This is a genomic window from Campylobacter concisus (assembly GCF_003048985.1).
Classification (GTDB): Bacteria; Campylobacterota; Campylobacteria; order Campylobacterales; family Campylobacteraceae; genus Campylobacter_A; species Campylobacter_A concisus_AY.
Genome location: NZ_PIRS01000003.1, coordinates 57,672 through 115,089 on the forward strand (window position 1 = coordinate 57,672; position 57,418 = coordinate 115,089).

A 57,418-nucleotide genomic window follows, 5' to 3' on the forward strand; every position below is an offset into this window, starting at 1 on the left:
CTTGATGCTTCTGTTTGCTATCTCACCAGTCGCCTCTTCCCAGTTCCACTGCACGTGGCCGCTAGCACCAAGAGTTTTAATAGTCTCTAAGCTGCTAAGACTCTCTATCAAAATTCCATTTTTCATAGCTGAAGCCTCAAATGTGCTTTTAATCGCATTTTGAAGCGGGTCTTTTATAAAAAATGTGTAGCACAAAATAGCTATCATAATAACGATAGGCACAAGCACAAGGTAGCTTCCTATAAAATAGGTAACTATCAAGAAGATTAACGCAAATGGCAGATCCACAATGGCAGCAAGCGAAGCAGATGAGAAGAAATTTCTAACTGTGTCAAATTCTTTCAAGTTGCTAGCAAACGAACCAACTGACTTTGGTTTATTGCTAAATTTCATATCCATTACGCGCTCAAACAAGATGGAGCTCATAATGATATCACTCTTCTTGCCTGCGATCTCAAGAAAATACGAACGAACAAATTTTAAAAATAGATCAATACCATAAACAACGCTCACGCCAAGCGCTAGAACCCAAAGTGTCTCAACTGCGTTATTTGGCACAACGCGGTCATAGACGTTCATCGTAAAGAGCGGGCTTGCAAGGACAAATAAGTTTATGATAAAACTTGCTATCACGACATCAAAGTAAATTTTCTTAGAGCGCTTTAAAGTGCCCCAAAACCAGTGATCATTACCAGCGTCGATAAGCTTTGTCGAGCTTGTATCTTCTGGGACAAATTCACGTTTTAGGTAGTAAGCATAGCCTAGATACTCATCTTTTAGCTTGCTTGTTTCTATCGTGCTAGTACCAGTTGAAAGATCAGGCGTAATGATGTTTGCCATCTTTTTGTCTTCGCTGAAAGATTGCAAGATGCACGCTTTTTTGCCTCTAAGCATCAAGATACAAGGCAAAACTAAAGGCGAAATTTGATCAAGGTCTTTTCTGACAAGAGTCGATGCAAAGCCAGCACGTGAAGCTGCACGAGAAAATAAAGACTTCGAGCTCTTTAGTGAAAAAAGCTCGATCTCTTCGCCATCTTTTACAGGCAGACCGATAGTCAAAGCATCGGCACTATATGGGTTGTTATGAAGTTTGGTAAAGATCACCAAACATTGAAGCAGTTCGTCTTTTATCTTATCGCTATGCATCTATCATCCAATATTTTTGATTTCATCTATGTAAATTCCTTGCATATTTTTAATGCCAAGCTCAATTAGCTTACTCTTTTGCTCTTCACTCTCAACACCGATCGCAATCAAAATGATATCTTTTGAGCTTAAAACAACATCTAGTGATTGTTTTGTGTTTGCTCCTGATTTATCACTTAAAAAGTCGATTAAGACGCTTGACTGGATCTTTACGTAGTCTGGATTAAATTCTTTTAGCTTCTCAATGCCTTTTGCGCTGAGTTCAAAGTGGTCAAATCCAAAACCAAAGCCGAGTTCTTTTAATTTTTTAGTAAGTCTAACTATACTTTCGATACTAATATCGTCTTTGTTTGGAATTTCTATATAGTTTTTAGATTTTGAAATTTGAGCGATTTTCTTAAGCGTAGCTTCAAGTTTTGAGAAATTCTCATCCGAGCTTAGTATCTCTTTACCCAAATTTATCGCCAAGCTTCCTTGAGGCAAGATATTTTCAGGCAAAATTCTAGCGATCCTGTTTAGGATATGAAGATCAAGCATCGCACCTAAATTTAGCTCATTTACCATTGGCATAAAGTATGATGCCATACGCCATTTGCCCTCGCTATCAACGAGCCTTAGATAAAGTTCGTACTGCTCAAAGTTTGAGTCAAAACCAACTACTTTTTGAGCTGCAAATTTAAATTTATCCTCTTTTATAGAGTCAAAGATAAGCTCTTTGTATTTCTCTTTGCCGATGACTAAGGTGTTTTGATTTGCATTAAATTCTTTGCAAGTAAAGCAGCCAGCCAGTCTTGCACTAGCCAAAGTAACGTCAGCTGATGTAAGTAGCGTCCTCATATCAGTGCTTGGCGAATACTCGACAATAGCAGCATTGACTGGGCATTCGCTATCGTTTATAGAGAAATTTGCATAGAGTTTTTTAAGCTCAGCCATGATCTTATCGTCTAAAGCTGAGAAATTTGATGAGTTTTTACCGTAAGAAAGCAAGATAAAATCGTTATCATTTAACCTTGCGACGATCGCATTTTGGTCATTTTCGGTTGATTTTTCTTGTAAAATTTGAGCTATTTTTATGATGACACTTTGCCATTTTTCAAAGCCAAGAACGCCTTTTAGCCCTGCTAGATCTTTAAAGCTAACAAGTGATGCAACACCGCTTGAATACTCTTCACTTGCCAGATACTCACTAAATTTAGTTTGAAAAAATCTTCTATTGTAAGTGCCGCTCATAGAGTCTTTATATAAAAGCTCTTGATACTTGCTAAGTGTTGCGGCCTCTCTTTCAAATATGTCTTGAACCTTGCTAACCATAGAGTTCATGGCAAGCACCATCTTCTTAAGGTCAGTTGTGAATGGAATTCTCTTTTGGATGATAAATTTATTATCAAGTATCGCTTCAGCTTGATCTTGCACCTTAACAAGTGGTCTAAATATCGCCTTAAGAGCAAAAAATGCCACGACAAGAGCGATGATTATCATTAAAGCTAGAAAGTTAAAAATATTTTTTGAGTTTGAGTAAAGCTCATTGTAAGCAAGCGCTGTGCTGCCTTGAACATAGAGAGTACCAAATTTAGCCCAGCCAGTCATGATCTCGCTTGTTGCCACTGGTGCTTCAAATTTAGCGATCTTATAAAACCACTCAGGGATATCTTTAACGATAGTTTGTTGAGAATTTTCTATAAGCACCTTACCATCGACATCTTCAAGTTTAATGAGCTTGTATCTGCCGCTATCAAACATAGAATTTATCATCGTTTGCGCTAAAGACATATCCTCAGGATCAACAATCGGCTTTAAGGCAAGTCCAAGTGAGTTTGCTGTGTGCCTTGCGTTTTCACCGAGCTGGTCGTTGATGTATCCATTTAGGCTCTTAAAATTTAAGTAGCCAACAGCCATAAAAATCACGATGCCAAAAGCTATCACAGCGATCATAATCTGTTTAAATAGCGTCATAAATCCTCTTTTCCTATCCTATCTATTAGTTCCATCCACTTAGGATTTTGTTTTTTATTTCCACCTGGTATTGCCTGACCAAGACCTTCTTGTTTTGCCAAGTATAGCGAATCACCGTTGAAACTATAAACTGGCACAAGGTCTGTTCTTTGAGTTGCGATTTTTATTTTACCATTTATGTTGTCTAAAATTAATGGAATAGACTTTGGTGTATCATAATATGCCAAAACCATATGTGCTTGGTTGTATCTTAAGGCTTTAACGTATGTGAAGTATAATTTTTGAGTTGGAATTCCAAGTTGCTTTAGGGTGAAATACTTTGCGATAACGTAGTCTTCGCAGTCACCAGCGCCTTTTCCTACAAATTCCATTCTGGTAGCCCAGTAATCTTTTTTATGCCAAAGTTGCATATCATCAACCCACCTAAAAGAGTTAAAAAAATCATTTACTTTTATTAATTTCTCTTGTTCGGTTGCATCTTGCAATGAAGTCATTAAAGAATTTAATGCCGATGCCCTTCTTCTTGCATCTTCTCCATAAATTTTAGCCACCTTTGCTATCGTTGTTTGTTTTATAAAATCCCCGACAGCATTTAATGCTAATAACGAAAAAAGGACGCTTAAAGTAAGCGTCCAGAATTTTGCTTTGACCCTCATGGTCATCACTTTTTAAATTTTTATCTTAAGTCGTTTTGAATACTGCAAGCGCCTTGAATATATCTCTTAGCAAAGCCTGGCTCAAAACTATCTGAAACCATACCCATGTTATCTAGCAATCTATATTTTGCATAAGATAGTGCAGTCTCAGTTGTAGCGATCTCTTTTAAAGCTGTGTTGTATTCGTTTTCTGCATCAAGTAGGTTGATAAGGTCGCGGCGACCAATTCTAAACTCATCTTGGTATGCATCAAGAGTAGCTTTTGAATATTCAACGTGTTGATTTAGATATCCCATTTTTTCTTGGTTAAGAACATAGTTTTGCCATGAAAATTCCAAAGACTCTTTAAGCTCTCTTACAAGGTTGTCCATAGTTTGTTGCTCTTGTTGGACAGCAAGTTGGCTCTTCTCTTTATCAAGTTTATCATTACCTTTGTTGTAAAGATTATAGTTTAGTCTTAAAAGAGCATCAAATGTTTGCTCTTCATAATCATCATATAAAACATTTGAGTGATCATAAGCGCCTGACACAACAAGATCTAGTTTTGGTAAGAATGGTGCATTTTTCTCTTTTACAACTGACTCTGCCATAGCTATATTTGATCTTTGAACTAGAAGTGTTGGGTTACAAAGAACAGCTTTGTCATAAACAGCCTCTTTAGTGCTTGGTAATGGCAGGTTAAACTCAGGCATTACTAGATTTTTAGCAGCAACTTTTCTTCCATATAGTTTTTCAAATGTAGAAAGTGCATCCTCATAATTGTTTTTAGCAGCTACATAGTTTGATTGAGCCAAAGTATAGCGTGATCCAGCTTGTCTCTCTTCAGAAGCTACGCCGTAACCTGATGCGGCTCTATCTTTGATTTGATTATAAATTTCCTCATGGCTTTTTACGTTTTCTTCTTCAATGTCAAGAATTCTCTTTGTTTGAAGAACTTGTAGGTAAGCATTTGCAGCGCTTAGTGTTAGTCTATCTGCAGCTTGAGCTACTGTGTAAGCAGCTGAGTCAAGTCTTGCGCTTTGAGAGTTGATTCTGTTTTTATCAGCGCCACCATTATAAAGGTTTTCAACTAAAGTTAAAGATGCGCCAGATACTCTGCCATCGCCTCTTCTTGTTGAGATGCCATCATCAAGACGTTTTCTCTCATATCCTACTCTAGCAGCTGCATCAAGTGTTGGATAGTAAGCATTTTTAGCTATTTTTAGATCTTTGCCTACTTGTAAGTAGTTAAATTCTGTAGCTTTTAAGCTTGGGTTTTCATTTAAAATAGTTTTTACAACTTGATCCAAAGTCAATACGCTATCATCAGCTTGTGCTGTAGTTGCTGCTTTAGGCTCTGCTGATATAGTTTGCTCTATATTAGATTTTTTAGCTGACTGAGCATTTGTTACAGGTGACTTAGCTCTCATTAAAGCATCTTTATAACCTGACTCATTTTGAACTTTAGCAAGTAACTCATTAGCTTCATTTTCAGAAACTGGAGTTGTATCAACATATAAAAACTTTCTTCCACCAACTTCATAAACGCCAGTAGTTAGTCTGCTATCTGATATTTTGCTGTTTACTTTGCTAACAGCACTATCGATTCTAGCAGCGCTATCATCTTGAGCAAATGAAGCTAGAAAAATCCTATAAGGGACATCTTGAGCAGACAGCAGCGTTGCTGCAGCCAAAGCACTAATTGCCAACATCTTTTTCATAATTAGATCCTTTTACCTTTTTATTGTCAAGCTTTGGCTCGACCTTTTTTCGCGGATTATACACTAAAAAGCATTAAATACATTTTAAATATCTTATGACAAAAAAATAATTTTTATATCGTCTTAGAAAATCGCCTTAAATTTTCAGGAATTTTCTTAAGATACTCATCAAAACACATTGCAATATTTCGTATTATCAGCGTTCCTGTCTCATTTACGCTGATCTTATCTGTCGTAACATCGACAAATTCACTTAAATTCTTTAGCTCTTCAAGCTCATTTTTGAAATGTTCAAAGAAATTTATATGAAATTCATCCTCGACTGCCTTGATATTAAGCCCGAAATTACTCATCAAACTCATGATCACACTTTTTCTAAGCAAATCTTCATTGCTTAAATAAATTCCCTTTGCGTATGGCAACTTTCCGCTATCGATCGCTTTTTCATACTCATCCATATCTTTATGATTTTGCGCGTAGTGTCTTTTGCACTCTCCGATACTCGTGATGCCTATGCCGATAAGATCAGCACCACCTTTTGTCGTATAGCCTTGGAAATTTCTATGCAAAGTGCCATTTGCCAAAGCGCCAAAAAGCTCATCATTTGGCTTTGCAAAGTGATCCATTCCTATCATTTTGTAGCCATTTTTAGTTAAAAACTCAGCTGTAAATTTTAAAATTTCAAGCTTCACTTCTGGATTTGGCAGGGTTGTCTCATCAAATTTACGCATCGACTTTTTTATCCACGGCACATGGGCGTAGTTAAACACTGCAAGCCTATCTGGATCAAGCGTAAGCGCAAGCTCAAGCGTCTTTTTAAAGCTCTCTAGACTTTGATATGGCAGGCCGTAGATCAAGTCCATATTGATTGATTTTATGCCCTTTTGCCTAGCCATTTTTACGGCATTTTGAGTGATCTCATAAGGCTGAATTCTATGAATTTCTTTTTGCACCTTCTCATCGAAGTCTTGCACGCCGTAGCTTATGCGGTTAAAGCCGTGAGATATGAGCACATCAAGCTGCTCATTTGTCAAAAATCTCGGGTCTATCTCGCAGCTTATCTCAGCCTCTTTTGAGAAATTTTTAAATTTAGCCTTGATAAGTTTGATGATCTCATCAAGCTGAGTGGCATTGTAAAATGTCGGGGTGCCGCCACCAAAGTGCATCTGCAAGACCTCAGTGCTTGTATCTAGGTGGTGAGCTAAAATTTCAAGCTCTTTTTCTATATATCTTATATATCTCTCTTTGCGGTCTTCTTTGCTCGTGTAGATGACGTTACAGCCACAAAAATAGCAAGCGCTCCTGCAAAAAGGCAGGTGCAAATAAAGCGAAAGCGGTCTTTTTTTATCCCGGTTTTCAAGCTCTTTTACGTAAGCCTCATAGCTAAATTTATCGCTAAACTCCGGTGCTGTCGGATAGCTCGTATATCTTGGTCCCGGCCTTGAATACTTCACATACGCACTAAAATCAATCATCTGCCCTGCTCCTTGCCATTTGGATCATCTCTTTTATATCTACAAATAAATTTGGATGCTCTTTTTTGATATTTTTTACCAGCTTATCAAGGTCGATGTTAAACTGCCTGCTCTTTTTATCGTGAGCAATCTTTTTGATCTCATCCATCGCAACCACCCAAACATCACTAAAATCAACTGGGATATTTTGCCAGATCGTCTTTTCAAGCCTTAGGTCAAAATTCTCTTTTTGCGACTCTTTTAAGGCCTCTATCAAAGCTGAGAGCGATTGTACAGAAATGACCGTGTGTAAATTTTGATTTTCATCAATGCCAAACCACGGCTCTTTCGAGTCCCAAGAGCCACTTTTTAAATTTAAGATATGCTCGTTTGGATTTTTCGTTGAAACTATCTCAAAGACCGTTTTTTCAGGCTCGCTTAGCCCAAGGTTATTACCGATCTCATCTATCTCATCATATATATTTTTCTCTTCACTCATCTTCTTCTCTCGTCTAACCAGACCATCACGCCCTTTTGTGCATGAAGTCTATTTTCCGCCTCGCTAAAAATTTCATCCGCGTGCTTTTCAAAGACTGCCTCGCTCACCTCGTAGCCTCTGTAAGCTGGCAAGCAGTGCAAAAATATCGCATCTTTTTTAGCTAAACTCATCAAATTTTCATCCACGCAGTATCCAGCAAAGTCTTTTAGCCTCTTTTCTTTCTCAGCCTCTTGACCCATCGATACCCAAGTATCCGTAGTCACTACATCGGCACCATTTACCGCTTCTTTTATATCATTTGTGATAAAAATTTTCGCACCTGAAATTTTTGCGTTTTCATTGGCCATTTTTAAAATTTCAGCATCCATCTCGTAGCCTTTTGGTGTGGCGACTCTTAGCTCAAGTCCTAGTTTGCTTACTAACATGAGCCACGAGTGCGTCATGTTGTTGCCATCCCCTACGTACGCGACCTTCTCGCCTGCGCTAAATTCAAGCATGGTTAGATAGTCTGCCATGAGCTGCACTGGGTGAAATTTATCGCTTAAGCCGTTTATCACTGGCACGCTTGAAAATTTAGCAAATTCTTCTAACGTCTCGTGCTTATCGACCCTTAGCATAGCCATGTCACACATCCTGCTTATAACTCTAGCGGTGTCACGTATAGGCTCGCCACGTCCTATTTGTATATCATTTTTACTTAAAAATAGCGCATATCCGCCAAGCTCATGCATGCCCACGTCAAAGCTCACTCTAGTTCTAGTCGAGCTTTTTTCAAATATCATCGCAAGCTTTTGATCTTTTAGATATGGCTTAAACTCTCTAGTCTTTGCCTCTTTTTTGATCTTGCGGGCTAAATTTATCATCTGCTCGATTTCATCTTTGCTAAAGTCATTTAGCGTCAAAAAGTGCCTCATCTTAGCCCCTTAAAATTTTAGCCGCTTCTTTTGCGTGATAGGTGATGATCAAATTTGCCCCTGCTCTTTTAAAGCCGATTAATGTCTCCATCATAACGCGCTCATAGTCTATGATGCCGGCTTTTGCGCCAGCTTTTAGCAGTGCGTACTCGCCGCTTACGTTATAGACACAAAGTGGCAGAAGTGTTAAATTTCTAAGCTCTCTAACGACGTCAAGATAGGCAAGCGCTGGCTTTACCATCAAGATATCAGCACCTTGCGCCTCGTCCTGTAAGCTCTCATTTATAGCTTCAAGGCGGTTTGCGCTATCCATTTGGTAGCTCTTTCTATCGCCAAAGCTTGGAGCGCTTTGCGCCACGTCACGAAATGGTCCGTAGTATGCTGAGGCAAATTTAGTCGAGTACGCCATCACTGGTAAATTCTCAAAGCCGTTGCTATCAAGTGTCTCTCTTAGCGTTGCGATGATGCCATCCATCATACCGCTTGGTGCGATCATGTCGGCGCCATTTTGAGCGTGTATCAAAGCTTGTTTAGCTGAAATTTCAAGCGTTGCGTCGTTGTCGATGGTGTTATGCACATGGTCGATTATGCCGCAGTGGCCGTGGTCTGTGTATTCGCAAAAGCAAAGATCGGTGACGACTACTAAATTTGGGAATTTATCTTTTATGGCTCTAAGTGCGGTTGCAATGATGCCGTCGCTACTTAGTGCGTCGCTGCCAACGCTATCTTTTAGGCTTGGTATGCCAAATAAAATGATCGATTTTATGCCTAAATTTACTATCTCTTCACACTCTTTTAAAATTTCATCGATACTCATTTGATAGACGCCTGGCATCGAAGCGATCTCGTTTTTAACGCCCTTGCCCTCGACCACAAAGAGCGGATAGATGAAGTCATTTACGCTAAGGCTCGTCTCTCTTACCATGTCTCTTAAAGCTGGATTTATTCTTAATCTTCTAAAACGTTTAAACATATTTTTGCCTTTTCTTTGTTAAAATGCGTGATTTTTAGCTAGTTTAGCACAGTTGGAGTAAATTTAAAATGAAAATAGAAATTTCAAACGCGGCAAATCTACCCTCAAGATTTGGCACTTATAAGGTTCAAGCCTTCAAAGAAGGGGCAAAAGAGCACCTCGTGATCTACAAAGAGCCTTTAAGCGAAGTAGTAAATCTTAGAATTCACTCCGAATGCCTAACTGGCGATGCGATCGGAAGCCTAAAGTGCGACTGCCGCGACCAGCTTGAAGCTAGCCTAAAATATATCGAAGAAAATGGCGGCATGGTCATCTACCTGCGTCAAGAGGGTAGAAATATCGGGCTTTTAAACAAGATAAACGCTTATAGCCTCCAAGACAAGGGTTTTGACACCATTGAAGCCAATCACCAGCTAGGTTTTAAGGCTGATGAGAGGACGTATGAAGTGGTTGATTTTATCCTAAATCACTACGGCATAAAGGAGGTAAATTTACTCACAAACAACCCTTTAAAACTTCACGGACTAAGCTCAGTAAAGATCGTAAAACGCGTGCCTATCGTCATCAAACCAAATAAATTTAACGAAGGCTACTTAAAAGTCAAAAAAGAGCAAATGGGACACATCTTGTGATGAAAAATGAGCTTTGTTTGCCAGCTGAATTTGACGAAAAAGTAAAGGCTTACGCTCAAATTTTTGCTAAATTTAATAAGATTCATAGCTTAAGCAACTATAAAGATATAAGCGAGCAGGTGCTTGATAGCATAAAACCGCTTGAAATTTTTGACCTAAGTGCCAAAACGGCGGTCGATGTTGGCAGTGGGGCTGGCTTTCCAGCGATATTTTTAGCCCTTGCGATGCCGCGCACTAAGTGGCATCTTTTTGAGCCGATAGCCAAAAAGTCATCATTTCTAAGCTACGCTAAGATCGAGCTTGGTTTACAAAATTTAGAAGTTCATAGCCAAAAGATCGAGCTTGCAGATAAATTTACGGCTGATCTCATCACCTCAAGAGCACTTAGCAAGACAAAAGAGCTTATAAAAATTTGTGAGGGATTTTATGATGAAAATACTAAATTTCTCATCTACAAGGGCTCAAGCGTCATGGATGAAATTTCAGGCATAAATGCGCAAATTTATAATGAAAAAAATAGAAACTACATATATTTTAATCTCAAAAACCAAGGGGAGATACGTTGAAATACTTGCTTTTTGTAGCGATTTTGGTTGCGATTTACATCATATTTTTTAAAAATAGAAAAAAAAGCGACAAGATAAGCACCAGTAACTTCGAGGAGTGCAGCAAATGCGGTGTCTTTAGCGACATCGACCAAATGGTGCTAAGAGACGGAAAATACATCTGTAAAGAGTGCATAAAGGGTGAGAGATGAAAATTTTGGGTGATGAGCTGATCAAATTTGAACCGCTATTTCTTTGCAAAAGCGAAGATGAAATTTCAAACGGCAGGCAAAATCTCTTTAAATTTGATAGAAATTTGATAAAAAGGGCGTTAGAGGCTGGAGCAAACTTTAGCATCATCGCAAATGACATAAACGAAGCTATCATCGCAAATGCCGCTGGAGCAAAATTTATTATTGCCGATATTACGCTAGCAAAAGATCTGGCAAAAATAGCGCAAAACTACCTATTTGACGCGCTTATCGCTGTTTTGATAGAAAGTGAAGCAAGCCTTTGCGAGCTTGCAAAATTTGAGATCGACGCAGCGATCCTGCCAAATGCTATAAAAGAATAAGGACAAAAATGGAAATTTTAAAAACCGCTTTTTTAATGGTTGCTTTGATGCTAGTTTTTATCGCTGTTGGCGGCTACGTGGGCGGCGAACAAGGCATGATGATCGCCTTTTTGATGGCAGCTGGCATGAACCTATTTTCTTACTTTTTCAGCGACAAGCTCGTGCTAAAAAGATATAACGCCATCCCAGTCGATGAGAACAACGCTCACGGCCTTTACGAGATCGTCTCTCGCCTCACACAAAAGGCGAATTTGCCGATGCCAAAAATTTACATCATCCCAGAAGAGGTGCCAAACGCCTTTGCCACAGGCCGCAACCCAAGCCATGCAGCCGTCGCAGTGACAGAGGGGCTTTTAAAAATTTTAAATGAAAACGAGATCGAAGGCGTGCTAGCTCACGAGCTAAGCCACGTAAGGCACTACGACATCCTAACTGGCTCAGTCGCTGCCATACTAGCTGGCGCTATCGCTATGGTCGCAAATTTTGCCAAGATAGGCACCGTGGCTGGTCAAAATCAAAACTCACAAAGAAACGCCAATCCAGTAATTATGCTAATCATCGCCGTTGTGATGCCTCTAGCTGCCACGATCATTCAAATGGCGATCTCAAGGGAGCGCGAGTATAAGGCGGACAAAGGCGCAGCCTATCTAACGGGACACCCAGAGTGGCTGGCCAGCGCACTAACAAAGCTTGAAAACTACTCAAATTCTTACGTTATGCAAAATGCAAGCGAACAAAGTGCGCATATGTTTATAGTAAATCCATTTGGCTCGCTAACTAGCAAGCTTGGTGTGCTTTTTAGAACGCACCCTAGCACTAGTGACAGGATCGCCGAGCTTCAAAGGCTTGAGCAAGAGATAAAAAGAGGTATGTAAAAATTTAGCCCTTAGTAAATTTGGGCTAAAATTTTTGTTTTTTGGTTTAAATTTTAAATAAAGATAGTCAAATGAACGAGTAATTTCGGCTCTAAAATTTGAGCCAAGCGATAAGCGAAGCCAAATTTTAGTAGCCAATTCTTGCGAGTGAGTGAAAGTTTAAAATTTGTAAAGCAATCTAGTCAAATTTAAATGTTTGTTTTTCTTTGTTAAGGGGGAAGAGGCTTGAATTACGTTCTGCTTGCAGTTGCGAGCTAGCGACGCAAAGAAGCTCTCTTCCCCCTTAACTATCCCCTAACTCCGACAACGTTAGAGGTGGCATGCAATCGTGCTAACGCACTGCATGCGCTTTATCATCAGACAAGCATCAGGCAAAATTTAGAATTTCATGAGCGAGTAATTTCGGCTCTAAATTTAGTGATTTATTAAAGCAAACGAGCAGGAATTTGTAAAAAGTCAAATTTACAACCCAAAAGCTGAAATTTAACCCCAAATTTCACTGCAGTTTCTTGCAATCTTCATCTTTTATCGTGTATTCAAAGATTAGTTCGCCGTTTTCTGAGTAGAAAATTTCATCCAAGCTAACGCCGATGCTTAGCATATTTAAAATTTCTTTATCCTTGCAGGCGGTTCTTAAATTCTCTTTTTTTATAGCCTCGATAAATTCCAAAAGCTCTTTTTCTTCAAGCCTTTTGATCTCTTGCTTTCTTGCGTGTTTGACGGCGTATCTGTAGATGAGCGTATCGCCCACGTTTAAGATATCATTAAGCGTTAGCGTCGGTGTGCAGATAAATGGGAGCTTTTTTTTGTAGTATGTTGCGTGATTTTTCGCCGCCATATCTGGCGTCAGAGCCAGAGCTAGCGAGCAAAAAACCAGAGCAAAAATGGCTACTCGCAACTACTCTTATCCAGCTTCAAATCAAAAAGATGCCTGCCCTCAAAGCCGTAGCTACCACTTAGCGTGATGCCGCGATTTAGCGCAGCTCTTGCCATGCCTGAGTTGCAAAGCGCCTCTTTTCCGTTTTGATAAAATTCATCTTTTAAAGCCGAAATTTGAGCCTTGTTGTAGCCTTTTAGCTTCTTTGTCTTGGTCTCATTTAAGACAAACTCGCCATGTATGTTTAGCCCGTCGCTACTTACATCTTTTAGCGTGATCATCTCATCGACCCTGCTTGGCAAATTTGGCTTTGCAGTTTGGACGACAAAGGCTGGGATCTGCTTTGTATCAAGCTGATTTAGTATCTGCTCATAGACTTTAAACTCACTCTCTTGCACACCAAAAGCAAGGCTTGCAAGAGCTAATAAAACGATCTTTTTCACATATTACCTTTATATAAATTTTCTAGTGATATTTGGCGAGAGTTTGACCAAGATGTCGTAGTTTATCGTGCCAAAAAAGTTAGCCCAGACATTCGCGTCCTCAAAGACACAGACCCACTCGCCACTATCTTTGCAGCTAAAGCTATCCATCGAGATTTTACCAAGTACTAGCTCGCCGTTTGCAAGTCTTAGCTCGCCAAGTCCATTGTATCTTAGCAGTCCGTCGCCATATCCAAGATCGTAAGTAGCGACGTTTATATCGTCCTTGGCTATAAATTTAGCCCCATATCCCACGCTTTGACCACTTTTTAAAACGCGTCTGCTAACGCGCTTTGCCCAAAGTGAAAGCACTGGCTTTAGCTCCAATGAGCCGTTAAACTGAGCATATCCATACTGAGCGATGCCCACGCGCACCATCTCATCTTCAACCGCGCTAGCTCTTTCAAGGGCGGCTGAGTTGTGAGAGTGAAAGATCGGTTTTTTTATACCAAACTCATCGCAAAGAGCTAAAATTTTCGCTTTTGCGGCGTTAAAGTTTTCTCTTTGCACGAAATAATCAGCATTTAGCTCATCGCTTGCGCGAAAGTGAGTATAAGCGCCAAGAAGCTCTAAATTTTTCCTAGCTAAAATTTCAAACGCATAATCAAGCTCGCTTATATCAAGCCCATTTCTATGCATGCCAGTGTCGATGGCGAGGTTGATTTTTGTATTTTCTTTTATCTTTAAAAGTGCGTCTATGTCGTTTATAGCGTAGGTAAATTTAGTGCTCTCATCGCCTGTTGGGATGTGCGAGAGGATCAAGATATTTTCAAAGATATCAGCGATCTCATTTGCTTCAAATTCGCTCTTTACAGCGCAGTTTTTTATGCCAAATTTCTTAGCCTCGCTAGCTATGAGCCTCGCACCGTGCCCATAAGCGTTATCTTTTAGCACGACGATCACTTTTTCTTTTCCGCCAGCTTTGTCACAAATTTTAGTTAGATTGTGGATGTAAGCTGCTTTGTTTAAGCGTATCTCAGACATTGAAATTCACATCATAAGCTTTATAAACGTCAGGCAAGAGCTTTCTTACGTTGTAGTCAAATGCGTAAAATTTAGCGTAAATTTCTTTTAGATCGGCCTCTTTGACCTTGCTAAAGTCAAAGACGTCAGTGCCATTTTTCTTTGGCACTTGGCGGTCTAGCTCAGCAAAAAATGCAGACCTCGCCTCTAAAATTTTCTCTATCTTCTCTTTTACTTCTTGAGATTTTTCCACTTCTACTCCTCTATAAAAATTTTCATCTCATCGCCATAAAGCTTGACATAAAGGGTCTTTTGACCTGCAAATTTATGCGTATCAGCAGCGTAATCCTCATAAAAACTCACGCGAAAGAGCTTGTCGTTTTTAAGGTTTGGATAAGGCGTGATGAGAAAATTTGAAAAAGCGATATGTTTTTTCTCTTTTTTAGAAAAGATCGCTCGTTTCATATTTTTAAAATTTTCTAAACTCATGCCATCATATCGCTCAAAATCTTTATCATAAAATTTCAAATAGCTATCAATGTCACTCTCACTCCAAGTCTTCTTCCAGTTAAGAATTCCAGAGATGATCACTGCTATGTCGTTCGCGCTTGCTTCTGGACGCTTGTCCTCGTAGATAAATGCGAGCGTTTTTTTGTGGTCTATAACTTCGTCAAATTTCATCAAAATGTCATTTTGCATAGCTACGCAGCCTTTTGTCTTTAGCTCATCTGTCCTTTGACCATCAAGTGGATAGCCATGTATCCAGATACCGCTGCCATTACGTTTTGCAAGTTTATCAAGCAAATTTGGATATGAAAGAGAAAAGGCAAGAGGTCCAAGATATCTGTCATTTGGCGTAAATCTACGCGTAAGCTGATAGACGCCAACTGGCGTTTTTAGATCGCCCTCAAGCAGTTTGTCGCCATTTTTGCCAACGATGACGCTTGAGCTAAAGAGTTTTTTTGTAACTCCGTCTTTATAAGAGATGACCTCAAGCTCTTTGTCAGTCTTATCAACCACGCTTAAAAGTATCTCGTTGTCGTAATATCCGTATCTAACGTCCTTGTCTTTGAGCTTGTTTAGCCAGTAGTCCTTACTTAAAATGTTCTTCTCAATGGCTTCTATGACGGCAGATGGGCCATTTTTTAAGTAAATTTCTTCGTAATTTTGGGCAAAAAGGCAAGGCGCTAACGCGATGAAGAAAAATAGTATCTTTTTCAAGTGAAGTGTCCCAAAAAGTAAAATTTAGTGCGTAATTATAACCTAAAAAATTTCAATTTTTAAATTTTAAAGGGAATTTTAGTTTCTTTATATGTATAATCTGAAAACCATTATTAATTTACCATAAAGGAAAATATATGAAAAAACTTGTTTTTGGTGCTATGCTAGCAGCTTCTACTCTTATGGCGGCAGATATAAGCCTAGAAAATGTCAGAGCAAGAGACACAAAGCCTGGCACAAACAATAGCGCTATTTTCATGAATATCAAAAACGCTTCAAATGCCGATGTAAAGCTAGTTGGCGTTCATTCAAGTGTTTGTAAAAGCACTGAAATTCACACTCACAAGATGGAAAATGGCATGATGGCTATGGTTCAGGTTGAAGACGCCGTTATCCCAAAAAATGGCGAGACAAAGTTAGCACCTGGCGGTCTTCATATCATGCTTATGGATCTAAACAAACCCATAAAAGATGGCGACAAGGTTGATTTGGAGCTAAAATTTAGCAACGGCGAAAGCATCAAGCTTGATAATATCGGAGTAACTAAAAACTTTAAATAATGAAAAAAATTCTAATCATTTTTTCACTCATCTTTATCGTAGCAGGCGCTTTTTGGATAGGTCATAAATTTATGGTCAGCAAAGAGGATCCGCCTGAATTTGCCGATGTAAATACATCGCTTGATCCTCTAAAATGCGATCTAAACAAAGATGCTTGCGAGGTGAAATTTAATGGCGCTAAGCTAAAGATAGATATCTCGCCAAGACCGATCTTTGCGATGAGGCCGTTTAGCTTTAAGATCATTAATGGCAAAAATTTAGGGCTAAAAGATCCAAATCTTGTAATCGATGGCATAAACATGAACATGGGCTTGATAAAAGCTAGACTTGAGCAAAGAGGCGATAATCTAATAGCTCAAGTCGTGCTAAGTGCTTGCGTGGTCGATCTTATGAGGTATAGGTTTAAGCTGCTTGATGGCGAAAAAGAGACTGGATTTTTTGTCGATCTTGATCTAAAAATGTAAGGGCAAATGATGAAAAAGACACTTTGGGGCTTAATAATAATCTTAATATGCGCTGGTCTTGCGATGCTTTTTATAAAGCCGAACAAGTATGATTTTAAGGCGCTTTCAGAGCATGGCGAAGTGAGCCTTAAAAATTATAACGGCAAGTATAAAGCGATATATTTTGGTTATCTTTACTGCCCCGATGTCTGCCCTACTACGCTCTCTCTTGTGGGCGATGAGCTAAATAAACTAAAAAGAGACGACTTTGAGCTACTTTTCATCACTATTGATCCTGAGCGCGACACGCCTGAAAATTTAACCCTAATGGCAAAAAATTTCTACAAAGATGCAGACGGGCTAAAGATGAATGATCTGCCAAAAGCCACTAAAAACTACGGCGTAAAATACCAAAAAGTGCATCTTAAAAACTCTGCTATGGGCTACTCTGTCGCTCACAGCTCCGCTATCTATCTGCTAGATAAAGAGGGGAATTTCTACAGCGAAATTTCAAATTTAACTAGTGAAAATATCAGAGAAAATCTTTTAAATTTGATAAAAGAGCGACCTTAAATTTATCTTTTAGATCAGAATTTCTTATTTTTAAAGAAAAACTTCTTAAACAGCTATACAATTCTTTTTAAACTAGCCGATATTGCGACAATGTAAATCATATGTAAAGGAATTCGTGTGAAGTCAATCACCAATAAAATAGCACTAATGCTAATAGTTGCTCTATGTATCTCGTTTGTGGCTATGTCAGCCGCTAGTTACTACACTGCCCAGAGTAAAACCATCGAGCTAGTCACACAAGCTCAGCGCCAAATTCTAAAAGATATTAAAGATGCAATGGATATATTTTTTAACAATAATCTTCATATTGTCGATAGTATGTCTTCTATCCTGTCTAAGCTAGATGAAAACCGCAACGGTATCGACGCCATCTTAGCTCAAGGCAAATCGATGTCAAATAAAGAGGTTGGGCTTGTTTATGCTGGCTATAATGACGGTGCGATGTACCGCTCAAATGGTAAAAACGAAACCCCAAAAGATGGCTATGATCCAAGAACGAGAGGCTGGTATAAACTAGCTAAGCAAAAAAATGGCATTACCTTTACCGATCCTTACGTATCTGCATCTTTGCAACAAATGGTGATAAGCTTTGTTGCGCCGATAAAAGACATAGGCATTGCCGCAACTGATGTAAGTATAGAAGATCTTAGCAAAGAAATCATGAGTATCAGCAAGACTGATTATAGCTATGCTTTTGTTGCAGATAAAGATGGTAAGATCATCATCCACCCTGATAAAAATATAATAAATACAGCCCCTGAACTAACCAAAAAGTTAATCGAGCGATACAAAGCAAAGGATTTTGACGAGAATGGTCTTATACTATATAAAAATTTAAAAGGTGAAGACTTATATGCTGACTTTATAGAGCTAAACGATCGTGGCTGGCTGGCTATATCTGCTATGCAAAAAGATGTATTTACGTCAAATACTATGCCACTACTTAAAATACAAGCTATTATGGCTGTTCTTTTTATTGTTATTTTATCTGCATTTGTTTTCTTCCTTTTAAAAAGATCTCTAAAACCTATCAAGACCATACAAGATAAATTAACCGAAGTCTTTAAATTTGTTACATATAAGGCTGATGCTCCAGCTAAATTAAACATAAATAGAGAAGATGAATTTGGACAGATGAGTAAGGTCATAAATGAAAATATTAGCGAAGTGATCGAAGGCATCAAAAAAGATAATGCGATGATTGGTGAGCTCAATGCCGTTGTAAATACCGTTAATAAAGGCAAACTAGGCGTTAATATCAACCAAGATCCAAACAACCCTTCTTTGGCCGAGCTAAGAACACTACTAAACAGCTTCTTTGCTGGCATAACTCATAATATTAGAAGCGTAACTACTATCTTAAATACATATTCCAAGAATGACTTTACACCAACTATGGAAGTCCCAGAGGGTGCGGAAGCCGACCTAAAAGATATGATACTTGGCGTTAAAAACATGGGCGAAGTAGTTTGCTCTATGCTAAACTCAAATTTAAACCAAGCCCAAACCCTAGAAGAAAAAGCAAAACTTCTAGCTGAGTCAGTTTCTAAAGTAGCAAGCTCAGCAAACACACAAGCAAATAGCTTACAAGAAAGCGCAGCTGCAGTAGAGCAAATGTCTAGCTCAATGAATGCCATCTCTCAAAAGACAGCTGATGTTATAAGACAAAGTGATGAAATTAAAAACATCATAACTATCATTAGAGATATAGCAGATCAAACAAACCTTCTAGCACTTAATGCTGCAATAGAAGCAGCCAGAGCAGGAGAACATGGTAGAGGCTTTGCCGTCGTTGCTGATGAAGTTAGAAAACTAGCAGAGAGAACTCAAAAATCTCTAGGTGAGATAGAAGCAAATACAAATGTATTAGCTCAATCAATAAATGAGATGAGTGAATCTATAAGAGAGCAAAGTGAAGGTATAAATATGATAAATCAATCAGTTGCTCAAATAGATCACCTAACAAAAGAAAACGTTGTAATTGCAAACCAAGCAAATGAAGTAACATCAGAAGTAGATGAGATGGCTAAAGCTATAGTAGAGGATGTTAGGAAGAAGAGGTTTTAACTTCTTAATAAACAAACTAAAATTTGTTTAATGCAAACTACTGAATTTAATAAACTCCAACCTGGTTTAAGCTGGGTTGGGGTTTTTAATATTTTTTAAATTTAATTCTTTATATAGCTGCTTTAAATTTTATCTCGGTTTTTTTCTGCTCATACCTTTAGTGTTTGCAAATTTTAAAACTTTCATTCACTCGCAAGAATTGACTACTAAAATTTGGCTTCGCTTATCGCTTAGCTCAAATTTTAGAGCCGAAATTACTCGTTCATGAAATTTTAAAATTTGATAGACGCTTTTGAAGGTCAAATTTAAATTTTTAACTATTTGTGCTTCGCTTCGTGTTCTAATAGCCAAATTTTAGTTGGCAGACCTTCTCCGCCTGAGTAGCCACCAAGGCCGCTGTGAGAGAGCACTCTGTGGCAAGGGATGATGATAGGCAGTGGGTTTTTGGCATTGGCTGAGCCTGCTGCTCGGTAAGCGTTTTTATGGCCTGCAGCAAGTGCAAGAGCTGCGTATGTGGTCGTTTCGCCGTATGGCACTTTTTGTAAAGCCTCATAAATTTTTGCTCTAAATTTGGTCGTTTTTATATCAAGTCTAACGCTAAATTTTTTAAGCTCGCCCTTAAAATAGGCTTCTAACTCATCAAGGCAAAGCTTTAAATTTTCATCCTTTACCGCTACTTTTTTAAATTTATCTACAAAATTTATCTCACAAATTCCATTTTCACTAGCAACGATCTCTAGAATTCCAATGGGCGATTTTAGGTAGGCTTTTGACACATTTGCTCCTTGAAATTTGAAATTTTGGGCAAATTTTACTTTAGATTGTTTTGCTTTTTGATAAAATGCAAGTAAAATCAGCGATTTTGGACTAAAAACGAGCAAAATCACAAAGGAAATTTATGAGCTTTTTTACCGACTACGAAAAACACGTGAGTGAGCGAGAAAAAGAGGGCGTGCCACCGCTTGCGCTAAATGCCAAGCAAATAAGCGAAATTTGTGAGCTGATAAAACTTGCTGGCGACTCTAGCGGCGATGAGAAGGCACAAAACGAGCTAAAATTTCTTATAAATTTGCTTGCTAATCGCGTAAATCCTGGCGTTGATGATGCGGCAAAGATAAAGGCGGAATTTCTTGGCGAGGTGATAGAAGGTCTTAAGATAGACGGTCTTGACGCGGTTCGTGCCATTAAAATTTTAGGCAAGATGCTTGGCGGATATAACGTGGAAATTTTGGTGCGAGCGCTAAAAAATAGCGATGATCTTATCGCACAAGCTGCGGCAAATGAGCTAAAAAATATTATTTTGGTGCATGAGCATTTTGACGAGATAGCAAGGCTAGCAAATAGCAATAAATTTGCAAAAGAGGTGCTTCTCTCTTGGGCAAATGCCGAGTGGTTTATGCACAAAAAGCCACTTAGTGAGTGCATAAAGGCAGTGGTTTTTAAGGTGCCTGGCGAGACAAATACTGATGATCTAAGCCCTGCTAGTGAGGCATACACAAGGGCTGACATACCGCTTCATGCAAAGGCGATGCTTGTTAAAAAGATGCCTGAGGGGCTAGAAATCCTAAAAGAGCTAAAAAGTCGCGGCAAGAGCGTGGCATATGTTGGCGACGTGGTCGGCACTGGCAGCAGCAGAAAGAGCGGTATAAACTCTATCCAGTGGCACCTTGGCGATGAGATAGAGGGCGTGCCAAACAAAAAAACGGGTGGCATCGTGATCGGCACAACCATAGCTCCGATATTTTTAAACACCGCTGAAGATAGTGGCGCGCTGCCGATAGTCGCAAACGTAAATGAGCTAGAAATGGGCGATGAGATAGAAATTTATCCATTTAAGGGCGAAATTTATAAGCTCGCAGGCGCCCAAAAGAAGCTCGTGGCAAATTTTAAACTTAGCCCAAACACCCTAAGTGATGAGATAAGAGCAGGCGGCAGGATACCTTTGATGATAGGTAGGCAAGTGACTAAAAAGGCTAGAGAGGCCTTGGGACTTGGCGAGGAACAAATTTTCATAAAGCCAGATCAGCCAAAAGAGCTAGGCGGTGGCTATACGCTCGCTCAAAAGATGGTCGGCAAGGCTTGTGGCAAGGCTGGCGTGAGAGCTGGTGCATACGTGGAGCCTGAAATTTTGACCGTTGGCTCGCAAGACACCACTGGGCCGATGACTAGAGATGAGATAAAAGAGCTTGCTAGCCTTAGTTTTGGGGCGGATTTTGTCTTGCAAAGCTTTTGCCACACGGCTGCTTATCCAAAGCCAAGCGACCTTGAGATGCAAAATAGCCTGCCTAAATTTATAAATTTGCGTGGCGGTGTGAGCCTAAAGCCAGGTGATGGCGTCATCCACTCGTGGCTAAACCGCATGGTCTTGCCTGATACGGTGGGCACTGGTGGCGATAGTCACACGAGATTTCCTATTGGCATTAGCTTTCCAGCAGGCAGCGGCCTAGTGGCGTTTGCGGCGGTGCTTGGTATGATGCCGCTAAATATGCCAGAGTCGGTTTTGATCAAATTTAAAGGCGAGCTAAAAGAGGGCGTGACGCTTCGTGATCTTGTCAATGCGATACCTTATTTTGCTATCAAAAAAGGGCTTTTAAGCGTTGAAAAGAAAAATAAAAAGAACATTTTTGCAGGTAAAATTTTAGAGATCGAGGGATTAGAGAGTCTAAAAGTGGAGCAGGCATTTGAGCTAAGTGATGCTTCGGCTGAGCGCTCGGCGGCTGCTTGCGTGGTAAATTTAAGCGAGGCTAGCGTCGCGGAGTACGTTCGCTCAAACGTTGCGCTAATTGAAGCGATGATAAAAGCAGGGTACGAGAGCCGTGAAACGCTTGCTAGGCGAAAAGAGAAGATGCAAAAATGGCTAGAAAACCCAACTCTTTTAAGAGCCGATAAGGACGCAAAATACGCTGAAATTTTAGAGATTGATTTGTCGCAGATAGATGAGCCGATCCTTGCCTGTCCAAACGACCCAGACGACGTGGCGACGCTAAGTGAAATTTTAGCTGATAGCAAAAGAGCGCACGATATCGACGAAGTTTTTGTGGGTAGCTGTATGACAAATATCGGGCATTACAGGGCGCTTGCTAGAATTTTAGAGCGTGAGAGCAAGCTTACAACTAGGCTTTGGATCGCGCCGCCAACTAAGATGGATAAAAAGACGCTTGAAGATGAGGGTGTTTATGAGATATTTAGGAGGCTGGAGGCTAGGACTGAGGTGCCAGGCTGCTCGCTTTGTATGGGTAATCAAGCAAGAGTAAATGACAATGCCGTTGTTTTTTCGACCTCGACAAGAAATTTTGACAACAGAATGGGCATGGGTGCAAAGGTCTATCTAGGAAGTGCTGAGCTGGCCGCTGTATGCGCGCTACTAGGGCGTTTGCCAAGCGTTAGTGAGTATAAAAAGATAGTAAGAGATAGCCTTAGTTTAAAAAAAGATCAAATTTATAAATACCTAAATTTTAATGAAATAAGCGAGTTTAGTATATAAATTTGTTACAATATCGCGAAATTTTAAGGAGCTTTGATGAAAAAAGTAGCTTTTTTTCTCTTTTTTAGCAGTTTTCTTTTTGTAAATTTACATGCATTAGAGTGCAGTGACCTTGCTAAAAAAGAGAGCTTTAAAACTACTCCAAATGAGCTTGCTTACGCGAATGAGGGGCTATTTTACTGTGATGGCTCGCTTTTAAATTTAAAAGAGGTAAAAGAGCTTTTTGATGCGAGTGTGGCTGTTAGAAGCGAGTCTCAAAGCTGTGTTGGCGAGGGCGTTTATAGAGAAAATTTAAATAAATTTAGATGGATCTTGCTAAAAGCCTCATTTGCCCCTGAAATATATCAAAAAGAGCTTGCAAAGCCAGAAGCTGCTGAGGCTCAAAAAGACGCTCAAATGGAGTACTTTAGATACTGGGCGAATGAGAGCTTGTTTAACTTTTTAAAATATAAAAAATTCAGCGAAGCTTATAAAAACGCTCAAACTCCGCTGGTTAAATTTTATGAAGGCCTTGGTCTTGATAGTGAAAGTGCCGCATACTACGCAACTAGCGTGGTAAATGAGTTTTTAAGCTTTAGTGTCGGCAAAAATGTAAATAAGGCTAAAATTTTAACCCCAGAGCAAAAGATGATGGCTCAAAAGATAAGTCAAGATGAGCTAGCAAATTTACTCTACTCGAAAAATTTTACCACCGCAGAGCTAACTGGGCTGCTAAATGTGGCACTTTTAAATGAAAAGAGCAAAGAGATGATAGCTGAGATCATCAGGCGTGGAGCGGATATAAATTTAGGCGATGAGACGCCGCTATTTTTTGCCCTTAAAAATATAGAAAACGTTAAACTTTTGCTAAAAAACAGAGCCGACGTAAATCACAAAAATTTCTTTGGAAAAAGCGCGCTTTTTTACGCTGTGCAGTTTGAGGATGCGCCTCTTTGCGAACTTTTGCTAAAGAGTGGGGCAAACGCAAACGAGAGCTATATCGACGAGCAATCTAAGATGAATATGATAAATTTAGGCATGATGCAAGTAGAAGATACGTGTGGCCTAGAGCATACAAATAGAAGCGTTTTCATGCATGCAGCAGCTCACGCGACGCCAGAAATTTTAAAGCTTTTGATGGATAACGGCGCTGATATAAACGCCACTGATGATGCGGGATTTAACGCGCTTGATTATGCGATTAAAGATAAAAACGAAAAAAATATTAAATTTTTAGAAGAGCTTGGTTTAAAGCCAAATTTTAATTAGGAAGAGATATGAAAAAGACAGCTTTTGTGACAGGTGCGACATCTGGCTTTGGCGAGGCGATCGCTAGAAGACTCTCAAAAGAGGGCTACAAGATAGTAGCTCTTGCAAGGCGTGAAGATAGGCTAAAAAAGCTTGCAAGCGAGCTTGACGATACGCACATCATCGTAGCTGACATACGTGATAAAAAGGCTGTTTTTGACGCAGTTGATAGCCTGCCTGATAAATTTAAAGATATCGAAGTGCTTGTAAATAACGCTGGACTTGCCTTGGGACAAGAAAAGACGATAGATGCGAAGGTGGAGGACTTTGAGGCGATGATAGACACAAACGTCAAGGGGCTTATCTACTCGACAAAGGCCGTTTTGCCGCTACTTTACAAGCAAGAAAAGGGCTATATCTTTAATCTAGGCTCAACAGCTGGCTCGTGGCCGTATCCTGGCAGTAACGTTTATGGTGCCACAAAGGCCTTTGTAAAGCAGTTTAGTCTAAATTTAAGAAACGATCTAGTTGGTACAAATATAAGGGTGACAAACATCGAGCCAGGGCTTTGCAAGACTGAATTTAGCGAGGTTAGATTTAGAGGAGATAAGGCAAAGGCGGATAGTCTTTATGAAAACACAAATTTCATCACGTCTGAGGATATCGCGACGATTTTGGTAAATTGTCTAAATATGCCTGGAAGTGTCAATATAAACAGGGTCGAAGTCATGGCAAATACGCAGACTTGGGCTGGACTTGCGATAGAAAAATTTTAAGGAGTTCTTGTGAGACAAATTTTATTGTTACTATTTTTTAGTGCCGCGCTTTTTGGTGTTGATCCAGAAGTCGCCAAAAGAAACGCACAAATTTACGGCGTTTTCACGCTTATACCGCCAGTTGTGGCCATAGCGCTTGCTTTTATCACAAAAGACGTTATATTGTCGCTATTTATCGGTGTTTTTAGCGGAACGTTTCTCATAAATATCATCAATGAAAACGTCTTTATGGGTATCGTAAAAGGCTTTACTGGCATCGTTTCAAGGGTCGTTGACTCGATGGCTGACAAGACCGACTCAGGCATCTTGCTTCAAGTGCTTTGTATCGGTGGCGTGGTCGCACTCATCACAAAGATGGGCGGCACAAAGGCGGTCGCTCTTTGGCTTAGCAAAAAGGCAAAAACAGGCGTTTCAGCTCAAATTTCAACTTGGCTTATGGGTATTTTTGTATTTTTCGATGACTACGCAAACGCCCTAATCGTTGGTCCTATCATGAGGCCAATAAGCGATAAATTCAAAATCAGCCGCGAAAAACTAGCCTTCATCATCGACGCTACTGCAGCACCGATTGCAGGTATTGCTATCATCTCTACATGGGTTGGACTTGAGGTTTCGCTCATCGAAAAGGGCTATGAGCTTATCGGCGAGACTGGCATAAACGCTTATTCTATATTTATCGAGACCATTCCATATAGATTTTACAACCTCTTTATCTTGTTTTTCATCGTCTGCACAGCCTTGATGCAACGCGAGTATGGTCCTATGCTAGCAGCCGAAAGACGCGCTAGAAGAGGCGAGCTTCACTCAGGCAAAACTCAAATTCAAGACCTTGAAGACAAGACTCTTGAGCCAAAAGAGGGCGTAAAACTAAGCGCTTCAAATGCGATAGTGCCGCTTCTTGTGCTAGTTATCGGCGCATTTACTAGCTTTTATTTTAGCGGTCTTGCTGCACTTGAGGGCGATACTCTTAAAAATGCACTTGCAAATCCGCTTTCATTTTCAACATTTAAAGATACTTTTGGCGCAGCTGACTCTGCTACATCGCTATTTCAAGCAGCATTGCTCGCTAGTATTGTAGCTATCGTCATGGGCGTTTGGCGCAAAATTTTTGATGTAAAAGAGGCTATTAGCACGTGGGTAAAGGGCTGGAAAACTATGATCATCACGGTCGTCATCTTGCTTCTTGCTTGGAGCCTTAGCGCGGTTATAAAAGAGCTTGGCACTTCAAGATATTTGGTTGATTTGCTAAGTGATTCAACGCCTAAATTTATCCTGCCAGTGGCTGTTTTCATCCTTGGCTCATTTATCAGCTTCTCAACTGGCACCAGCTACGGCACAATGGGTATTTTGATGCCTCTTGCTATCCCGCTAGCTTATGCAGTGGGCAAAAACTACGGCTTAGATGGCGATGCGATGCACGCTTATATGATTGTAAATATCTCAAGCGTTCTAACTGGCGCTATCTTTGGTGATCACTGCTCGCCGATATCAGACACTACGATACTTTCATCAATGGGCGCAGGATGTAGCCACATCGATCACGTCTCAACGCAGATGATCTACGCACTTAGCGTTTGTGCGGTTTGTGTGCTTGTTGGCTACTTGCCGGTCGCACTTGGTCTTAGCGTTTGGATCGCACTTCCTTGCGGATTTTTAGCGATCTGGGCTTTGGTTAGATTTGTCGGTAAAAAAGTCGAAGAGAAAGCAGCATAAATTTGGACTGCAAATACCTAAAAGAGTGCGGATCATGCACTCTTTTTACTCCTTATAGTGAGCAAATTTCATTTAAAACTGATCTTATCAAGCAAAATTTCTCCCACTTTTACGAGGGTAAATTTGATGTTTTTAGCTCAAGCCCAAAGCACTACCGCACGAGGGCTGAGTTTGGCATCTGGCACGAGGGCAGCAAGCTTAGCTATACTATGCATGCAAGCGAAAAAGGCAAAAAGGTCTTTGTAGATGAGTGCCCAAAGGTTTGCGAGCAAATTTTACATCTCATGCCAAGGCTACTTGAGAGCTTGCAAGATGATGAAATTTTACGCACAAAGCTCTTTGGAGTGGAGTTTATCGCCTGTAAAAGCGGCACCTTAGTCACGCTTCTTTATCACAAAAAGCTTGATAGTGAGTTTGAAGCGGCAATGAAAATTCTAGCTAGCAAGCTTGATGTGATGATCCTAGCTAGATCTCGTGGTCAAAAGCTTCTTAGCGGCGAGCTAAATTTAGTTGATGAGCTAAATGTTGATGGGCAAATTTATAAATTTAGCCTAAGTGAAAATGCCTTTATCCAGCCAAATAAAGCGGTAAATGAGAAGATGATAGCTTGGGCAAAAGAGTGCGTTGAGGGTGGCGCTGACTTGCTAGAGCTCTACTGCGGACATGGGAATTTTACTATCCCGCTTTCGTTTAAATTTAAAAACGTTCTTGCCACTGAAATTTCAAAAAGCTCGATCGCAAATGCCCTTAAAAACTGCGAGCTAAATGGGGCAGATAATATCAAATTTTTGCGAATGGACGCTGATGAGCTGATGAGCGCATTTGCTGGCGTTAGGGAGTTTAATAGGCTAAAAGATATAAATTTAAGCGACTTTAACTTCTCGCACGTCCTTGTCGATCCACCACGCGCAGGACTTAGTGAAAGCGTCATAAATTTCATTAGAAATTTCAAAAACATCATCTACATCTCGTGCAGCCCAGAGACATTAAAAGAAAATCTAAATGAGCTTACTAAAAGCCATAAAGTGATAAAATTTGCGCTCTTTGATCAGTTTGCCAACACTCATCACATCGAGTGCGGCGTGCTACTAGAGGCAAAAGATAAATTTTAAAAGGAAAGTTAAAAATGGTTTCATTAAACAAAATAATCCAAGCAAAGATAACGATCGGTCACTTTGTAAATAAAACTCCATTTGCTCTAAGTGCAAAACTTAGCAAAATTTTAGGCGCAAATGTCTATCTGAAAGAAGAAAATTTACAAAGAACGGGCGCATACAAGATAAGAGGCGCATATAACAAAATAGCTAGCTTAAGCGAGGAGGAGCGAAAACGTGGCGTCGTGGCTGCAAGCGCTGGCAATCACGCTCAAGGCGTGGCGATAAGTGCAAAAGAATTTGGTGTGCATGCTTGCATCGTCATGCCAGAATCAACCCCACTTCTAAAGGTAGCTGGCACAAAGGACCTTGGCGCTGAAGTGATCTTAAAAGGTGATAACTTTGATGAGGCGTATGAATTTGCAGTAAATTACGCCAAAGAAAAAGATATGACCTTTGTTCATCCATTTAACGATGAGTACGTCATGGCAGGGCAGGGCACTGTGGGTCTTGAGATGCTTGATGAGATAAGCGACCTTGATATGGTTGTAGTGCCAGTTGGCGGTGGTGGCTTAGCTAGCGGCGTGGCAAGCTGTATAAAACAAGTCAATCCAAAAACCAAAGTCGTTTGCGTCGGCGCAAAGGGCGCTCCAGCGATGTTTAACAGCTACGGCGCTAAAAAGAGCATAAACTCAAAGTCGGTTCGCACCATAGCTGATGGCATCGCTGTGCGTGATGCGAGCGAGATAACGCTTAAAAATATCGTTGAGTGCGTGGATGAGTTTGTTCAGGTCGATGATGAGGAGATCGCAACTGCGATTTTGTTCCTCTTGGAGACGCAAAAGATCGTAGTTGAAGGAGCTGGCGCAGCTGGCGTGGCAGCACTTATGCATGATAAGATCAAATTTAAAAAAGGCGCAAAGATAGGCGTGGTGCTAAGTGGCGGAAATATCGATGTTCAGGTGCTTTCTATCATCATCGAAAAGGGTCTTATCAAGTCTCACCGCAAGATGACCTTGCAAATCACACTTGTAGATAAGCCAGGAGCGCTCATGAGCCTAACTGATAGTCTAAAATCAGCAAATGCAAACATCGTTAAGATCGACTATGACCGCTTCTCTACTAAGCTTGACTACGGCGATGCAAGCATCACTATCACGCTTGAGACAAAGGGTCTTGAGCATCAAGAAAAGATTAAAGATACGCTTAATAAAAACGGCTTTTCTTTCACTCAACTCTTCTAAATTTACAAGCTCGCTACCTTTTAAAGTAGCGAGCATTAACTTTCATTAAATTTACAGGACTAAAATTTCGCAAATTTATTCAAGGATGAGATATGAAAAAGAGTTTATTAAGCCTTGTGTTGTTTTGCACTTTGGCTTTTTGTGCCGATGATGAGGTGGTTAGCAAGCAAAACGATCAAGTATGGATAGGAGCTATGGGCGGATGCAATCTTTATGTATTTTCACTAAAGACGACTGATGCGCCAGTAGATAAGCTAATAGCCAAAGATGAGGCGCAAAAAGAGCTTGTGGCAAATACTAAAAATTTACCAAACAAACACAACGTAATGTTTGCAAAGTGCGATGACTACACGGCGCTCATAGATAGCGGCTATGAAGATAGCTTGGAGGTTTTAAAGTATGATCTGCAAACTTTTGGAAATATAAAGCCAGAGGATCTAACCTACGTCATCATCACGCACGCTCATCCTGATCACATAGGCGGGCTCATAGATGGCGGCAAAAAGACATTTAAAAACGCCAAGCTTTTTATAGATGAAAAGGAGTGGGACTACTGGATGAAGGGCAAAGATGAGAGGACAAAAGAAATTTTATCGCTTTATAAGGATGATAAGAGCTTTTTTGACCATAAAAAGCCGCTATTTAACGGGGCGCTAAAGATCATGGCTATCCCAGCCTACGGCCACACTCCAGGACACAATATGATAAGCTTTGAGGCAGATAACGACAAGATCATCTTTATATCTGACCTTCTTCACGTCCTAGCAGTGCAAGAGGTCGAGCCAAGCATATCTATCACTTATGATATAGATCCAGCTCAAGCTGCTAAAACAAGAGAAAAGGTGCTTGATGGCTTGGAAGACGAGACTACAAAGATAGTAGGAGCTCACATGCCTTATAAGAGCCCCATCACCTTGCCTGAGTGATAAATTTCTTTTGCTTTACAAATTTAGGATAAAATGCGGGCTTTAAAGGAGAAAATATGAGCGAATACGCAAATTTGATATTAGCTATCTTGCTAGCTATTTTGGCATTTGCATTTTATAGGTCAAACAAGGCGCTAAAAAAGGCAAAAGACGATAGCGAAAATGTCTCAGTCAGCACTGAAATTTCGCAGCTTAAAAGCATCGGCGAACTATCCGTCTTTCAGGTATATAGCAAAGAGATCGTTACAAAGACAGATCATGCGTTTGGAAATTTCGGCAAAGAGTATCTAAGATGGCTAGTAAGCGAGAAGAAGCTTTCGATGATATTTGAATTTGAGATAAATTTTATCTACGATCTAACTAGCCCTAGACTTGAGATCATGCAGATCGCAAACTCTAGCTACAAGATAAAAATGCCTCCATGTAAGTATAAATTTTCAATCGCAGATATGAAATTTTACGATGAAAAAAACGGCAAATTTATACCATTTTTGCTGCCTGACTCGCTAAATGGCTTTTTTGGTAGCACTTTTACAGAAGAAGATAAAAATAGGCTGATAGAAGAGGCTAGAAATGAAGTCAAAAAGATGAGCGTTCGCCTTATCTCACAGCTTCAAAGTAAAATTCATAAATCAGCTCGCGACACGCTTGAAGCGATAGCTAAGAGCTTTGGCGCAAACAAGGTCGAGTTTGTCTTTGACGATAGCGACGAGCAGATCAACGAGCAACTAAATTTAGAAAATATCGCATAAAAACAAAATTTAAAGGAGAAAAAATGAGTGTAAATTCACAAGAGGTCACACAAGCACCAGGCAACAACACAGTCTTTCAAACATGGATTTTAAAAGGCGACAAAAAAGCATGTAAAGAGGGCTTTGCTAAGCTTTGTGCTTTGGTTGTAAATTTAAACAAAACTGCTAAAGTTAGATTTGGCGCAAATGAAAATGTAAATTGCGTCCTTGGCGTGGGTCATGATGCTTGGAAAAAGCTTGAAATTTCAAAAGAATTGCCAAAAGAGCTTGTAAATTTTAAAGCGATCAAAGGCGATAAACATGAAGCTGTTAGCACAAAGGGCGATATCCACATCCACATCCGCGCGCTAAATGCGGCTGACTGCTTTGACATGGCGCAAAATATCAAAGAAGTTTTGTTTAAATTTGCAGAGCTTACAGATGAGACTCAAGGCTTTAAGTATCACGACGGCAGGGCGATCATCGGCTTTGTCGATGGCACTGAAAACCCTGATGGCGAAGATAGAGACCACTTTGCAAAAGTTGGCAAAGAGGATGCTAAATTTAAAGGTGGTAGCTACGTTTTTGTTCAAAAATACTTCCACAAAATGAAAGAGTGGAACGCTACAAGCGTAAGCGAGCAAGAAAAGGTTATAGGCCGCTCAAAAGAGTATGACATCGAGATGGACGAGAGCGTAAAACCTACAAATTCACACTCAGCTGCTGCAAATGTCGGCGACGATAAAAAGGTCGTGCGTGGCAATATGCCATTTACTGAAGGCAGCAAAACAGGCACTTACTTCATCGCTTATGCAAGCACATTTTCAACGGTTGAGCTTATGCTTAAAAAGATGTTTATCGGCGAGCCAAAAGGCAACTCAGATAGACTGCTTGACTTTAGTACGCCAGTAACTGGGGCTTTATATTTTGCTCCTACGCTTGATATGCTTGGCGACTACGAGGGGTAAATTTAGCTTGGGGCGAAGTAAATTTGCCCCTTTAAATTTATAAGGATAAAGATGCCAGAGTGGTTTATCTACGCAGCTCTTTCGGCTGTTTTTGCTGCACTTACTGCGATCTTTGCAAAGCTAGGTGTGAAAGATATCGACAGCGATTTTGCGACATTTATAAGAACGGTCGTTGTCGTTTTGATGCTTGTTTTGCTTTTAAGCGTGGCTAAAAAATGGCAACCGCTAAGCTCGTTAAGTCCCAAAAACTGGCTCTTTCTCATACTAAGTGGCATGGCGACTGGGCTTTCGTGGCTTATGTATTTTAAAGCTATGCAAGCAGGCAAGGTCTATCAAGTGGCACTAGTTGATAAATTTAGCGTTGTGCTGGCTATCATTTTGGCTGTCATATTTCTTGGTGAGAGGCTAAATTTAAAAGAAATTTTAGCTGTTTGCCTTATCGTATCTGGCGTGTTTCTACTTATTTTTAAATAAAATTTTCTGCGTTATTCTTAAAATATATTTTTAATTTTGATTTGTAATTAATCAAAAAGCCCCTAGAATTTGAACGATTTCATTTTGAAGGGAGAGATATGAAAAAAATTATTCTATCAGCCATCGTGGCTTGTGCTGCATTTGGTGCAGGTATGAACTACACAGATGTCGTAAAGGACGTATATGCTGACGCAAACTCAGCTAAGAGCATAGGCAGGCTGCTACCAACCAACGCAGTTGAAATTTTGCAAACAAGCGGCGACAGAGCGCAGATCAAAGTAAAAGGCTATCAAAATCCAGCCGTTAGCAACGTAGTTTATTTTGCTGATGGCGCGAGGATCATCTCAGTAGCATTTGCAAAAACTGCACCTTTTGATATTAAAGTGATAAAAGAGGGCAAAAACGGCAAATGGAACGAGGTAGAAACCACAGTTTTTGTTCAAAAAGATGGCTTTAGCACTGATGTAAATGCGATGTTTGCAAAAGCTGATAAGATGTATAAAGAGAGCTGTGGCGTTTGCCATGCGTTGCCTCAAACTACGCATTTTAATGCAAATCAATGGCCGTCACTTCTAAAATCAATGATCGGCAGAACCGCAATAGAGAAAAAAGACGAGTGGCTAGTTATCGAGTACCTACAAAAACACTCATCTGATGTAAATTTAGGCAAATAAGGAGAAACAATGAACGAGAACAGACGAGATTTTCTAAAAAAAGGTGCAACAGCGCTTGCAGCGACACCTTTGCTTTCAGGCGTAACAGCTTCAAATTTGTTTGCTGATGAGGTTAAAAAGGGCGTTGTAAAAAATGGCGAAACTCTTACAGCTGCTCACTGGGGCATGCTAAAAGTTACAACTAAAAATGGCATCGCTGTAAAGTCAGAGCCTATCCAAAAGACAAGTGAAATTTACAACCCACTTCAACACTACACACCAGATATGATCTATAAAAGTCGTATCAAACACACAATGGTAAGAAAAAGCTACCTAGAAAACCCAGATAGCCCAAAACCAGAGCTTCGCGGCATCGATGAGTGGGTCGAGGTGCCTTACGAAGAGGCGATCAAGCTAGTTGCTAAAGAGCTTAAAAAAACAAGAGCTCAAAAAGGCTTACAAAGCGTTTTTGCAGGCAGTTACGGCTGGAAATCAAGCGGCAATGTGCATAACTCAAGAATTTTACTTCATAGATTTATGAACCTTAGTGGCGGCTTTGTTGGCTCGCTAGGCGACTATTCAACAGGCGCTAGCCAGATCATCATGCCTCACGTTGTAGGTAGTATCGAGGTCTATGAGCAGCAAACTAGCTGGCCAGTAGTGCTAGAAAACTCAAAAGTCGTAGTCATCTGGGGCGCAAACCCACTTGCGACACTTCGCATAGCTTGGACAGCGACTGATGAGCAAGGCTTTAAATACTTTGAAGAGCTAAAAAACAAAAAAGATATCAAAGTGATCGTGATCGATCCTATCAGGTCTGAAACAGCACAATACTTCGACAAAGCTCAGTGGATCGCTCCAGTGCCAAACACCGACACAGCGATGATGCTAGGTATGATGCACTACCTATATGAAAGTGGCAAATACGATAAAGAATTTATTGAAAACTACACTTATGGCTTTGATAAATTTCTCCCATATCTACTTGGCAAGACAGACAACACTCCTAAAAATTTAGAGTGGGCGAGCAAAATTTGTGGTATCGACAAAGATACTTTAAAAGAGCTAGCTGATACATTTGTAAGCAACCGCACGATGCTAATGAGTGGCTGGGGCATGCAGCGCGCTCACCACGGCGAGCAGCCACACTGGGCTATGGTGACACTTGCAGCTATGATCGGTCAGATCGGACTACCAGGTGGAGGCTTTGGCTTAAGCTACCACTACTCAAACGGCGGCGCACCAACATGCAAAGTCGTAGTCATCGGCGGCGTAAATAGCGCAAGTGTGGGTAAATTTAACGAAAAAGGCGAGTTTATCGGCACTGATACGGGTGAGTTTGACAAACACGGTCGCTTCGTCGCAAAAGCAGCCGCAGTAGCAGGCACAGGTCAAAGCTGGCTACAAAAAGCAACCAACTACGCTTTCCCAGTAGCTCGTATCGCTGATGCGTTGCTTCACCCTGGCAAAGTGATAGATCACGACGGCAAAAAGATCACCTACCCAGACATCGACTTTATTTACTGGGTCGGCGGAAATCCACTTGTTCACCACCAAGATACTAATACAAATTTAAAAGCGTGGAGAAAGCCTAGAACGGTTGTCGTTCACGAAGCTTACTGGACACCGACAGCAAAGATGGCTGATATCGTCTTTCCAGTCACAACAGAGTATGAGAGAAACGACATTACTATGACAGGCGACTACTCAAACATGAACATCGTGCCAATGAAACAAGTCGTTGAAAAATACCGTGAGGCAAAAGATGACTATCAAATTTTCACCGATCTTTGCAAGGCTTATGCTAAAAATTTAGTCATAGCCTACACAGATAACGGCAAAGACGAATTTGACTGGATCAAAGAGTACTATGACGCAGCCTACGCTCAGGTCAAGGCTGTGCCAGAGCTTGCAAGCGATATGAAGCCATTTGAAGAGTTTTGGAATGAAAACAAACCAGTCACATTTGCCTCATCTCAAGATAGTGATAGTTGGGTAAGACTTGGCGAATTTAGAGAAGATCCTGTGCTAAACGCTCTTGGAACGCCTAGCGGTCTTATCGAAATTTACTCAGATACGATCGAGAAAATGGGCTATGATGACTGCAAAGCGCACCCAACTTGGTTTGAGCCGATCGAGTGGCTAGGCATGAAAGATAAACCAGCAAAATATCACATGATAAGCGCCCACCCAACTGACCGCTTGCACTCACAGCTAAGCCAAACTTCACTTCGTGACAAGTATGCTATCGCTAACCGCGAGCCAGTATGGATAAACGAAAATGACGCAAAAGAGCTTGGCGTAAAAACAGGCGATTTGGTGTGTGTCTTTAATGCTCGTGGCGAGGTACTAGCTGGTGCTCATGTGACTAAAAACATCAAAGAGGGCGTTGTAAAACTAGCTGAGGGCGCTTGGTATGACGGCTTTGATAGTGGCATCTGCAAAAACGGCTCTGCAAACGTGCTAACCATAGATATCCCAACAAGTAAGCTAGCAAACGGCAACATCAGCCACACAGCTCTTGTAAATATCAGAAAATATCAAGGCGATGAAGCACCAAAACTTACAGCGTTTTCTGAGCCAAAATTTTCTAAATAATTTCAAAGCAGGGGAGTGATCTCCTGCTTAAATTTATCCTTGCTTATAAAATATCTTTAACTACTTTTTCAAATTTATCTATTCATTTTCATAAATTTTAGAGAAAATTTAAATAATTTCTATTAATTTATATTATTTATTTGTAATTAATATTTTCTTAAAATCCTAAAATAGGGCATTTGTTTAGTAAAGTAAATTTATTATTGCTTAAATGTAATTTATATTTTCAAGTTATATTTAATTATTAAAGTAATAAAATCTGCCTTGTTTTTAGGAGAAATAGCCTATATATCGTATCTTGTAATGCAAAGGAATGAAAAATGAATAATCTAAGTATAAAAATAAAGATCCTACTAATTGTAATTTTAAGTCTTATTTGTTTAAGTGCAACAAGTATTTATATTTTAAATGGCGTTTTTAAGACTAGAAGCCAAGCTGTATCAAGCCTTAATACAGCCGAAGATATCATAAAACAAAGTGAATTTATCCATGAACTTCAAAAAGAGCGCGGTTATAGTGCAGGCTTTATAGCTAATGGCAAAGATGCTGATAAAAATTTAAAAGAGCAAAGAGCTAAAGTTGATGGCGTTTTGTCTAAGCTTTCTAACAAAGATGAACTCTCAAGCGAGCTTAATAGCATAAGAGCCAAAGTAGATAACAAAGAAAGTTTTGCTCTCATAGCTCCTAAATTTCACGATATGATCGAAAATACACTTATCTTTGAAAATTCCCTTGCAAGCAGCTCTGAGTCTGATATGAAAGATAACTTGGCTAGAATTTTTAGTATCTCAAAGATCAAAGAGTATTTTGGTATCACAAGGGCGGTGCTAAATGCTGCCTTTATAAAACATAACATCGATAAAAATACATACGTAAATTTGGTTTCATTTAACGCAAATATCAAAAATCTCTTAAATGACTACGTGAAATTTAACGCAGGCACATACGCAGACAGCTTGCAAAAAGAGATCTTGCAAAGTGATGAGTTTAAAAAGATAGATGATATCATCAAAAGTGCTATCGCCACTCCAGATGAGACAGCTGGCAAGATCGAAGCAGCTAGTTGGTTTCAAAGCATCACAAATTTGATCGATAATTTTAGAAACTATGAGCTTTATTTACTAAATGATATGAAAGATAAAGCTTTACAAGATATGAGCGAAGCTGGAAACTTAGCCGTTTCTATGGTCATTTTGCTTGCCTGTTTTATACTCTTGCTTGTTTTGGTTTCATTTTTTGTTGGTAAAAATATCATCTCAGGCATCGATAGCGTAAAGGGCGGTCTTGGCGAGTTTTTCTTATATCTAAACAACAAGACAAATTCTGCCAAACTTCTAAGCCTAAAAGGCAAAGATGAAATTTGCATCATGTCATCACTTATAAATGAAAATATAGAGGTTATCCAGACGGCAAAAGAGCATGAGAACACCTTCATCCAAAAAGCCAACACCTTTGTAAATGAGATAAAAGATGGCAACTATGAAGCAAGCTTAGAAGCTGATACTAATAACCCAGCTCTAAATCAACTAAAAAGCACATTTAAAGATCTACAACTTGCTCTTAAAAATGCAATCTCAAGTAACGGCAAAGACGTACTTGATCTACTAAACACCTATAAAAACCAAGACTTTACAAAAAGACTTGATGATGATGGTAAGATAGCAAGTGGTATAAACTCTCTTGGCATTGAGATATCTAAAATGCTAAATGACAATCTAAACCAAGCCCAAACCCTAGAAGAAAAAGCAAAACTTCTAGCTGAGTCAGTTTCTAAAGTAGCAAGCTCAGCAAACACACAAGCAAATAGCTTACAAGAAAGCGCAGCTGCAGTAGAGCAAATGTCTAGCTCAATGAATGCCATCTCTCAAAAGACAGCTGATGTTATAAGACAAAGTGATGAAATTAAAAACATCATAACTATCATTAGAGATATAGCAGATCAAACAAACCTTCTAGCACTTAATGCTGCAATAGAAGCAGCCAGAGCAGGAGAACATGGTAGAGGCTTTGCCGTCGTTGCTGATGAAGTTAGAAAACTAGCAGAGAGAACTCAAAAATCTCTAGGTGAGATAGAAGCAAATACAAATGTATTAGCTCAATCAATAAATGAGATGAGTGAATCTATAAGAGAGCAAAGTGAAGGTATAAATATGATAAATCAATCAGTTGCTCAAATAGATCACCTAACAAAAGAAAACGTTGTAATTGCAAACCAAGCAAATGAAGTAACATCAGAAGTAGATGAGATGGCTAAAGCTATAGTAGAGGATGTTAGGAAGAAGAGGTTTTAACTTCTTAATAAACAAACTAAAATTTGTTTAATGCAAACTACTGAATTTAATAAACTCCAACCTGGTTTAAGCTGGGTTGGGATTTAATCTTTTGAAATTTAATTCTTTAAATTCTAAATCTTAAATTTAATCTTTGTGCTTATCTATAAATTTCAAATTTAGCACTCAAGAATAATCTATCAAATTTTAAAATTTCTGATTACAAACTACAAAAATTTATTTTTACAAGAGAAGCTCGAGTAAATTTTAAAATTTCATGAGCGAGTAATTTCGGCTCTAAAATTTGAGCTAAGCGATAAGCGAAGTCAAATTTTAGTAGTCAATTCTTAGGGGTGAGTGAAATTTTAAAATTTGCAAAATAATAAATTTCTACTTTTAAAATATAGACTTTAATTTTTAAGCTCTTTTTTATTCAAAAGGGAGACAAGGGGACTTGAATTACGAAGCCGTCCCCTTATCCCCCTTTAAATCCCCTAAACCCCTCGCACGTTAGAAGTGGCATGCCTCAGTGCTTTGCACTGCATGCGAATTAAAACTCTAGCAAGTTTAAATTTAGGATATGGTGTGTTTGCTCATAAATTTTAAAATTTTAGAGATATTTATTATTTTATATATAAATTATATGTATTTTTATATGTAAAATTTTACAAAATTTCAAGTCTTGCGCTGATGTCAGCAACGCCTTTTGAGTACATCGCAGAAGTGACTATCGCATCGGCATTTGCATAATCTTTTGCGTTTGCCAAATTTACGCCGCCAGCTGCTAGTATCATAGTATTTGGTGAAATTTCATCTCTTAAGGTTGGTACGTTTTTGATAAGTTCTGGGCTAAATTTATCACACTGCACGACGTCGCATTTTGCTTTCAAAAGCTTGCCTGCCTCATCTAAATTTTCAGCCTCGACACAGATCTTTCGCTCGACCATTTTGGCTTTAAATTCTGACAAATGCGATAGAAATTCATCAAAGCTAGCGTAGGCTTTTATGTGATTTTTAAAGAAAAGAACGCTGTCGCTAAGTCCAAGCCTGTGCATACCGCCACCGCCTTCAAGCACGGCTTTTACGCAAAATTTCTTCGCAAATGGGAAGCTCTTTCTGGTTGCTAAGACTTCGCATTTTTCATTGACACTTTTTGCAACTTTTACCATTTTGTTTGTGTATGTTGCGATGGCGCTAGCATATTCTAGTGCGACTTGGGCTAGTTTCCAAGCCTTATGCACATCTTCGTAGCTACCATAAATTTTTATGATCACATCGCCAGCCTTGCAAATTTGAGAGTTTTTGATAAAAATTTCGCTCTCGCAGCCAAGTAGCCTTGCCACGCTTGCTGCCACATCTACGCAGCTAATGCAAATTTCATCACGCGAGTAAATTTCAAGCGAAGCTTTTTTATCGATATCTTGAAGCGACGTAGTGAGGTCAAAGTAGGGTAGGTCCTCGTTTATGTAGTCTAAAATTTCAGCGTCGCTTAGTCTCATTTTATCCCTTTTTTGAAGCGGTTTTTGCTTTTACGATCATCTTTTTAAAGATGCCGTTGTCGTAAAGTCCAGCGTGGTAAAGCGCAAAGCATGTAAATGCGATGCCAGAAGCTACGTGGAATTTTTTAACAGATCTATTTTTCATAAAAAGTGCGCTTAGGCAAACAGATGCCAAAGTGACGCTCATGCCGACCTTTGCTACTTGTCTATGGGTATTTAGATCTAGTAGTTTGCCGCTTATCTTTATATCTTTTCCCAAATTTTCTCCTTTAGTTTTTGCTCCAGCAGCTTGTGTTTTTGATGCCTAGACTCTCTGGGTCAAATTCTGGATTTTTACCAGCTTTTCTTTGAGCTTCGTAGTCTTTTATCGCTATTATCACCACTTTTGATAGCAAGAAAATGGCGATGATATTTATCGTAGCCATAGCTGCCATCGTGATATCAGCGATATTCCAAGCTAGTTTTAAGTTCATCTGAGCGCCTATAAATATCATAATCACTGCTGTGATCTTAAATGCTAGCGTTAAATTTTTGCTTTTTGTTAGAAATTTCATATTTGCCTGTGCGTAGTAGTAGTTGCCGATGAGTGATGTGATGGCAAATAGCACTACTGCAAGGGTCGTAAAATGTAGTCCAAAGTCGCCAAAATACTCTTTCATCGCTGCTTGAACAAGAGGTAGGGCGGTTAGCACTTCGCCACTTACGCCAGTTTGTTTTGTAAGATATGCTTGAGAAAAAAGCACGATCATACCAGAGGCGATGCATATCGTCATATCGATAAAGACCGCCATTGCTTGCACTAGCCCTTGTTTTACTGGGTGGCTTGTGTGAGCCGCAGCCGCTGCATTTGGCGCTGAGCCCATGCCGGCCTCGTTTGAGAAAAGTCCTCTTTTTATGCCTATTACGATCACGCTTCCAGCAAATCCGCCAAATATCGCTTTAAAATCAAAGGCGCTTTCTATGATCATCTTGATAACGGCTGGAATTTCTTTGAAATTTAAAACGATCGCGATGATAGCTAGCAGGATGTAAGTAAGCGCCATGAAAGGCACGATATATGAGCTAACTTTGCCGATGATGTGGCTCTTGCTAAAAAACATCACAGCCGTAAATGCTGTAAGGATAAGTCCGATGCCAATAGGCAAGCCGCTTTGTGCAAAGGTGATGTTGCTACCTGCTTTGTCGTAGTAAATTTCAAAAGCAGAGGTCATGGTGTAGCTTTGAAGCCCATTAAAACCATAAGCATAGGTGATGATAAGAATGATGGCAAACAAAGAGCCAAGCCACTTTATGCCAAGCCCATTTTTGATGTAATAAGCCGGCCCGCCTTTAAAGCCAAAGACATCTTTTGTCTTATAAATTTGAGCCAAAGTGCTCTCGATAAAAGCTGAAGCTGAGCCTAAAAATGCCATCAAGCACATCCAAAAAAGTGCTCCTGGACCACCTGCGACGATGGCAGCTGAAATTCCAGCGATGTTGCCGATACCAACTCGTGAAGCAGTCGAGATCATCAGCGCTTGAAACGGCGTTAGATGGTGCTTGTTATACTTATCCTTTTTCTCTACCAGAACTCTGCAAGCTTCAAAGAACATCCTAAACTGCACAAAACGGGTAAGGTAGCTAAAGTAAATTCCTGAAGCTACAAGGATGATAACCAAAAAATATCCATATAAAAAGTCGTTGGCTACATCCATTTTGCCGTTTAAAAAGTTTAAGAAATTCTCAAACACCATCTATCCTTTCAAATTTATTTTGACTTGATCTTCACGCCCTTCATTGAGTTGAGCAGAAGCCAGATCGTCGTGCCATTGTGAAGCATAGCAGTTGCTATTGGATTTAGCATGCCAAGCGTTGCGGCACTTAGTATGGCTGTATTTACGCCAACGGTTGAGCGGAAATTTGAGCTTATTAGCTTCATCGTCTTATTTGCGAGCTCTTTTGCAAGCGCCACGCTCATAATGTCATCTTTTAAAAGGCTTATATCAGCCGTTGCTTTAGCGATATCTGCACCTTTGTGCATGCTTATGCCAACATTTGCTTTTGTTAGACTTGGCGCGTCATTTATGCCATCTCCGACAAAGGCGACCTTTTTGCCCTCACTCTTTAACTCTTCGATGATCGCTGCTTTGTCCGTTGGTAAGCACTCAGCATATACTCTATCAAGCCCTAGCTCGCGCGCTACCTCTTCAGCCTTGCTCTTGATGTCGCCACTTAGCATAACTATCTCTTTTACGCCAAGATTTCGTAGTTTTGCCACCATATCTTTAGCGTTTGCTCTCATATCATCTTTCATAGCTATGACGCCAACAAGCTCTTTATCGTATCCCACGTAAAGCAAGGTTAGACCGCTTTGCAAAGCCTTATTTATGAGCGCTTCGTGAGCTTTAAAGCTTATCATCTCATCATCTTCTAAAAAGTGCCTACTGCCGATAACGACCTCTTTGCCGTGCATCGCAGTTTTTACGCCGTGAGCCACAATAAATTCAACCTCGTCGTGGTGGATATGACTAAATCCACGCTTGTTTGCAGCCTCAACTATCGCTTCAGCTACTGGGTGGAAGTAGTGCTCCTCGGCACTTGCGGTTAAATTTAAGATATCAGCCTCTGAAAATCCATCTTTAAAAGAGTAAATTTCAACCACACTTAGGTGTCCGTGAGTTAGAGTGCCGGTTTTGTCAAAGACAAATGTATCAACCGAGCTTAGAGCCTCGATCGCCTTTGCGCCTTTTATGAGGATGCCGTTTCTGCCAGCTTTTGAGATGCTTGACTTAAACGCAACTGGGGTAGCAAGCTTGAGCGCGCAAGAGTAATCAGCCTGAAGCACGCTTGCAACGCTGTTCATATTTTTATTTATAACATACGAAAGCCCAGCAAGAGAGAGTGTAACTGGCACTAGTTTATCAGCTAGTTTTAGAGCTTTTACACCGATGGCTGATTTTTCATTAAGTGAAGTTTGGATGTACTCTTTGATCCTTGCGGTTGCGGTGTCGCTACCTACGTTTTCAGCCCAAATTTTGATCCTGCCTTCATCGACAACAGTGCCACTTATGACGCGGTCGCCTCTAGCTTTTGCCACGGGTTCTGCTTCTCCAGTCATTGAGACTTGATTAACATCAGCATTGCCCTCGACGATGTAGCCATCAACGCCTATCGTCTCGCCAGCTCCGACTACTACGATGTCGCCTTTTTTTAAATTTTCGGTTTTTACCTTTTCAAGCGTCTTTTCACCGTTTAAATTTCGCTCGACCCAGACCTCTTCGATGTTTGGTTTGGCTAGCTCTTTTATGAGATCATCACTTCTGTGGCTAGCGCTTTCTTCCATGTATTCGCCGATATTTATCATCAAATTTGTGCTATTTGCAGCCAAATGATCGCCCATTGCAAGGCTAGTGCCAATAGCAGTTGCCTCAAGCACTTTTGAGGTGATGCCATCGTACCTTAGCTCTTTTGCACCTTCTATTAAATTTGGAGCTGTTGCGTAAAGAGTTACGGCTGATTTTAGAGTTTTGTTACTCATAAACGGCGTTACACCAAGTGCAGCAGCAGCTTTGTAGATATTTGCTTTGCTAGGCAGGCTCTCATCTTTTGGCTTGGTTGGAAAATCATAGCTTTTTATAAAATCTAAAATTTTCTCATAGCTCTTATCAAACTCGACGACGATGCTTTTTGCGTATTTATTTACACGCACGCTTCTTGCATCGGTTCGCTCTGAGATCGCAGCCTCGATAGCGCTGACATCGCTTCTGGCATTTAGGCTCTCGCAAATAAACCTTGCTCTGTTTTTGCTCTTATGAGCTAGAGTGACCTTATTTTTGTGAGTCAAGTTCAGCTTTGACATCTTCAAAACGCTCTTTTAGTTCTTCTATGCCAGCGTTTATTAGCTCGCCACCTTTGATGATCGCTTTAAATACGCACTCTTGTGCTTTTGGATTAGTTAGCACATAAGCTGCTATGCCGCCTAAAAGTAGGCCTTTTACAAAGCCAGCTGCGTTAAAATTTTCAGGTACAAATGGTAAATTTTGAGCTGCATTGTTTATTGCATTATCAACTGCACTTGGCTGAGTTGCTGCTGCGTCATTTGCTGCTACTTCGTTTGCGTTTTCTTCATTGATATAAGGGTTATTCATTATTTACTCTCCAATTTTATTAGTTCTTCAGCTATCAAAAGACCGCCGATGCCAGCTGCAGTAAAAGCCGCTGCGTTTAGATATTTTTTTTGCGCTATCAAATTTGAAGCGTGAATGCCAACAGCACCTACGAAACCACCAGTTACGGCGTATTTTGCTATCTTTTTAGCGACATCTTTTTTAGTTGCTCTGTTGTTTAGATAGTCGCTAAAGCCAAGCGCAGCCGCGCCCATGCCAGCGATCAAGGCTCCACTGATGAAGTGATCAAATGGGAGTCTTGTGTTTGAAAGTGTAAAAAGACTATTTTCTTGCATTCTCTATCCTTAAGCTATATCGTTTGGTGTGATAGCTTTTGGAGCTGCTGGCTTTTTAGCACGTGGTTTTCTTGTTTTTTTAACCACTTTTTCAGCCTCTTTTTCTACTTTTTTAACGCCACGTTTTGCTTTTTTCTCTTCTTTGACCATGAAGTCTTTTGCGTCTTTTGCGACGTTTTTACCTTTTTTATAAAGATCTTTTGCAGCCTCTTTGCCTTTATCTAAGCCATCTTTTGCGCACTCTTTGATCTTATCTCTTTTACTCCAAGCAACTACTGCTAAACCGCCTACTGCTAAACCTGCTAAAAATGGTAATGCCATTTTAAATCCTTTCTTTGTTTGATTTTGTAAATTATTCATCTTCTTCATCCTTATTTAAATTTTTGCTAACTACTGAAATGCCTAATGCCCCAAGCGCAAGCCCGCTAAAAAACGAGAAATTTGGGTTGTTTGTGATCTTTGCCAACTCGCTTTTATCAGCCTTGCCACTTGCGATATTTTGCAAGCTTTTAGTTATCTCATTAAAGTCATTTTGATAGCTTTCTAAAATATTTGTTATGCCATTTTGCTCAAAATTTTGCGAAATTTCATTTAAATTTAGCTCATTTTTTGCCTCACATCCGCTATAAATTTCTTTTAAGCAGTGCTTTAAAGAGGTGATGTATTCGTTATTTGAAGTAGCCCAAAGTCTAAAAAACAGATCTTTTAGCTCCTCATCGTCTAAGCTTTCACAAAATTTTTCATACATTTTGTTTAGCTCATTTTCATAGTTTAGTGCCTCTATTAGCGCATCTTCTTTATTTTTTGCTGGTAAAAAGATAGCTTCATTTTCGCAAACAAGCTCATACTCATGCGCACTTGCAAATTTCTCTATCAAGATGATCGCATTTTTTCTCACACTTGCGATTTGATCAAATACTTCGCCAAATGAAGCTAGGCTTTCATATAGCCTAAGTGCGTTTTTTTCGCTCGTATAAGAGGCGTTTAAAAGCTCGTTAAGCATATTTTACTTCTCTTGCTACTTCATTTACTTTAGCTGAAATTTCTTCTAAATTTTGCCCTTTTAATAGATCCTCCCAGAGATTTTTTGGGAAAATTTCATGATCGTATTCGATCGTTACAGAGCCGATTATCTTGTTAAATTTAACATTTTTTATGCCATTTATCTGAGCGATCATGTCATCTAAACTGGCTAAATTTACGCTGCTGCTTAGCTCTTTGATCTTTGGGCTAACCCTTACTCTTAGTCTGCCATTTGTGTGAGCTATCATAGAAAAATAGCTTGCAACTTGTGCTAAAGTTTGTGTTTTTATATCCATTTTCATCCTTTTATTTTGTCTGCGTATTATCTAATCTGTAACTTAAACAAATCTGAAATTTTTTTGTCTTTCATTATCAAAAAGTAAAACGAAATGATAAATTTAAATCCCATTTTTTGCTTGGCAATCACTGCAAATTCCATAAAGTATCATCTTATGAGACTCTGCACTAAATGACCTTTGGCTACAAATTTGATCTTGTCTTTGCTCTATCATCTCATCTTCAAAATCAACCACTTTGCCGCAAATTTCACATATCAAGTGATCGTGAGAGGATTTTAAATTTAGCTCATAATTTTTGACACCATTTTGCTCAAAACTATTTGCCAGATGGTGCTCTTCAAGAAAATTTAAAAAGGTATATATAGAAGTCATTGAAATTTCATTTTTGTAAGTTTCATAAATTTTTTGACAAATTTCTTGAGCATTTAGATGTGACTTGCTTGCAAAAAGCACACGCAAAATTTGCTCTTTTATCTCAGAGCCTTTTTGATTAAAAGCTTTTAAAAACTCGTTAAAATGCTTGAAAAATAGTTCAAAGTCTTCCACAAAATCCCTATCAAATTGATAATGAAAGTAGAAATTTTACAACTTTGCTACTAAAAAATGCATAAAATTTCTTACGAATTTAAAGTAAAGTATTTTATAAGCTTCTTTTGGTATAGTTTCGCATTTTTTAAATCAGAATTAAGGAACGAAATGACTTACGACGAGCTAGAATTAGACGCCGTTTTGTTAGAGGTTTTGGAAAATAGAGGCAGCTTTGACTCGATGGATGACGAAGAGCTTTATGAGCTTATCGAGCAAGTCGCGCAATATACAGACGGCGACTACGAAGAGGCGTTTGAATATATGACTCAATTTTCTCCAATCCCTAAAAAACGCTTTGTATCACTATTTATGGTTTAGCAAAAGGCTAAGCCATAATCTTGCTAAATTTATAAACTAAATTTCTAAAATCTTTAAAATGTAAAAAAGAGCTTGACTCTTCTAAAAGAGCCAAGATATGAGGTTATTATAAGAAGTATTTTGAGATTATCTCTTTAAATTTGATTGTGTATTTGCTAGCTTTTGGGCTGTTGTTGTAGATATCTTCAAATTCATACATTCTATCGTAGTAGTCGTTTGTATCTTGTGCGTTTATCTTAAGTCTTGCCACATCTAAGCTAACGCCAACAAAAGCTCCGCTAGTCTTGCCACGCTCCTCGACAAATGCTGAAATTTCAGGCAAATCACTAGCTATCGCCACTTCGTTGCCAACGCCGCCAGTTGCTTCTGCTTTTAGGCTGATCGTATCTTTTGCGTTAAACAAGCTTGCATAGGCTTCTGAGTTTTTAAATAAAATGATCATATCAGCCGAGCTATATCCTAGCTGAAGTCCGATGCTGCCAGATGTGTAATTTACAAAAAATGGGCTTGACCACTCGCCATCGTCGTTTTTAGCGATAAATACGCCTCTGCCTTTTGAGCCAGTGATGATCGCGCCTGCTTTTGTCACGTCTGGGATGATAGCGATGGCTTTGATGCCTGTAAATTTGGTATTTGGTTTTAAATTTCTAGTGCCAAAAGCGTTTAAAATGTTTATCGCATTTTTTAATTTTTGGTTTTGAATCACATCAGCGTTTAAATTTAACGCAAAAAATGAGCCAATCAAAAAGAGTAAAGTTAGAATTTTTTTCATCAAATTTCCTTATTTAAAATTTTTGTTATTATAGCCTAAAATAAACTATTATTTAAAAATTTATTAATGAAATTTTATGAGATTTCATTATAAAATGCCCATTTTTAAGGAAAAAATATGAGCTTAATACTTTTTGTAGAATACGTCGGTATCGCATCAGCTGCGCTTAGCGGCTTTTTGTTTGCTGTAAAGAGGGAGTGCGACTGGCTGGGTGTCTTTTTGTCCGCATTTTTGACCGCACTTGGAGGTGGTATCATGCGTGATATGCTCGTTGGCAGGGCGGTTTATTCATTCACTCACTACATGCCAGTAAGTGTTGTCATCTTTATGCTTGTCGTATCTAGGATCACAAATTTACATATAAAAAGAGAGGGCTTGGAGAAGAAATTTGTCTTTATCTTTGCCGACGCGATCGACGTTATCTGCTTTTCTATCGTTGGAGCGATGGTTGCCATCGAGTATAGTTACAACATCTTTGGCGTCATGATGATCGCCTTTTTTAACGGTGTTGGCGGCGGTATCTTAAGAGACATCTTGCTAAATGAAGTCCCATGGTTTTTGCGCACAGGACTTTACGGCACGATAAGCCTTGGCGTGGGGCTTGCCTACTTTATCCTCTATCATCTGGGTCTTACCAACATATTTTTTACTATGTTGCTGCTTGCTGCTGGTATAACGGTCAGGATGTTTGCATTTTACAGAGGCTGGAAGCTGCCTGATCTATGAAATTTAGCGAGTTTTTTGATATCTGGGTCAATGAAAACTACTATAAATTTGGTGTGGATATCGGCAAAAAGGGCGACTTTTATACAAATGTAAGCGTTGGCTACCTCTTTGGCGCCTGCCTTGCAAACTACTTTATAAAGCTACTTAAAAATGGCGAAATTTCTAGCTCTTGTAAGGTCGTGGAGATCGGCGCAAACTCAGGCGATATGCTGGCTGATTTCGTGCAGGGCATCTTTACGCTTGAGCCAGAAATTTTGCCAAATTTAGAGCTTATCATCATCGAACCTCATGAAATTTTACGTAAAAAACAGCTTGAAACCTTTAAAAATCGCTTTGGTAATGAGATAAAAATAAAACACTATAAAAATTTAGACGAGTGTAAATTTGATGAAATTTTTGTCATATCAAATGAGCTGTTTGACGCATTTAGCTGCGATGTGATAGACTGGGAAAATATGCTTTTTGTGGATAGTAAACTAAAATTTCACTGGCAAAAGGCAGATCAAAATTTGCTAGCCCTTGCAAAGAAATTTGGCATAAAAAAGGGTGAAATTTCAACTAGCTACGCTAAATTTGCGCTCCAGCTTGCAAATGCGGCTAAAAAAATTAGATTTTTAAGCTTTGACTACGGCGAATTTGAGCCAAAAAATGAATTTAGTCTAAGGGTTTTTAAAGATCATCAAGTTTTTTCTTTATTTGAAATTTCAAACCTTGCACCATATTTTAAAAGCTCGGATCTAACTTATAGCCTGTGTTTTAAACAGGTAAAAGAGGCTTTCTCTCTGGCTGGCTTTTTGATGCTTAAATTTAAAAAACAAAATGATGCTTTGGTTAATGATCTTGGCGTGGATGAAATTTTATCTTTGGTGCTTGAAAAAGGCAGCAAGCAAGCCTACGAAAACGCCGTAAAGCAGGCGAAATTTCTACTCTCACCTGAGTTTTTGGGTGAGAAGTTTAAATTTATAGAGTTTTTAAAGAGCTAGCCTAGCGATATCAGCGTAATCCGCTTCGCAAGCCTTTAAAAGGTCGTTTGGAGCTATCTTTATCTGCTTGCCTCTTACTCCAGCGCTTACTAGCACATACTCTTGCTCTTTTGCTCGCTCATCGATGAATGTGGCAAAGTGCTTTTTCATAGCAAGTGGCGAGCAGCCGCCTCTAATGTAGCCGGTGATCTTTTCTAGATCTTTTAAATTTATAAGCTCGCAGCGTTTGGCTCCGCACGCATGAGCAAGTGCTTTTAGATCAAGCTCCAGATCGCCTTGCAAGCAAGCAACGACAAAATTTTTAGGCTCGCACTGGCAGACGATCGTCTTATAAATTTGCTTTATATCTTGCTTGGTGCTAGCTGCTACGTGAACGGCTGAAAGATCGTTTAGATCGACTTCGTACTCAAGTATCTCATACTCTATTTTTAGCTTGTCTAAAAGCCTAGCGGCGTTGGTTTTATGTATCATCTTTTCTCATTTTTGTGAATTTTTTGTATAATTATAGCCAAAACTTAAAGGAGGAAAGATGGCTGAAGAAGTTGAAGAGAAAAAAGCAAAAAAAGGTGGCAATGGCGCTTTGATGATAATCATCATCGCGATATTTGTTTTATTGCTAGTTATCGGAGGGCTAGTGGCGTTTTTAATGCTTAGTTCTGACGAGCCAAAAGAGGCAAATATGGCGCAAACACCAGCTCAGACTCAAACTCAACCAGCACCCGCTCAAAACAAAGCAAAACGCGGTGGCAACGACTATTCGAACATGGGGCCGATATATCCGCTTGATCAGTTTGTCGTAAATTTACTTAGTGAAAATGGATCAAGATTTCTTAAAACTAAGATCGATCTAGAGCAAAGCGATGAGCTACTAACTGCCGAGCTTGATAAGAAAAAGGCACTTTTAAGAGATATCATCATAAGAACGCTCTCTTCTAAAACTTACGAAGAAGTAAGTACTGCAAAGGGCAAGGATAGGCTAAAAGACGAGATCGTCGGCAAGCTAAATGAAGTGCTAAATGATGGCTACATCAAAAACATATTTTTTACTGATTTCGTGGTGCAATGATAGGCATCGATATCGTTAAGATAGATAGGATTTCAAGACTTAAGGCTCGTCACGGCGAGCTTTTTTTAAAGAGATTTTTAAGCGATGACGAGATCGCGCTATCAAAAAATGATGCGACTTTGGCTGGATTTTGGGCGGCCAAAGAAGCAGCTAGCAAAGCCCTTGGTGTGGGCATCAGCAAAGAGTGTGGCTTTTTAGACATTATGCTCAGTAAAGATGCAAAAAACGCACCAAAGATAAAATTTAGCCCAAGAATTTATACAAGCTTTAACATCAAAGAAGCAAGCCTTAGTATAACTCACGACGGCGGATTTGCCGTAGCCGCAGTGATGATAGTGTGAAATTTATCTGTTTTTGCTTCTAGTTACTTTTTATGTAAAGCATAATTTACAAACAAATACTTATATAAACTTTTTTACAAAAAAGACGAAATTTGATGTAACCTTTGGTGATCATAAAAACTAAGGATAGTAAAATGCAAATTTCTAATAATCTTTCAACCCATAACTATCTCTCAAGAGAGAACATAGCAAGAGAGATGGGTTTTAAATTTAACGATATAAACGAGATACTTAGTAACGATATGGGTTATAGTATGACACTTTCTAAGTATGCAAGGCTAGATGATAAAGAAAGAGCAAGAGAATACGACAGATACGATCACTCACTCACTGGATTTGTAAAAGGTGAAGGAGAGCCAAGAGTAAGCATACTTGGCAAGCTAATGGGCTATGACGACGCTTTTTCAAAAGATGAGATAGATGAGCTAAAGAAATTTATAGATGATAGCGGTGCTTTAGGGCTTGAGAGAAATCCAGCATTTGAGCCAAAGGGAATTTTCAAAGATCCATTAAATAGTAAAAAGCTTAGCGTTGATGATTTTATAGATCAGTTTGCAAATAAAAAAATCCTCTCTTTTATAGCTTTTGGCGGTAGTAAGACAGCTGAACTACTTGATAGCGATATGAGTGTTGATGAGTTTAAAGGTAAATGGGCTAAATTTGCACTAAAGGAGCGCTTTGGTTTAGAGCTTGATGAGGAGCTAGCAAAAGATACTATAAATTCTATCAACGATCTTGAAACACAAAACGAAGAAGATAAGAAAGAGAAGAAATTTACACCTATACAAGTTACTAAAAAATCTCAAACCTATAAGCTTGAAGCCGATGAGAGATTTAAGGAGATGTATAAATTTATAAAGAGCGAATTTGATAGTGGCAAGAGTATGTTTGAAATTTTAGAAAAAGTGGCAAAGCTTAAAGTGGATAAGACAGCATAAGGGGGGGGGGACTTAAATGATAACTAGCATAAATGGACTTAGCAACACACCGATACAAGATAACACTATCCAAAAAGAAAATGCAAAAATGTCAAAGGAGCAAGAAAAGGCTTTAATAGATAAACTAATGCACAAACCCCTTGCAGAAGTATTGCCAAAATTTATTGATATAGATGAAAGTAAATATAACTGGATAACGGATGCTATAAACAAGATAGATACTATGCTTTCCAAGAAATATGATTTTACTATCGAGCAAAGACGTGCGCTGATAGCAAAATATCCAGAAAACATGGAAGAGCTTGAGATTAGTGTCTTGCAAGGGCACATGGACTGGTTGCTTTCTAACTCAGTAGATGGCAAGCCAACAATATCTGGGCTAATGGTTGGTATCGGCACAGCAGAACAAGAGGCTGAGCTAGAAGATTTTATGAAATCATTTTCTGAAGATACAATGATGAGTAACGATGGTGCTAGATTATTTGCTAGAGCAGATCTAAGCATAGAAGAGTTTAAAAAGCTTTATAGAGAAGATGTAGAAAAAACCACAAAAGAGCATAAAGAATTTCTAGCTAAACTACACAAAGAAGAACAAGAATACAATGCAAATTTAGCTAAAGAGCAAAGCGAGAAGAAATTTAAACCTATGCAGGTTAAGAAGAAGTATGAGACTTATGATATAAATAAGGATCAGAAATTTCTCTTTGCAAGAGAGCTTTTAAATTTCAAAGAAAAAAGAGGCATAGATGTCTTAGAACTTATGCAAAAGATAGATAAGAAGCAAATTTTAAATAAGATGGCTTGATGGATAAAAAATAGCTATCTTATTTATTGTATAAAGTAGTGATTGCTCTAATTTTAGTCCTTTTATGCGATTTTATCCACTTTTGTATTTGCGACTTTTTCTAAAATTTCAAATATGCTTTCGCCATTATCAAATTCAGTTTTTATAAATTTGTAAAATTCTTTAAATTTCTCATCGGCTTGCATATCATAAGTTTTAAATTTCTATAGGCTTAAAGGTTTCTTGTTTTTGTGTATCAGTTTGATTGTCTTGTTCTTCATGATCGCTTTTTTGATCCATTAGCCCATAGTCACCAACCTCTTGTGGCATACTTCTATTTATAACTTTAGAATATCTCTCAATAAATTCATCCACACTTATATTAGACGACTCGAGAAGCTCACGACCTTCATTACTAAAAGACACACCAAATCTTTCTAAAGTTCGACGTATCTTTTGTCCTTCTAGATCATCATCTGACGTTTTGCCCCAGATGGTTTTTTTATCATCATTGTAGGATTTAAAAGCTCCAGTAAAGTTTGTGCTATTGTCCATCACTTTCTTATAATTAACTCTACTTGCGAATTCTTTTCCTTCAAATAGTGAGTTGCTATTTAGATTTGGCGAATAGGTTATATTATTAAGCATTGTTAAGGTCTCACTTTATTTAGATATTCCAGCATCTCTTTCATAGGTTTTAATTCTTTTTTATGGTATTAATTTGCATTAGAGCATCTTGCTACCTACCCAGCAGTGCTGTTTTTATACGCTAGCACACAATCACTCATAGAATATGAACTATCTATTAATATTGATAGTTAATCAACCTACTTAGGTTAATAATGCTTTTGTGAGCAAGAGTATAATTAATAACTAAATCGACCTTTAAATAATTTAGTTTATATATGACCTATCTCTACACAAAAGTCTTACTAATAGAACTTATCCTCTCGCTCCAAGAATTTGCTAGAGAATTTATATCCTCGCTAGTTGGCTTAAATTTCCCATATTCGTTTGAGGTAACACTTTCTGCGTTAATATTCTTTGATCTTGCATACATTAAAAGCGTTAGCTCTTTAAGTCTTTCTTTTATGAGCGCTTTTATGCTCTCACTATCTTTACCCACTTTTTCAAAATCCACAAAGTACTCTTTATGCTCTCCTGTGCTTGAGATATCATTTAAGGCAGCACTGCTAAGCTTAGTCTTTGCACTATCACTTGGTAGCGGTCTAGAACTGCGCAAAAATCCCATGAAAAGAGCTTCTTTGCTGTAGCCTTCATCTGACTTATAAAAAGACATATTAGGATTAAAACTAAACTCATCACCTGCTTCGCTCATCGTAAAATCAACCTCTTTTACTATGAGCCTAATGCCTGCACTTGATAGTTCTTTACTTAGAGACTTAGCGCTATTTAGCTCATCGGTGCTAGAGTAGATGTTTGAGATAGTAGAGTTTGATAGATCTTTTAGCAAATGTCCTTTGGCGTCATAGTGAGTGCCTTTTGTGCTGTAACCTTTTGGTAGTTTGTCTATATCTGCAAGGGTGTAACTCTTTTTATCATCGCCTAAAGCAGAGGTCATTTGATCAAATAGTCTGTAATAGTGCTTTATGGTATCAGCCATATCGATGTTGTCAAAGATCTTTATCTGCTCGTCTTTGCTCTTGATGCGGTTTAACACATGGTTGCGCTCGGCAAACCTACTAAGCTCATCAAGTGTGCTTTTATGTATTTTAAAGTCCTGTGGCAAGCCTGCTGCTTTGTTAAAATCAGCTCCCATAAAGCCAGCTTTATCTACTGTGTAGCCATAAGCTTGAAGATCATTAAAATTTAAAGAGATAAGGCTATTTTGTGAAGAAGTAGTATAAGTAAATTTAGCTGGCTCTTGGCTTGGCTTGCTAATCTTTTCTTTGACACTTTGCTTTATAAGATTACTAAAATTTAAAGATCTATCTTGTTTGTGTTGTTGTTTGGTGTATGAATTTACATTGGTGCTTAAGATGCTAATATCATTCATGGTTTGCCTCCTAGCTTCTTTGCTTGATACCAAGCAAAACGTATTCCAGTGAGTGATTAGTATTTCTTACTCTGTTATTATTCTGTAAAAAATAATTACTTGTAATGATATATCATTTTTAAGATATTGTATAATGGTGCCCGAGGTCGGACTCGAACCGACACAAGGTTGCCCTTATCAGATTTTGAGTCTGACGCGTCTACCAGTTTCACCACTCGGGCTAAGTTAAGATTGAATTTTTAGATTTGTGAGAAGAAAGAAAAAGGGGAGACTTGCTCCCCGAAAAAGAAAATTATTTCTTTTTACCTTTTTTAGCAGCACCAGCAGCAACTGCTTCTTTAAGTTTTTTGCCAACTTTGAATTTGACTGCTTTGCTAGCAGGAACGTCGATTACTTTCTTAGTTCCAGGAACTCTAGCTTTCCTTGCAGCTCTGTCAGCAGTACCGAAAGTACCAAAGCCTATAAAGCTAATTGTATCGCCTTTTTCAAGAACCGCTTGGATTGTCTCCAAAGTAGCATCAACAACTTTTAGAGTATCTTTTTTTGAAAGACCAGCCTTGTCGGCAACCGCTTGAATAAATTCAGCTTTTTTCATGAACCATCCTTTTAAGAAGTTATGCGGCAATTCTACACTCTTTTAAAAAAAAATACAATACTTTTTCCCTAAATTTAGCTCTTTTTTTGCATTTTTTTAGTAAAAAAGACCAAATTTTGAACTTTCACTCACAAATTTCAAATGTAAGCTCGTTTTTTAGCCCTATCTTTTTCATATCTACAAGCTTTAAATTTTCAAAATTTAAACCCATTAGCTCATCTTTGTTTGTCACTTTAGCATTTGCGATCTGGCGTAAAACCTCACCTCTATATGCTTTTGCATGGTGGCTTAGTATCTTTTTGTTTTTTAAAAAGCAAAATGTCGTAAATTCTTTTTTTACCACATAAAATTTCTCATAAAATTTAGCTCTAAAATCTAAAATTTCATCATTTTCTAAAAAGCTATCGACTGCCTTGCTAAAATTTTGCTCATAAAATTTACAAATATCAAAGCCAGCTAGCTTTTCGCCTTGCTTTAGTTTGTACTCAGCTATCTCATCTTTTGCTAAAATTGGCCCAAATAAATTTGAAAATATCAAAACATTATTATCTATATATTTTTGAGCGTCATCGCTTAGTCCGCGGTAGTTTAGGTGCTTATAGGCAACGCCGTCATATCTTAAGATAGCTTTTATGCTGCCTTTTTGAGATAGACTTTCTCGCAGCTGCTCGCTATCCTCAAGCTCTTTTAGTCCAAAAAGCTTTTTTATCTCGTCTAAATTTGCACTTTTTAAAAACTCGTCATATCTTTTTAAAATTTCAGCCCTTTTGTCAAAAAGCTCAGAAAATATCAAATTTTTACCATCAAATTTATCATTTGTATTTAGAGAAATTTTGCTTTCGCTTGGTGAGAAGAGGATTTTTAACGCCATTTTCTTTCCTATTTTATATATGTAAATTTTTGCAGATTATACAATAAAACTTTTTTGCTCTAAAAAAAATCAAATTTTCACCGATATATCACAAAGCGGAATTATTCTTGCTTAGAGTGAATAAAAATTTAGGGAAAAATTATGAGAATTACAAATCAACTACGTTTTAGTCAGACTTTGCACGACTATCAAAAAAATATGGTTGGCGTAAATAAAAGCTACCAGCAGCTTTCAAACGGACTTAAAATCCAAGATCCATACGACGGTGCTGCGGTTTATAACGATGCTATGAGGCTTGATTATGAAGCGACCACTCTCACTCAAGTGGCTGATGCTACTGGTAAGTCAGTAAATTTTGCAAAAAACACGGACAATGCGCTGAAAGAATTTGAAAAACAGCTTGAAAATTTTAAAACAAAAGTCGTTCAAGCAGCCAGCGACGTGCATAGCACAACCTCTCTTGAAGCTTTGGCAAACGACCTTCAGGGCATCAAAAACCACCTTGTAAATATCGCAAATACCTCTATAAATGGGCAGTTTTTATTCTCAGGAAGTGCTGTGGATACTAAGCCGATCGATGGCTCAGGTAAATATCAGGGCAACCGCGACTATATGAAAACTTCAGCCGGTGCGCAGGTTGAGCTACCTTACAATATCCCGGGATTTGATCTATTTTTAGGAAAAGATGGCGACTACAACAAAATTTTGACAACAAATGTGATGCTGGCTGATCAAACTAGAACCGACATCTCTTATGCGCCAAAATATCTTGATGAAAATAGCAAGATAAAAAATATGATCGGTCTAAACTACGCAAGTGACTCAGTTGTGGGTAGTGACGGCTCTTATAAAGGCACGATTGAACCTGATTTCGACTTTTTGGATACTTCAAATGTAAATTTTCCTGACACATACTTTTTCATGCAGGGCAAAAAGCCAGACGGCACGACATTTACGAGTAAATTTAAGATGAGTGCCGATACATCAATGGCTGGTTTGATGGAGAAGATCGGTATGGAATTTGGCAACACAAAGACGACAAAAGTTGTCGATGTGAGCATAAATAACGACGGACAATTTAATATAAAAGACCTTACTAAAGGCAATCAAACTATAGACTTTCACATGGTTGCAGCTACTTCTGTGGCGGCAAATCGTGGTGCGATAGCTCCAAACAATACTCTTGATACGGTAAATTCGCTACAAAGCCTTGAAAATATGGCAAATGCTGTGCCAAAAACGGTTCATATAACTGAATTTACAAAGAGCAAATACCTTGATAAAGATGGAAATTTAACAAACGCATTTGACTATGACAAGGTTAGATTTGAGCGAAAAGACAATGAATTAATCGCAAATTTACCTCAAGTAGCTAGAAGAACGGGCGAGTTTGCAACTGATCAGACAAAGCTAAGCGAGGTTTCTGGCACAAAAGAGAGCTACAATAGAAATTTATACCCAAAAGATGTCGATGCCAGAAAAAGAGAGCTTTACAATATAGATAATCAAGAGATAGGTCTTCAAGTAAAATCAATAACTGGCACAATGTATGATATCAAAGTAAAAATGGGCGAAGCAGGTGGCGTAAATACCCCAGTGCAGTTTCAAATAACATCTACAACAGCTGCTGGCGTGGTATCTCCAACTAGAAATTTGACCGTCTATAACTCAGATGAATTCGGCAGTTACAGAACCTATGCAAGCGACTTTACATATCGCCAGCTAATGGATATCGTAGCGATGGCTGCAAGCGATAATATCCCTGATCCTCAAAACGTAGAAAATGCAAATTTTGATACAGATATCGAAAAGGTAAGAAGAGATCAAAACTACAATGCCTATAAAGACGCTTTGTCAAAGACTAAAGGTGCAGTAGAGGTAAATTTAGACGATAAAGGCAGGATGGTGCTAACTGACAAGACAAAATCTGTCACAAATATAGAGCTAACCATGTATGATGCGAAAAATGGAGATATATTTGACGGAGATAGCACCGGTATAAACACTGCTGGCGCTGCAAGCCACCCTCAAGGCAAGGGCTCAGTATTTAGCTTTAACGAAAATAACGCTTTAACTATCGATGAGCCAAGCACAAGTGTCTTTCAAGACCTTGATGATATGATATTTGCTGTTAGAAATGGCTACTATAGAGCAGACGCTAACAATCACGATCCACGAAATACAGGCATGCAAGGCGCTTTAAAAAGGCTAGATCACTTGATAGATCACGCAAATAAAGAACTTACAAAGATCGGCTCTCAAACCAAGCTTTTGACATCGACAAAAGAGCGCGCAGAGATAATGAAAGTAAATGTGCTAACCGTTAAAAATGACGTTATAGACGCAGACTATGCAGAGTCATACCTTAAATTTACACAGCTTTCACTCTCATATCAAGCTACTCTTCAAGCAAGCGCTAAGATAAATCAACTAAGCTTGCTAAACTACCTAAACTAAAATGATAAATCAGCAGGCCTAGCTTGCTGATTTTTTAAAAATTAAACTCAAGCGTGCTATAATAAGCCTTTTTAACAAAAGGATCTAAAATTTTAAGACATATATTATTTACTATTTTTGTTTGTTTTTTTATATATTTTGGTATCGCTACGGCTGCTCCGACTGCTGATTTTGTAGGCTTGCTTGGACAAAGCCTTGGCGTTTTTAATATCAAGTATTTTGGGCTTATCGCCTATGTTTATCCATTTTTGCTTATCATTTTGGGCTATTTTGTATATAAAAATTTTAATAAATTTGACTTTGATTTTGCCCAGTTTGTGGTTGGGATTTTTCTATTTTTTATCGCATTTTTGATGTTTCAAGCGCTAACCACTTCTGGAGCAAATAGCGGCGTGATAGGTGGCTTTATAGTCTCAGCTCTAAAAGAAGTCATCG

Annotated in this window: 61 protein-coding genes, 1 tRNA gene and 3 pseudogenes (2 of these 65 only partly in view); 33 read left to right on the top strand and 32 right to left on the bottom strand. The window is 39.0% G+C overall.

What is annotated here, in order from left to right; all coding sequences use genetic code 11:
• From CVS91_RS03025 to hemB, 8 genes are all read right to left on the bottom strand, one after another.
• Positions 1-1,146, bottom strand: the 5' portion of a protein-coding gene (locus CVS91_RS03025) for a type I secretion system permease/ATPase (protein ID WP_002941147.1). Its footprint begins 993 nt before the window's first position; only the first 1,146 of its 2,139 coding nucleotides appear in the window; its start codon is at positions 1,144-1,146; its stop codon lies off the left edge, out of view.
• 3 nt (positions 1,147-1,149) lie between these two features.
• Positions 1,150-3,099, bottom strand: a complete 1,950-nt coding sequence (locus tag CVS91_RS03030) for a LapD/MoxY N-terminal periplasmic domain-containing protein (RefSeq protein ID WP_107830227.1) — start codon at positions 3,097-3,099, stop codon at positions 1,150-1,152.
• Complete coding sequence (locus CVS91_RS03035; RefSeq protein ID WP_012001497.1) at positions 3,096-3,755, bottom strand: transglutaminase-like cysteine peptidase; 660 nt, start codon at positions 3,753-3,755, stop codon at positions 3,096-3,098. Before CVS91_RS03035 ends, CVS91_RS03030 begins: the two co-directional genes overlap by 4 nt.
• Positions 3,756-3,775: 20 nt before the next feature.
• Entirely contained in the window at positions 3,776-5,455 is a 1,680-nt protein-coding gene (locus tag CVS91_RS03040; protein ID WP_107830229.1) for a TolC family outer membrane protein, read from the bottom strand.
• 113 nt (positions 5,456-5,568) lie between these two features.
• Positions 5,569-6,930, bottom strand: coding sequence for an oxygen-independent coproporphyrinogen III oxidase (gene hemN, locus CVS91_RS03045; protein ID WP_107830231.1), 1,362 nt, complete (start codon positions 6,928-6,930; stop codon positions 5,569-5,571).
• Positions 6,923-7,408 (bottom strand): DUF2603 domain-containing protein, encoded by a 486-nt coding sequence (locus tag CVS91_RS03050; RefSeq protein ID WP_012001494.1) that lies wholly within the window; start codon positions 7,406-7,408, stop codon positions 6,923-6,925. Before CVS91_RS03050 ends, hemN begins: the two co-directional genes overlap by 8 nt.
• A complete protein-coding gene (argF, locus tag CVS91_RS03055) occupies positions 7,405-8,322 on the bottom strand; it encodes an ornithine carbamoyltransferase (RefSeq protein WP_107830233.1) in 918 nt (305 codons plus the stop codon). The genes CVS91_RS03050 and argF overlap by 4 nt, the downstream gene beginning before the upstream one ends.
• Before the next feature lies 1 nt (position 8,323).
• Positions 8,324-9,295, bottom strand: a complete 972-nt coding sequence (gene hemB, locus CVS91_RS03060) for a porphobilinogen synthase (protein WP_107830235.1) — start codon at positions 9,293-9,295, stop codon at positions 8,324-8,326.
• A 68-nt stretch (positions 9,296-9,363) separates the two neighbouring features.
• On the opposite strand from hemB, the gene ribA reads away from it, so the two are divergent.
• The 5 genes from ribA to htpX are packed head-to-tail and all read left to right on the top strand — an operon-like array spanning position 9,364 to position 11,921.
• Positions 9,364-9,927, top strand: coding sequence for a GTP cyclohydrolase II (ribA, locus tag CVS91_RS03065; RefSeq protein ID WP_012001491.1), 564 nt, complete (start codon positions 9,364-9,366; stop codon positions 9,925-9,927).
• Positions 9,927-10,493: a 16S rRNA (guanine(527)-N(7))-methyltransferase RsmG gene (rsmG, locus tag CVS91_RS03070; protein WP_107830237.1), complete on the top strand. Its 567-nt coding sequence runs from the start codon at positions 9,927-9,929 to the stop codon at positions 10,491-10,493. Before ribA ends, rsmG begins: the two co-directional genes overlap by 1 nt.
• Complete coding sequence (locus CVS91_RS03075) at positions 10,490-10,684, top strand: hypothetical protein (RefSeq protein ID WP_009294554.1); 195 nt, start codon at positions 10,490-10,492, stop codon at positions 10,682-10,684. The genes rsmG and CVS91_RS03075 overlap by 4 nt, the downstream gene beginning before the upstream one ends.
• Positions 10,681-11,046, top strand: coding sequence for a hypothetical protein (locus CVS91_RS03080; protein WP_107830239.1), 366 nt, complete (start codon positions 10,681-10,683; stop codon positions 11,044-11,046). Before CVS91_RS03075 ends, CVS91_RS03080 begins: the two co-directional genes overlap by 4 nt.
• A gap of 8 nt (positions 11,047-11,054) precedes the next feature.
• The gene (gene htpX / locus CVS91_RS03085) at positions 11,055-11,921 is read left to right on the top strand and encodes a zinc metalloprotease HtpX (protein WP_107830240.1); all 867 of its coding nucleotides are present in this window, start codon (positions 11,055-11,057) and stop codon (positions 11,919-11,921) included.
• 496 nt (positions 11,922-12,417) lie between these two features.
• Here the strand turns inward: htpX and CVS91_RS03090 are convergent, their stop codons facing one another.
• The 5 genes from CVS91_RS03090 to CVS91_RS03110 are packed head-to-tail and all read right to left on the bottom strand — an operon-like array spanning position 12,418 to position 15,464.
• Positions 12,418-12,819: a flagellar protein FlaH gene (locus CVS91_RS03090; RefSeq protein WP_107830242.1), complete on the bottom strand. Its 402-nt coding sequence runs from the start codon at positions 12,817-12,819 to the stop codon at positions 12,418-12,420.
• A complete protein-coding gene (locus tag CVS91_RS03095) occupies positions 12,810-13,241 on the bottom strand; it encodes a hypothetical protein (protein WP_021088382.1) in 432 nt (143 codons plus the stop codon). The genes CVS91_RS03090 and CVS91_RS03095 overlap by 10 nt, the downstream gene beginning before the upstream one ends.
• A 9-nt stretch (positions 13,242-13,250) precedes the next feature.
• On the bottom strand, positions 13,251-14,264 hold the full coding sequence (locus CVS91_RS03100) for an alanine racemase (protein WP_107830244.1): 1,014 nt from the start codon (positions 14,262-14,264) through the stop codon (positions 13,251-13,253).
• Positions 14,257-14,496: a CmeU family protein gene (gene cmeU, locus CVS91_RS03105; RefSeq protein ID WP_009294264.1), complete on the bottom strand. Its 240-nt coding sequence runs from the start codon at positions 14,494-14,496 to the stop codon at positions 14,257-14,259. The genes CVS91_RS03100 and cmeU overlap by 8 nt, the downstream gene beginning before the upstream one ends.
• 2 nt (positions 14,497-14,498) lie before the next feature.
• The gene (locus tag CVS91_RS03110; protein WP_087581996.1) at positions 14,499-15,464 is read right to left on the bottom strand and encodes a L,D-transpeptidase family protein; all 966 of its coding nucleotides are present in this window, start codon (positions 15,462-15,464) and stop codon (positions 14,499-14,501) included.
• Positions 15,465-15,601: 137 nt separating this feature from the next.
• Between CVS91_RS03110 and CVS91_RS03115 the strand changes: the two genes are divergently transcribed.
• The 5 genes and pseudogenes from CVS91_RS03115 to CVS91_RS10645 all read left to right on the top strand — a co-directional run.
• Complete coding sequence (locus CVS91_RS03115) at positions 15,602-16,024, top strand: copper chaperone PCu(A)C (protein WP_103611158.1); 423 nt, start codon at positions 15,602-15,604, stop codon at positions 16,022-16,024.
• Positions 16,024-16,488 carry a hypothetical protein gene (locus CVS91_RS03120; RefSeq protein ID WP_107830246.1) on the top strand — a complete coding sequence of 155 codons (465 nt, stop codon included), beginning with the start codon at positions 16,024-16,026 and terminating at the stop codon, positions 16,486-16,488. The genes CVS91_RS03115 and CVS91_RS03120 overlap by 1 nt, the downstream gene beginning before the upstream one ends.
• Before the next feature lie 9 nt (positions 16,489-16,497).
• Positions 16,498-17,040, top strand: coding sequence for an SCO family protein (locus CVS91_RS03125; protein WP_107830248.1), 543 nt, complete (start codon positions 16,498-16,500; stop codon positions 17,038-17,040).
• Between the two features lie 183 nt (positions 17,041-17,223).
• Positions 17,224-17,877, top strand: a pseudogene (locus CVS91_RS10640) (cache domain-containing protein); the annotation flags it as partial.
• Between the two features lie 843 nt (positions 17,878-18,720).
• Positions 18,721-19,107 (top strand): annotated as a pseudogene (locus CVS91_RS10645) (methyl-accepting chemotaxis protein); the annotation flags it as partial.
• Between the two features lie 317 nt (positions 19,108-19,424).
• On the opposite strand, the gene CVS91_RS03135 reads toward CVS91_RS10645, so the two are convergent.
• Positions 19,425-19,883, bottom strand: coding sequence for a methylated-DNA--[protein]-cysteine S-methyltransferase (locus CVS91_RS03135; RefSeq protein ID WP_107830355.1), 459 nt, complete (start codon positions 19,881-19,883; stop codon positions 19,425-19,427).
• Positions 19,884-20,005: 122 nt separating this feature from the next.
• Between CVS91_RS03135 and CVS91_RS03140 the strand changes: the two genes are divergently transcribed.
• The 14 genes and pseudogenes from CVS91_RS03140 (at position 20,006) to CVS91_RS10655 (ending at position 37,286) form a co-directional block, all read left to right on the top strand.
• The gene (locus CVS91_RS03140; protein WP_107830252.1) at positions 20,006-22,591 is read left to right on the top strand and encodes a bifunctional aconitate hydratase 2/2-methylisocitrate dehydratase; all 2,586 of its coding nucleotides are present in this window, start codon (positions 20,006-20,008) and stop codon (positions 22,589-22,591) included.
• Between the two features lie 36 nt (positions 22,592-22,627).
• On the top strand, positions 22,628-23,839 hold the full coding sequence (locus CVS91_RS03145) for an ankyrin repeat domain-containing protein (RefSeq protein WP_107830254.1): 1,212 nt from the start codon (positions 22,628-22,630) through the stop codon (positions 23,837-23,839).
• An 8-nt stretch (positions 23,840-23,847) separates the two neighbouring features.
• Positions 23,848-24,594 carry an SDR family NAD(P)-dependent oxidoreductase gene (locus CVS91_RS03150; protein WP_107830256.1) on the top strand — a complete coding sequence of 249 codons (747 nt, stop codon included), beginning with the start codon at positions 23,848-23,850 and terminating at the stop codon, positions 24,592-24,594.
• 9 nt (positions 24,595-24,603) lie between these two features.
• Complete coding sequence (locus tag CVS91_RS03155; RefSeq protein WP_107830258.1) at positions 24,604-26,307, top strand: Na+/H+ antiporter NhaC family protein; 1,704 nt, start codon at positions 24,604-24,606, stop codon at positions 26,305-26,307.
• 2 nt (positions 26,308-26,309) lie between these two features.
• A complete protein-coding gene (trmA, locus tag CVS91_RS03160) occupies positions 26,310-27,419 on the top strand; it encodes a tRNA (uridine(54)-C5)-methyltransferase TrmA (RefSeq protein WP_107830260.1) in 1,110 nt (369 codons plus the stop codon).
• A 14-nt stretch (positions 27,420-27,433) separates the two neighbouring features.
• The gene (gene ilvA, locus CVS91_RS03165) at positions 27,434-28,645 is read left to right on the top strand and encodes a threonine ammonia-lyase (RefSeq protein WP_009293964.1); all 1,212 of its coding nucleotides are present in this window, start codon (positions 27,434-27,436) and stop codon (positions 28,643-28,645) included.
• A 92-nt stretch (positions 28,646-28,737) separates the two neighbouring features.
• Positions 28,738-29,571 (top strand): MBL fold metallo-hydrolase, encoded by an 834-nt coding sequence (locus CVS91_RS03170; RefSeq protein WP_107830262.1) that lies wholly within the window; start codon positions 28,738-28,740, stop codon positions 29,569-29,571.
• Positions 29,572-29,627: 56 nt separating this feature from the next.
• Positions 29,628-30,323, top strand: a complete 696-nt coding sequence (locus tag CVS91_RS03175) for a DUF4230 domain-containing protein (RefSeq protein WP_087582318.1) — start codon at positions 29,628-29,630, stop codon at positions 30,321-30,323.
• A gap of 23 nt (positions 30,324-30,346) precedes the next feature.
• Positions 30,347-31,270, top strand: coding sequence for a Dyp-type peroxidase (locus CVS91_RS03180; protein ID WP_107830264.1), 924 nt, complete (start codon positions 30,347-30,349; stop codon positions 31,268-31,270).
• Positions 31,271-31,315: 45 nt separating this feature from the next.
• Positions 31,316-31,744 (top strand): EamA family transporter, encoded by a 429-nt coding sequence (locus CVS91_RS03185; RefSeq protein ID WP_413784150.1) that lies wholly within the window; start codon positions 31,316-31,318, stop codon positions 31,742-31,744.
• A 98-nt stretch (positions 31,745-31,842) separates the two neighbouring features.
• Complete coding sequence (locus CVS91_RS03190) at positions 31,843-32,418, top strand: cytochrome c (RefSeq protein WP_002942837.1); 576 nt, start codon at positions 31,843-31,845, stop codon at positions 32,416-32,418.
• 9 nt (positions 32,419-32,427) lie between these two features.
• Entirely contained in the window at positions 32,428-34,995 is a 2,568-nt protein-coding gene (locus tag CVS91_RS03195) for a molybdopterin-dependent oxidoreductase (protein WP_107830268.1), read from the top strand.
• Positions 34,996-35,315: 320 nt separating this feature from the next.
• Positions 35,316-36,116: pseudogene (locus tag CVS91_RS10650) on the top strand (nitrate- and nitrite sensing domain-containing protein); the annotation flags it as partial.
• A gap of 579 nt (positions 36,117-36,695) precedes the next feature.
• On the top strand, positions 36,696-37,286 hold the full coding sequence (locus tag CVS91_RS10655; RefSeq protein ID WP_265094389.1) for a methyl-accepting chemotaxis protein: 591 nt from the start codon (positions 36,696-36,698) through the stop codon (positions 37,284-37,286).
• Between the two features lie 644 nt (positions 37,287-37,930).
• Here the strand turns inward: CVS91_RS10655 and modD are convergent.
• From modD to CVS91_RS03250, 10 genes are all read right to left on the bottom strand, one after another.
• Entirely contained in the window at positions 37,931-38,764 is an 834-nt protein-coding gene (gene modD / locus CVS91_RS03205; RefSeq protein WP_107830272.1) for a ModD protein, read from the bottom strand.
• 1 nt (position 38,765) lies between these two features.
• Positions 38,766-39,023: a helicase gene (locus CVS91_RS03210; protein ID WP_103558457.1), complete on the bottom strand. Its 258-nt coding sequence runs from the start codon at positions 39,021-39,023 to the stop codon at positions 38,766-38,768.
• 10 nt (positions 39,024-39,033) lie between these two features.
• Positions 39,034-40,497 (bottom strand): alanine/glycine:cation symporter family protein, encoded by a 1,464-nt coding sequence (locus CVS91_RS03215; protein WP_103575572.1) that lies wholly within the window; start codon positions 40,495-40,497, stop codon positions 39,034-39,036.
• Between the two features lie 14 nt (positions 40,498-40,511).
• Entirely contained in the window at positions 40,512-42,602 is a 2,091-nt protein-coding gene (locus CVS91_RS03220) for a heavy metal translocating P-type ATPase (RefSeq protein WP_413784149.1), read from the bottom strand.
• Positions 42,571-42,891, bottom strand: a complete 321-nt coding sequence (locus CVS91_RS03225; RefSeq protein ID WP_012001864.1) for a hypothetical protein — start codon at positions 42,889-42,891, stop codon at positions 42,571-42,573. Before CVS91_RS03225 ends, CVS91_RS03220 begins: the two co-directional genes overlap by 32 nt.
• A complete protein-coding gene (locus CVS91_RS03230) occupies positions 42,891-43,205 on the bottom strand; it encodes a hypothetical protein (protein WP_009293949.1) in 315 nt (104 codons plus the stop codon). Before CVS91_RS03230 ends, CVS91_RS03225 begins: the two co-directional genes overlap by 1 nt.
• Positions 43,206-43,214: 9 nt before the next feature.
• Positions 43,215-43,526 carry a hypothetical protein gene (locus tag CVS91_RS03235; RefSeq protein WP_035142523.1) on the bottom strand — a complete coding sequence of 104 codons (312 nt, stop codon included), beginning with the start codon at positions 43,524-43,526 and terminating at the stop codon, positions 43,215-43,217.
• 31 nt (positions 43,527-43,557) lie between these two features.
• On the bottom strand, positions 43,558-44,208 hold the full coding sequence (locus tag CVS91_RS03240; RefSeq protein ID WP_103613929.1) for a ferritin-like domain-containing protein: 651 nt from the start codon (positions 44,206-44,208) through the stop codon (positions 43,558-43,560).
• Complete coding sequence (locus CVS91_RS03245; RefSeq protein WP_002942231.1) at positions 44,201-44,524, bottom strand: HMA2 domain-containing protein; 324 nt, start codon at positions 44,522-44,524, stop codon at positions 44,201-44,203. Before CVS91_RS03245 ends, CVS91_RS03240 begins: the two co-directional genes overlap by 8 nt.
• 102 nt (positions 44,525-44,626) lie before the next feature.
• A complete protein-coding gene (locus CVS91_RS03250; RefSeq protein ID WP_107830276.1) occupies positions 44,627-45,073 on the bottom strand; it encodes a Fur family transcriptional regulator in 447 nt (148 codons plus the stop codon).
• Positions 45,074-45,223: 150 nt separating this feature from the next.
• Here CVS91_RS03250 and CVS91_RS03255 point away from each other — a divergent pair, with 150 nt between their 5' ends.
• Complete coding sequence (locus CVS91_RS03255; RefSeq protein WP_002942234.1) at positions 45,224-45,433, top strand: hypothetical protein; 210 nt, start codon at positions 45,224-45,226, stop codon at positions 45,431-45,433.
• Positions 45,434-45,539: 106 nt separating this feature from the next.
• On the opposite strand, the gene CVS91_RS03260 is transcribed toward CVS91_RS03255, so the two are convergent.
• On the bottom strand, positions 45,540-46,205 hold the full coding sequence (locus CVS91_RS03260; RefSeq protein WP_103620504.1) for a lipid-binding SYLF domain-containing protein: 666 nt from the start codon (positions 46,203-46,205) through the stop codon (positions 45,540-45,542).
• A 117-nt stretch (positions 46,206-46,322) separates the two neighbouring features.
• Between CVS91_RS03260 and CVS91_RS03265 the strand changes: the two genes are divergently transcribed.
• Together CVS91_RS03265 and CVS91_RS03270 are read left to right on the top strand one after the other, a co-directional pair.
• Positions 46,323-46,931 carry a trimeric intracellular cation channel family protein gene (locus CVS91_RS03265; protein WP_021093519.1) on the top strand — a complete coding sequence of 203 codons (609 nt, stop codon included), beginning with the start codon at positions 46,323-46,325 and terminating at the stop codon, positions 46,929-46,931.
• Positions 46,928-47,914 carry an SAM-dependent methyltransferase gene (locus CVS91_RS03270; protein ID WP_107830278.1) on the top strand — a complete coding sequence of 329 codons (987 nt, stop codon included), beginning with the start codon at positions 46,928-46,930 and terminating at the stop codon, positions 47,912-47,914. Before CVS91_RS03265 ends, CVS91_RS03270 begins: the two co-directional genes overlap by 4 nt.
• Here CVS91_RS03270 and ybaK read toward each other — a convergent pair.
• Complete coding sequence (ybaK, locus tag CVS91_RS03275; protein ID WP_021090136.1) at positions 47,903-48,385, bottom strand: Cys-tRNA(Pro) deacylase; 483 nt, start codon at positions 48,383-48,385, stop codon at positions 47,903-47,905. The genes CVS91_RS03270 and ybaK overlap by 12 nt on opposite strands.
• A gap of 58 nt (positions 48,386-48,443) precedes the next feature.
• On the opposite strand from ybaK, the gene fliL reads away from it, so the two are divergent.
• From fliL to CVS91_RS03295, 4 genes are all read left to right on the top strand, one after another.
• Complete coding sequence (gene fliL / locus CVS91_RS03280) at positions 48,444-48,980, top strand: flagellar basal body-associated protein FliL (RefSeq protein WP_002942267.1); 537 nt, start codon at positions 48,444-48,446, stop codon at positions 48,978-48,980.
• Positions 48,977-49,321 (top strand): holo-ACP synthase, encoded by a 345-nt coding sequence (gene acpS, locus CVS91_RS03285; RefSeq protein ID WP_107830280.1) that lies wholly within the window; start codon positions 48,977-48,979, stop codon positions 49,319-49,321. Before fliL ends, acpS begins: the two co-directional genes overlap by 4 nt.
• 134 nt (positions 49,322-49,455) lie before the next feature.
• On the top strand, positions 49,456-50,259 hold the full coding sequence (locus CVS91_RS10420; protein ID WP_107830282.1) for a hypothetical protein: 804 nt from the start codon (positions 49,456-49,458) through the stop codon (positions 50,257-50,259).
• A gap of 16 nt (positions 50,260-50,275) precedes the next feature.
• Positions 50,276-51,064, top strand: a complete 789-nt coding sequence (locus CVS91_RS03295) for a cell surface protein (RefSeq protein WP_107830284.1) — start codon at positions 50,276-50,278, stop codon at positions 51,062-51,064.
• A 62-nt stretch (positions 51,065-51,126) separates the two neighbouring features.
• Here CVS91_RS03295 and CVS91_RS10555 read toward each other — a convergent pair whose 3' ends face one another.
• The 6 genes from CVS91_RS10555 to CVS91_RS03320 form a co-directional block, all read right to left on the bottom strand.
• Positions 51,127-51,249 (bottom strand): hypothetical protein, encoded by a 123-nt coding sequence (locus tag CVS91_RS10555; RefSeq protein ID WP_265094387.1) that lies wholly within the window; start codon positions 51,247-51,249, stop codon positions 51,127-51,129.
• A 10-nt stretch (positions 51,250-51,259) separates the two neighbouring features.
• Complete coding sequence (locus tag CVS91_RS10425; RefSeq protein WP_234409652.1) at positions 51,260-51,691, bottom strand: hypothetical protein; 432 nt, start codon at positions 51,689-51,691, stop codon at positions 51,260-51,262.
• Between the two features lie 268 nt (positions 51,692-51,959).
• Entirely contained in the window at positions 51,960-53,060 is a 1,101-nt protein-coding gene (locus CVS91_RS03305; RefSeq protein WP_234409653.1) for a Cj0814 family flagellar-dependent secreted protein, read from the bottom strand.
• 134 nt (positions 53,061-53,194) lie between these two features.
• Positions 53,195-53,281: transfer RNA gene (locus CVS91_RS03310), tRNA-Leu, on the bottom strand.
• A gap of 71 nt (positions 53,282-53,352) precedes the next feature.
• Entirely contained in the window at positions 53,353-53,655 is a 303-nt protein-coding gene (locus CVS91_RS03315) for an HU family DNA-binding protein (protein WP_012001719.1), read from the bottom strand.
• A gap of 124 nt (positions 53,656-53,779) precedes the next feature.
• On the bottom strand, positions 53,780-54,526 hold the full coding sequence (locus tag CVS91_RS03320; protein WP_107830286.1) for a YaaA family protein: 747 nt from the start codon (positions 54,524-54,526) through the stop codon (positions 53,780-53,782).
• A 141-nt stretch (positions 54,527-54,667) separates the two neighbouring features.
• On the opposite strand from CVS91_RS03320, the gene CVS91_RS03325 reads away from it, so the two are divergent.
• Both CVS91_RS03325 and CVS91_RS03330 read left to right on the top strand, forming a co-directional pair.
• The gene (locus CVS91_RS03325; protein ID WP_107830288.1) at positions 54,668-56,983 is read left to right on the top strand and encodes a flagellin; all 2,316 of its coding nucleotides are present in this window, start codon (positions 54,668-54,670) and stop codon (positions 56,981-56,983) included.
• Between the two features lie 131 nt (positions 56,984-57,114).
• Positions 57,115-57,418, top strand: partial view of an FtsK/SpoIIIE family DNA translocase gene (locus tag CVS91_RS03330; RefSeq protein ID WP_107830290.1) — the start only. The gene runs 1,802 nt beyond the window's last position; 304 of the gene's 2,106 nt are visible here — the first part of the coding sequence; the start codon lies at positions 57,115-57,117; its stop codon lies beyond the right edge, outside the window.

Coding starts and splice junctions, on each gene's coding strand:
- CVS91_RS10555 (WP_265094387.1), bottom strand. CDS start 51,249: ATGCAAGCCGATGAGAAATTTAAAGAATTTTACAAATTTATAAAAACT.
- modD (WP_107830272.1), bottom strand. CDS start 38,764: ATGAGACTAAGCGACGCTGAAATTTTAGACTACATAAACGAGGACCTA.
- CVS91_RS03050 (WP_012001494.1), bottom strand. CDS start 7,408: ATGAGTGAAGAGAAAAATATATATGATGAGATAGATGAGATCGGTAAT.
- hemN (WP_107830231.1), bottom strand. CDS start 6,930: ATGATTGATTTTAGTGCGTATGTGAAGTATTCAAGGCCGGGACCAAGA.
- argF (WP_107830233.1), bottom strand. CDS start 8,322: ATGAGGCACTTTTTGACGCTAAATGACTTTAGCAAAGATGAAATCGAG.
- CVS91_RS03240 (WP_103613929.1), bottom strand. CDS start 44,208: ATGCTTAACGAGCTTTTAAACGCCTCTTATACGAGCGAAAAAAACGCA.
- CVS91_RS03140 (WP_107830252.1), top strand. CDS start 20,006: ATGAGCTTTTTTACCGACTACGAAAAACACGTGAGTGAGCGAGAAAAA.
- CVS91_RS03305 (WP_234409653.1), bottom strand. CDS start 53,060: ATGAATGATATTAGCATCTTAAGCACCAATGTAAATTCATACACCAAA.
- ybaK (WP_021090136.1), bottom strand. CDS start 48,385: ATGATACATAAAACCAACGCCGCTAGGCTTTTAGACAAGCTAAAAATA.
- CVS91_RS03295 (WP_107830284.1), top strand. CDS start 50,276: ATGATAACTAGCATAAATGGACTTAGCAACACACCGATACAAGATAAC.
- ribA (WP_012001491.1), top strand. CDS start 9,364: ATGAAAATAGAAATTTCAAACGCGGCAAATCTACCCTCAAGATTTGGC.
- CVS91_RS03255 (WP_002942234.1), top strand. CDS start 45,224: ATGACTTACGACGAGCTAGAATTAGACGCCGTTTTGTTAGAGGTTTTG.
- CVS91_RS03270 (WP_107830278.1), top strand. CDS start 46,928: ATGAAATTTAGCGAGTTTTTTGATATCTGGGTCAATGAAAACTACTAT.
- CVS91_RS03230 (WP_009293949.1), bottom strand. CDS start 43,205: ATGCAAGAAAATAGTCTTTTTACACTTTCAAACACAAGACTCCCATTT.
- CVS91_RS03030 (WP_107830227.1), bottom strand. CDS start 3,099: ATGACGCTATTTAAACAGATTATGATCGCTGTGATAGCTTTTGGCATC.
- CVS91_RS03100 (WP_107830244.1), bottom strand. CDS start 14,264: ATGTCTGAGATACGCTTAAACAAAGCAGCTTACATCCACAATCTAACT.
- CVS91_RS03320 (WP_107830286.1), bottom strand. CDS start 54,526: ATGGCGTTAAAAATCCTCTTCTCACCAAGCGAAAGCAAAATTTCTCTA.
- htpX (WP_107830240.1), top strand. CDS start 11,055: ATGGAAATTTTAAAAACCGCTTTTTTAATGGTTGCTTTGATGCTAGTT.
- CVS91_RS03080 (WP_107830239.1), top strand. CDS start 10,681: ATGAAAATTTTGGGTGATGAGCTGATCAAATTTGAACCGCTATTTCTT.
- CVS91_RS03175 (WP_087582318.1), top strand. CDS start 29,628: ATGAGCGAATACGCAAATTTGATATTAGCTATCTTGCTAGCTATTTTG.
- CVS91_RS03145 (WP_107830254.1), top strand. CDS start 22,628: ATGAAAAAAGTAGCTTTTTTTCTCTTTTTTAGCAGTTTTCTTTTTGTA.
- CVS91_RS03150 (WP_107830256.1), top strand. CDS start 23,848: ATGAAAAAGACAGCTTTTGTGACAGGTGCGACATCTGGCTTTGGCGAG.
- CVS91_RS03325 (WP_107830288.1), top strand. CDS start 54,668: ATGAGAATTACAAATCAACTACGTTTTAGTCAGACTTTGCACGACTAT.
- CVS91_RS03215 (WP_103575572.1), bottom strand. CDS start 40,497: ATGGTGTTTGAGAATTTCTTAAACTTTTTAAACGGCAAAATGGATGTA.
- CVS91_RS03260 (WP_103620504.1), bottom strand. CDS start 46,205: ATGAAAAAAATTCTAACTTTACTCTTTTTGATTGGCTCATTTTTTGCG.
- CVS91_RS03195 (WP_107830268.1), top strand. CDS start 32,428: ATGAACGAGAACAGACGAGATTTTCTAAAAAAAGGTGCAACAGCGCTT.
- CVS91_RS03245 (WP_002942231.1), bottom strand. CDS start 44,524: ATGGATATAAAAACACAAACTTTAGCACAAGTTGCAAGCTATTTTTCT.
- CVS91_RS03180 (WP_107830264.1), top strand. CDS start 30,347: ATGAGTGTAAATTCACAAGAGGTCACACAAGCACCAGGCAACAACACA.
- hemB (WP_107830235.1), bottom strand. CDS start 9,295: ATGTTTAAACGTTTTAGAAGATTAAGAATAAATCCAGCTTTAAGAGAC.
- CVS91_RS03190 (WP_002942837.1), top strand. CDS start 31,843: ATGAAAAAAATTATTCTATCAGCCATCGTGGCTTGTGCTGCATTTGGT.
- CVS91_RS03265 (WP_021093519.1), top strand. CDS start 46,323: ATGAGCTTAATACTTTTTGTAGAATACGTCGGTATCGCATCAGCTGCG.
- acpS (WP_107830280.1), top strand. CDS start 48,977: ATGATAGGCATCGATATCGTTAAGATAGATAGGATTTCAAGACTTAAG.
- CVS91_RS03235 (WP_035142523.1), bottom strand. CDS start 43,526: ATGGCATTACCATTTTTAGCAGGTTTAGCAGTAGGCGGTTTAGCAGTA.
- CVS91_RS03315 (WP_012001719.1), bottom strand. CDS start 53,655: ATGAAAAAAGCTGAATTTATTCAAGCGGTTGCCGACAAGGCTGGTCTT.
- CVS91_RS10425 (WP_234409652.1), bottom strand. CDS start 51,691: ATGCTTAATAATATAACCTATTCGCCAAATCTAAATAGCAACTCACTA.
- CVS91_RS03125 (WP_107830248.1), top strand. CDS start 16,498: ATGAAAAAGACACTTTGGGGCTTAATAATAATCTTAATATGCGCTGGT.
- CVS91_RS03120 (WP_107830246.1), top strand. CDS start 16,024: ATGAAAAAAATTCTAATCATTTTTTCACTCATCTTTATCGTAGCAGGC.
- CVS91_RS03040 (WP_107830229.1), bottom strand. CDS start 5,455: ATGAAAAAGATGTTGGCAATTAGTGCTTTGGCTGCAGCAACGCTGCTG.
- rsmG (WP_107830237.1), top strand. CDS start 9,927: ATGAAAAATGAGCTTTGTTTGCCAGCTGAATTTGACGAAAAAGTAAAG.
- CVS91_RS10420 (WP_107830282.1), top strand. CDS start 49,456: ATGCAAATTTCTAATAATCTTTCAACCCATAACTATCTCTCAAGAGAG.
- CVS91_RS03115 (WP_103611158.1), top strand. CDS start 15,602: ATGAAAAAACTTGTTTTTGGTGCTATGCTAGCAGCTTCTACTCTTATG.
- ilvA (WP_009293964.1), top strand. CDS start 27,434: ATGGTTTCATTAAACAAAATAATCCAAGCAAAGATAACGATCGGTCAC.
- CVS91_RS03170 (WP_107830262.1), top strand. CDS start 28,738: ATGAAAAAGAGTTTATTAAGCCTTGTGTTGTTTTGCACTTTGGCTTTT.
- CVS91_RS03225 (WP_012001864.1), bottom strand. CDS start 42,891: ATGAATAACCCTTATATCAATGAAGAAAACGCAAACGAAGTAGCAGCA.
- CVS91_RS03220 (WP_413784149.1), bottom strand. CDS start 42,602: ATGTCAAAGCTGAACTTGACTCACAAAAATAAGGTCACTCTAGCTCAT.
- CVS91_RS10655 (WP_265094389.1), top strand. CDS start 36,696: ATGCTAAATGACAATCTAAACCAAGCCCAAACCCTAGAAGAAAAAGCA.
- CVS91_RS03035 (WP_012001497.1), bottom strand. CDS start 3,755: ATGAGGGTCAAAGCAAAATTCTGGACGCTTACTTTAAGCGTCCTTTTT.
- fliL (WP_002942267.1), top strand. CDS start 48,444: ATGGCTGAAGAAGTTGAAGAGAAAAAAGCAAAAAAAGGTGGCAATGGC.